General features: G+C 36.3%; 56 protein-coding genes and 1 pseudogene (2 of these 57 running past the window's edge). 29 read left to right on the top strand and 28 right to left on the bottom strand.

The annotated features are described in order from the left end of the window. The 6 genes from RE471_RS06040 to RE471_RS06015 form a co-directional block, all read right to left on the bottom strand. On the bottom strand, positions 1-736 hold the 5' portion of the coding sequence (locus tag RE471_RS06040; RefSeq protein ID WP_309213913.1) for an AAA family ATPase. It extends 929 nt beyond the left edge of the window; only the first 736 of its 1,665 coding nucleotides appear in the window; it begins with the start codon at positions 734-736; the stop codon falls past the left edge of the window. A gap of 662 nt (positions 737-1,398) precedes the next feature. Beyond that, positions 1,399-2,889, bottom strand: coding sequence for a phospholipase D-like domain-containing protein (locus RE471_RS06035; RefSeq protein WP_309213912.1), 1,491 nt, complete (start codon positions 2,887-2,889; stop codon positions 1,399-1,401). Further along, on the bottom strand, positions 2,890-3,966 hold the full coding sequence (locus RE471_RS06030; RefSeq protein WP_309213910.1) for a hypothetical protein: 1,077 nt from the start codon (positions 3,964-3,966) through the stop codon (positions 2,890-2,892). It abuts the gene before it with no gap. A gap of 17 nt (positions 3,967-3,983) precedes the next feature. Continuing rightward, positions 3,984-6,716, bottom strand: a complete 2,733-nt coding sequence (locus RE471_RS06025) for an AAA domain-containing protein (protein ID WP_309213909.1) — start codon at positions 6,714-6,716, stop codon at positions 3,984-3,986. Beyond that, entirely contained in the window at positions 6,717-7,214 is a 498-nt protein-coding gene (locus RE471_RS06020) for a hypothetical protein (protein WP_309213908.1), read from the bottom strand. It abuts the gene before it with no gap. After that, entirely contained in the window at positions 7,211-7,777 is a 567-nt protein-coding gene (locus tag RE471_RS06015; RefSeq protein ID WP_309213907.1) for a hypothetical protein, read from the bottom strand. The genes RE471_RS06020 and RE471_RS06015 overlap by 4 nt, the downstream gene beginning before the upstream one ends. A gap of 95 nt (positions 7,778-7,872) precedes the next feature. Here RE471_RS06015 and RE471_RS06010 point away from each other — a divergent pair, with 95 nt between their 5' ends. The 4 genes from RE471_RS06010 (at position 7,873) to RE471_RS05995 (ending at position 14,323) form a co-directional block, all read left to right on the top strand. Continuing rightward, entirely contained in the window at positions 7,873-8,628 is a 756-nt protein-coding gene (locus tag RE471_RS06010) for a DUF6293 family protein (protein WP_309213906.1), read from the top strand. Positions 8,629-8,876: 248 nt separating this feature from the next. Next, entirely contained in the window at positions 8,877-9,863 is a 987-nt protein-coding gene (locus RE471_RS06005; protein ID WP_309213905.1) for a Gfo/Idh/MocA family oxidoreductase, read from the top strand. Then, complete coding sequence (locus RE471_RS06000) at positions 9,856-12,324, top strand: tetratricopeptide repeat protein (RefSeq protein ID WP_309213904.1); 2,469 nt, start codon at positions 9,856-9,858, stop codon at positions 12,322-12,324. The genes RE471_RS06005 and RE471_RS06000 overlap by 8 nt, the downstream gene beginning before the upstream one ends. A 553-nt stretch (positions 12,325-12,877) precedes the next feature. Continuing rightward, a complete protein-coding gene (locus RE471_RS05995) occupies positions 12,878-14,323 on the top strand; it encodes an ATP-binding protein (RefSeq protein ID WP_309213903.1) in 1,446 nt (481 codons plus the stop codon). Positions 14,324-14,876: 553 nt separating this feature from the next. Here the strand turns inward: RE471_RS05995 and RE471_RS05990 are convergent. Together RE471_RS05990 and RE471_RS05985 are read right to left on the bottom strand one after the other, a co-directional pair. Beyond that, positions 14,877-15,110 (bottom strand): hypothetical protein, encoded by a 234-nt coding sequence (locus tag RE471_RS05990; protein WP_309213902.1) that lies wholly within the window; start codon positions 15,108-15,110, stop codon positions 14,877-14,879. A gap of 15 nt (positions 15,111-15,125) precedes the next feature. Then, positions 15,126-15,236, bottom strand: coding sequence for a hypothetical protein (locus RE471_RS05985; RefSeq protein WP_309213901.1), 111 nt, complete (start codon positions 15,234-15,236; stop codon positions 15,126-15,128). A gap of 287 nt (positions 15,237-15,523) precedes the next feature. On the opposite strand from RE471_RS05985, the gene RE471_RS05980 reads away from it, so the two are divergent. Both RE471_RS05980 and RE471_RS05975 read left to right on the top strand, forming a co-directional pair. Beyond that, positions 15,524-16,924 (top strand): hypothetical protein, encoded by a 1,401-nt coding sequence (locus tag RE471_RS05980; protein WP_309213900.1) that lies wholly within the window; start codon positions 15,524-15,526, stop codon positions 16,922-16,924. Then, positions 16,902-17,297, top strand: a complete 396-nt coding sequence (locus RE471_RS05975) for an ASCH domain-containing protein (RefSeq protein ID WP_309213899.1) — start codon at positions 16,902-16,904, stop codon at positions 17,295-17,297. The genes RE471_RS05980 and RE471_RS05975 overlap by 23 nt, the downstream gene beginning before the upstream one ends. Here RE471_RS05975 and RE471_RS05970 read toward each other — a convergent pair. Beyond that, on the bottom strand, positions 17,294-17,578 hold the full coding sequence (locus RE471_RS05970) for a hypothetical protein (RefSeq protein WP_309213898.1): 285 nt from the start codon (positions 17,576-17,578) through the stop codon (positions 17,294-17,296). The genes RE471_RS05975 and RE471_RS05970 overlap by 4 nt on opposite strands. 420 nt (positions 17,579-17,998) lie before the next feature. On the opposite strand from RE471_RS05970, the gene RE471_RS05965 reads away from it, so the two are divergent. The 3 genes from RE471_RS05965 (at position 17,999) to RE471_RS05955 (ending at position 21,261) form a co-directional block, all read left to right on the top strand. Then, positions 17,999-18,199 (top strand): hypothetical protein, encoded by a 201-nt coding sequence (locus tag RE471_RS05965; RefSeq protein WP_309213897.1) that lies wholly within the window; start codon positions 17,999-18,001, stop codon positions 18,197-18,199. A gap of 111 nt (positions 18,200-18,310) precedes the next feature. Beyond that, positions 18,311-19,702, top strand: a complete 1,392-nt coding sequence (locus RE471_RS05960) for an aspartate aminotransferase family protein (RefSeq protein WP_309213896.1) — start codon at positions 18,311-18,313, stop codon at positions 19,700-19,702. Between the two features lie 5 nt (positions 19,703-19,707). Beyond that, positions 19,708-21,261 carry an FGGY-family carbohydrate kinase gene (locus RE471_RS05955; protein WP_309213895.1) on the top strand — a complete coding sequence of 518 codons (1,554 nt, stop codon included), beginning with the start codon at positions 19,708-19,710 and terminating at the stop codon, positions 21,259-21,261. Positions 21,262-21,292: 31 nt separating this feature from the next. Here RE471_RS05955 and RE471_RS05950 read toward each other — a convergent pair whose 3' ends face one another. The 3 genes from RE471_RS05950 to RE471_RS05940 all read right to left on the bottom strand — a co-directional run bounded on the left by RE471_RS05950 (position 21,293) and on the right by RE471_RS05940 (position 24,794). Further along, positions 21,293-22,543 carry an MFS transporter gene (locus RE471_RS05950; protein ID WP_309213894.1) on the bottom strand — a complete coding sequence of 417 codons (1,251 nt, stop codon included), beginning with the start codon at positions 22,541-22,543 and terminating at the stop codon, positions 21,293-21,295. 150 nt (positions 22,544-22,693) lie between these two features. Next, a complete protein-coding gene (locus RE471_RS05945) occupies positions 22,694-23,308 on the bottom strand; it encodes a hypothetical protein (protein ID WP_309213893.1) in 615 nt (204 codons plus the stop codon). Positions 23,309-23,312: 4 nt separating this feature from the next. Further along, positions 23,313-24,794: an alkaline phosphatase family protein gene (locus RE471_RS05940; RefSeq protein WP_309213892.1), complete on the bottom strand. Its 1,482-nt coding sequence runs from the start codon at positions 24,792-24,794 to the stop codon at positions 23,313-23,315. 213 nt (positions 24,795-25,007) lie between these two features. Here RE471_RS05940 and RE471_RS05935 point away from each other — a divergent pair, with 213 nt between their 5' ends. The 5 genes from RE471_RS05935 to RE471_RS05915 are packed head-to-tail and all read left to right on the top strand — an operon-like array spanning position 25,008 to position 30,572. After that, the gene (locus RE471_RS05935) at positions 25,008-25,946 is read left to right on the top strand and encodes a 2-hydroxyacid dehydrogenase (RefSeq protein WP_309213890.1); all 939 of its coding nucleotides are present in this window, start codon (positions 25,008-25,010) and stop codon (positions 25,944-25,946) included. After that, entirely contained in the window at positions 25,946-27,487 is a 1,542-nt protein-coding gene (locus RE471_RS05930) for a thiamine pyrophosphate-binding protein (protein WP_309213889.1), read from the top strand. The genes RE471_RS05935 and RE471_RS05930 overlap by 1 nt, the downstream gene beginning before the upstream one ends. Positions 27,488-27,541: 54 nt before the next feature. After that, positions 27,542-27,952: an SCP2 sterol-binding domain-containing protein gene (locus tag RE471_RS05925; protein WP_309213888.1), complete on the top strand. Its 411-nt coding sequence runs from the start codon at positions 27,542-27,544 to the stop codon at positions 27,950-27,952. A 1-nt stretch (position 27,953) separates the two neighbouring features. Next, complete coding sequence (locus RE471_RS05920; RefSeq protein WP_309213886.1) at positions 27,954-29,084, top strand: iron-containing alcohol dehydrogenase; 1,131 nt, start codon at positions 27,954-27,956, stop codon at positions 29,082-29,084. Then, positions 29,085-30,572, top strand: coding sequence for an aldehyde dehydrogenase family protein (locus tag RE471_RS05915; protein WP_309213885.1), 1,488 nt, complete (start codon positions 29,085-29,087; stop codon positions 30,570-30,572). Positions 30,573-30,805: 233 nt separating this feature from the next. On the opposite strand, the gene RE471_RS05910 is transcribed toward RE471_RS05915, so the two are convergent. Then, positions 30,806-31,075: a hypothetical protein gene (locus tag RE471_RS05910; protein ID WP_309213884.1), complete on the bottom strand. Its 270-nt coding sequence runs from the start codon at positions 31,073-31,075 to the stop codon at positions 30,806-30,808. A 217-nt stretch (positions 31,076-31,292) separates the two neighbouring features. On the opposite strand from RE471_RS05910, the gene RE471_RS05905 reads away from it, so the two are divergent. From RE471_RS05905 to RE471_RS05885, 5 genes are all read left to right on the top strand, one after another. Beyond that, entirely contained in the window at positions 31,293-32,804 is a 1,512-nt protein-coding gene (locus RE471_RS05905) for an FAD-binding oxidoreductase (RefSeq protein WP_309213883.1), read from the top strand. Further along, positions 32,794-34,149, top strand: a complete 1,356-nt coding sequence (locus tag RE471_RS05900) for a glycerol-3-phosphate dehydrogenase/oxidase (protein ID WP_309213882.1) — start codon at positions 32,794-32,796, stop codon at positions 34,147-34,149. The genes RE471_RS05905 and RE471_RS05900 overlap by 11 nt, the downstream gene beginning before the upstream one ends. Position 34,150: 1 nt before the next feature. Then, a complete protein-coding gene (locus RE471_RS05895; RefSeq protein WP_309213881.1) occupies positions 34,151-35,020 on the top strand; it encodes a diacylglycerol kinase family lipid kinase in 870 nt (289 codons plus the stop codon). A 651-nt stretch (positions 35,021-35,671) separates the two neighbouring features. Then, positions 35,672-36,250: a hypothetical protein gene (locus RE471_RS05890; RefSeq protein ID WP_309213880.1), complete on the top strand. Its 579-nt coding sequence runs from the start codon at positions 35,672-35,674 to the stop codon at positions 36,248-36,250. 6 nt (positions 36,251-36,256) lie between these two features. Next, positions 36,257-37,093, top strand: coding sequence for a hypothetical protein (locus tag RE471_RS05885; RefSeq protein ID WP_309213879.1), 837 nt, complete (start codon positions 36,257-36,259; stop codon positions 37,091-37,093). Positions 37,094-37,140: 47 nt separating this feature from the next. Here RE471_RS05885 and RE471_RS05880 read toward each other — a convergent pair whose 3' ends face one another. Then, positions 37,141-37,488, bottom strand: coding sequence for a DsrE family protein (locus RE471_RS05880; protein ID WP_309213877.1), 348 nt, complete (start codon positions 37,486-37,488; stop codon positions 37,141-37,143). 124 nt (positions 37,489-37,612) lie between these two features. Here RE471_RS05880 and RE471_RS05875 point away from each other — a divergent pair, with 124 nt between their 5' ends. Further along, positions 37,613-38,758 (top strand): IS256 family transposase, encoded by a 1,146-nt coding sequence (locus tag RE471_RS05875; RefSeq protein WP_309213876.1) that lies wholly within the window; start codon positions 37,613-37,615, stop codon positions 38,756-38,758. Positions 38,759-38,856: 98 nt separating this feature from the next. Here RE471_RS05875 and RE471_RS05870 read toward each other — a convergent pair whose 3' ends face one another. Continuing rightward, entirely contained in the window at positions 38,857-39,207 is a 351-nt protein-coding gene (locus RE471_RS05870) for a hypothetical protein (RefSeq protein WP_309213875.1), read from the bottom strand. Between the two features lies 1 nt (position 39,208). Then, on the bottom strand, positions 39,209-40,429 hold the full coding sequence (locus RE471_RS05865; RefSeq protein ID WP_309213874.1) for a YeeE/YedE thiosulfate transporter family protein: 1,221 nt from the start codon (positions 40,427-40,429) through the stop codon (positions 39,209-39,211). 117 nt (positions 40,430-40,546) lie between these two features. Here RE471_RS05865 and RE471_RS05860 point away from each other — a divergent pair, with 117 nt between their 5' ends. Continuing rightward, positions 40,547-41,173, top strand: a complete 627-nt coding sequence (locus RE471_RS05860; protein ID WP_309213873.1) for a winged helix-turn-helix domain-containing protein — start codon at positions 40,547-40,549, stop codon at positions 41,171-41,173. Between the two features lie 80 nt (positions 41,174-41,253). On the opposite strand, the gene RE471_RS05855 is transcribed toward RE471_RS05860, so the two are convergent. Further along, complete coding sequence (locus tag RE471_RS05855) at positions 41,254-41,610, bottom strand: DsrE family protein (protein WP_309213872.1); 357 nt, start codon at positions 41,608-41,610, stop codon at positions 41,254-41,256. Positions 41,611-41,753: 143 nt separating this feature from the next. Further along, a complete protein-coding gene (locus RE471_RS05850) occupies positions 41,754-41,957 on the bottom strand; it encodes a hypothetical protein (protein WP_309213871.1) in 204 nt (67 codons plus the stop codon). Positions 41,958-42,113: 156 nt separating this feature from the next. Between RE471_RS05850 and RE471_RS05845 the strand changes: the two genes are divergently transcribed. Together RE471_RS05845 and RE471_RS05840 are read left to right on the top strand one after the other, a co-directional pair. Next, positions 42,114-42,347 (top strand): hypothetical protein, encoded by a 234-nt coding sequence (locus RE471_RS05845; RefSeq protein WP_309213869.1) that lies wholly within the window; start codon positions 42,114-42,116, stop codon positions 42,345-42,347. Then, complete coding sequence (locus RE471_RS05840) at positions 42,344-42,874, top strand: FGGY-family carbohydrate kinase (RefSeq protein ID WP_309213868.1); 531 nt, start codon at positions 42,344-42,346, stop codon at positions 42,872-42,874. Before RE471_RS05845 ends, RE471_RS05840 begins: the two co-directional genes overlap by 4 nt. Positions 42,875-42,901: 27 nt before the next feature. On the opposite strand, the pseudogene RE471_RS05835 reads toward RE471_RS05840, so the two are convergent. Continuing rightward, positions 42,902-43,541: pseudogene (locus tag RE471_RS05835) on the bottom strand (hypothetical protein). Between the two features lie 135 nt (positions 43,542-43,676). Here RE471_RS05835 and RE471_RS05830 point away from each other — a divergent pair. Both RE471_RS05830 and RE471_RS05825 read left to right on the top strand, forming a co-directional pair. Next, positions 43,677-44,051, top strand: coding sequence for a HEPN domain-containing protein (locus RE471_RS05830; protein ID WP_309213867.1), 375 nt, complete (start codon positions 43,677-43,679; stop codon positions 44,049-44,051). Further along, entirely contained in the window at positions 44,005-44,394 is a 390-nt protein-coding gene (locus RE471_RS05825; RefSeq protein WP_309213866.1) for a nucleotidyltransferase domain-containing protein, read from the top strand. Before RE471_RS05830 ends, RE471_RS05825 begins: the two co-directional genes overlap by 47 nt. 998 nt (positions 44,395-45,392) lie before the next feature. Here RE471_RS05825 and RE471_RS05820 read toward each other — a convergent pair. Both RE471_RS05820 and RE471_RS05815 read right to left on the bottom strand, forming a co-directional pair. Next, positions 45,393-45,803 carry a transposase gene (locus RE471_RS05820; protein WP_309213865.1) on the bottom strand — a complete coding sequence of 137 codons (411 nt, stop codon included), beginning with the start codon at positions 45,801-45,803 and terminating at the stop codon, positions 45,393-45,395. After that, the gene (locus RE471_RS05815) at positions 45,769-45,906 is read right to left on the bottom strand and encodes a hypothetical protein (RefSeq protein ID WP_309213864.1); all 138 of its coding nucleotides are present in this window, start codon (positions 45,904-45,906) and stop codon (positions 45,769-45,771) included. Before RE471_RS05815 ends, RE471_RS05820 begins: the two co-directional genes overlap by 35 nt. A gap of 198 nt (positions 45,907-46,104) precedes the next feature. Between RE471_RS05815 and RE471_RS05810 the strand changes: the two genes are divergently transcribed. Both RE471_RS05810 and RE471_RS05805 read left to right on the top strand, forming a co-directional pair. Then, a complete protein-coding gene (locus RE471_RS05810; RefSeq protein WP_309213863.1) occupies positions 46,105-47,139 on the top strand; it encodes an alcohol dehydrogenase catalytic domain-containing protein in 1,035 nt (344 codons plus the stop codon). Between the two features lie 14 nt (positions 47,140-47,153). Beyond that, on the top strand, positions 47,154-47,930 hold the full coding sequence (locus RE471_RS05805; RefSeq protein ID WP_309213862.1) for a hypothetical protein: 777 nt from the start codon (positions 47,154-47,156) through the stop codon (positions 47,928-47,930). Between the two features lie 70 nt (positions 47,931-48,000). Here the strand turns inward: RE471_RS05805 and RE471_RS05800 are convergent, their stop codons facing one another. Further along, a complete protein-coding gene (locus RE471_RS05800; RefSeq protein ID WP_309213861.1) occupies positions 48,001-49,128 on the bottom strand; it encodes a glycoside hydrolase family 88 protein in 1,128 nt (375 codons plus the stop codon). A gap of 127 nt (positions 49,129-49,255) precedes the next feature. Between RE471_RS05800 and RE471_RS05795 the strand changes: the two genes are divergently transcribed. Continuing rightward, a complete protein-coding gene (locus RE471_RS05795) occupies positions 49,256-50,326 on the top strand; it encodes a mandelate racemase/muconate lactonizing enzyme family protein (protein ID WP_309215743.1) in 1,071 nt (356 codons plus the stop codon). Between the two features lie 178 nt (positions 50,327-50,504). On the opposite strand, the gene RE471_RS05790 is transcribed toward RE471_RS05795, so the two are convergent. Both RE471_RS05790 and RE471_RS05785 read right to left on the bottom strand, forming a co-directional pair. After that, positions 50,505-51,923 carry an MFS transporter gene (locus RE471_RS05790; RefSeq protein ID WP_309213860.1) on the bottom strand — a complete coding sequence of 473 codons (1,419 nt, stop codon included), beginning with the start codon at positions 51,921-51,923 and terminating at the stop codon, positions 50,505-50,507. Positions 51,924-52,106: 183 nt separating this feature from the next. Beyond that, positions 52,107-53,117, bottom strand: coding sequence for an alcohol dehydrogenase catalytic domain-containing protein (locus tag RE471_RS05785; protein ID WP_309213859.1), 1,011 nt, complete (start codon positions 53,115-53,117; stop codon positions 52,107-52,109). 124 nt (positions 53,118-53,241) lie between these two features. Here RE471_RS05785 and RE471_RS05780 point away from each other — a divergent pair, with 124 nt between their 5' ends. Further along, complete coding sequence (locus tag RE471_RS05780; protein ID WP_309213858.1) at positions 53,242-53,667, top strand: MaoC/PaaZ C-terminal domain-containing protein; 426 nt, start codon at positions 53,242-53,244, stop codon at positions 53,665-53,667. Here the strand turns inward: RE471_RS05780 and RE471_RS05775 are convergent, their stop codons facing one another. The 4 genes from RE471_RS05775 to RE471_RS05760 all read right to left on the bottom strand — a co-directional run. Continuing rightward, positions 53,668-54,849, bottom strand: a complete 1,182-nt coding sequence (locus RE471_RS05775) for a CoA transferase (protein ID WP_309213857.1) — start codon at positions 54,847-54,849, stop codon at positions 53,668-53,670. 65 nt (positions 54,850-54,914) lie between these two features. Further along, positions 54,915-56,018: a mandelate racemase/muconate lactonizing enzyme family protein gene (locus tag RE471_RS05770; RefSeq protein WP_309213856.1), complete on the bottom strand. Its 1,104-nt coding sequence runs from the start codon at positions 56,016-56,018 to the stop codon at positions 54,915-54,917. 76 nt (positions 56,019-56,094) lie between these two features. Beyond that, on the bottom strand, positions 56,095-56,784 hold the full coding sequence (locus tag RE471_RS05765; protein WP_309213855.1) for a helix-turn-helix domain-containing protein: 690 nt from the start codon (positions 56,782-56,784) through the stop codon (positions 56,095-56,097). 56 nt (positions 56,785-56,840) lie between these two features. Continuing rightward, a protein-coding gene (locus RE471_RS05760) for a dihydrodipicolinate synthase family protein (RefSeq protein WP_309213853.1) crosses the window boundary here: on the bottom strand, positions 56,841-57,671 show its 3' portion. Its footprint extends 42 nt past the window's final position; 831 of the gene's 873 nt are visible here — the last part of the coding sequence; its start codon lies off the right edge, out of view; the stop codon is at positions 56,841-56,843.

The raw sequence follows: 57,671 nt of genomic DNA, 5'->3' as shown, positions 1-57,671 counted from the left end.
GAAGTATTATGTTTTTTGGAAGTGAAGGGTATTTTAGTTCTTGTTCTTTATCTTCGTTTTGCTTGGTATTAGTTGTTTTTGGTTTTTCTTCTTGGTTGTAGTGTCCGGCTGTATAAGAAATTATACTATCCATTTGAATGAAGTCTAGTTTTATCCCCACTGAATTAGAAATGGAATCTTTTATTGCAGTTATAGCATCTATTACATTTTGATAGTCGTTGCCTTTCTTGCTATTTGTATTTAGGCTTGATTCTCCTATCTGCTGAAAACCTTTGTTATAAAAAGTAATACTTTTAACATTTTCTATTGCCTTAACGTTCCATAATGGATATTTATCTGGAAATGAAAAATTAAGCATTTCTGACAAATTAGATATTCCAAAGTACTTTATCTTCACATAAAAGTTATTAATTCTATTTGCTATATCGCCTTCACCATAAAGTAATTTAGCTATTTCATCCCTAACCATTTCAAAATCATTATTGTTTCCTTTTATAAATCTACCATCAACATCTAGCCACATATTGTTTGCCCATAACGTTTTTAATAATTCAATAAGTTCATTTTTTGCCAATTTTCCTATTTTATCTTTAGAAAGATATTTTTCCAAATCTTTTTTATGCTCTATATGTGCCTCTCTATCGTTTATCCAATCAGGATTTGTTTTTAACTCTTTTTCGTATTCAAGGTAATATTTTAGGAATTCTGATTTTTCTTTTTCTGTAAGACTCTCCATAGGTGCAAAACATATATCTGTATTTAAATTTTAGTTCCATATTATACTAATCTCTAGAGTTAACTATGTTTTATACTTTATATTTAAAAATAATGCGTATAAAAGTACCAAACCATTTTACAGGCAAATTACCATATGTTTATAAATTGTTGTTATTCAATATTGAAATAAAAACATCGAAACTTATGTTTATTACAAGATTTCCGGTCTTTAGTATAACTGTATACCCATGATTAAATAAATATTCTCTGCCATTGAATTAGAAGTTATTATAGCTTAATTATATAGGAAGTATTAAATATTGATATAATATATATAATATGTGAAAGAAAAGTTCTGGAAATCAACACCGAAACAAACCCAGCCTAACCCGAATTATCCAAGTAAAACAGAAAATCCATCGGGGAAGGGAAGAGGGAATAAACCGAAATAGATTGTATATTATCGAGAATTTTTATTTAATTTAATTGGTTTATAAATATATTATTGCTGAATAACTTTATGGTAAATTGTTAGAATATAAGAATGGTTAATATTTAGTCTTGGATATTTGTCCTCAAATTATTGAGGTTGATTAAGGATAACCGTAGAGTGCCATTTGAATTTACAGCAAAACTATTATATTATCTATACAATCGCATTATTGTAGAGTTTACTAAAAATTATTCGTTACATAAAACAATTATCGCATGATTTTGTTTGGATAATTCCTCTGCCTCTGGCAGTTGTTCCTTTGTTTTGATACAGATATAGTTTCCCTTCTTGGTATGATAAATTTTTAAGTTGTTTTCTTCTTTGGGTTTCATCTTTTCTACCTCAGGGGGGAGCGTTGGTGGCAGGAGGGTAATAGTATAATGGATTTCTTTGTTATCTGTATTTTTCTGTTCTTTTATAGGTATATATGGATCTATATTTCCATCATAATAATCCCTTAACGTTTTAGCTGTAACTTCTAAATGTATTTCCGTTTTTTCTGGTTTTGGTAATTCTTCAAAACTCCTATTTAAATTAATCCACCGATCTTTTATATCCTTCAACATTATGTTCTGTTCGCTCTTGTATTCACATCTGTACTGCCATTCTCTATGTATTTCAGCTAAAGTATCTATCTGTGCTTTGGTTAAAATTACCGCAGTTTCAAACCCTTCATCGAGCCCTAATTTAGATATATTAGCAGTCATAATTAGTCCATCTTTGCCGTCCACAATTATAGATTTTGCATGCAATAATTTATGACAGTATACAGTGCCACCGTTGCTGATTAATTTGCTAATAAACTCCTTATTTGCATTATGTGGCCTTGTAAATAAAGTAACTTTTACACCCTCGGAAGCCTTTTTAATTATTTTCTCTGCCAAAGGATGTTCTGAATCTATAGTCCAGGCAGAAAGCGATATATATGTCTCAGCAGAGTCAATCATTTTTTCCAGCACATCTTTAATCAGTAATTGATTATCTAAAGTCCATTTCAGCTTTTCTGGTTTATAATTTATATCTAAGAATTCTGGATGCCTATTAATAGGAGACAACTTTCTATATGGGTCTAATTCTCTTTCGGCTATTGCCCAGAACCCGTATAAAAATTGCCTGAATAATTCCATTACTTCCAATTTTTCCGATAACTCAACGGCAAGTTCAATATTTTCCGTAAGCGCTCTGACGGTTAAATTGGATGTGAATACAATAGCCTTCGGCTGTGTTTTCGGATCGGATACAAGAAATTTAGCATGCAGATTATTTCCTGTGTGAATAAGCACATGTGAACCTAGATTGTTCAACATATCTCGGGAAGCTTTTTTTCTAGCTTCTAAAGTGCTATCATCATCTTCATTAGGATCAGATAACTGCGTTTCTGCAGCCGTTAAAATATATACCCTAGCGCCCCTTTCATAGCATTTTCTGATTTCATCGATAATTTTGGAGTCCTGTATAAGGAAGCTGCTAACACAGAGGAATTGCTTGGTCTGTGAGATCACTTTAACTACTTCGTTTATGAGATTGGCAGATCCGGGCTGGAAGATATCATGCTTTCCAGAAATTATACTTTCTGATTCAACATGATCCTGCTTCAATAAAACTGGTCCTATTATTTTATTTCCATTATCGATAATCTTATTAAAATCGATTCCTTTATAAATATTATTGCTTACCATTTACTCAACCTCCATATTCAGGTCAACTGGGGCCTGCAAGTACCAGTATTCCCTGGGCACTCCACCTCCATTCTTTATCGACTTATTGTACAGTATTGTTATCATATCATTTCGGGTCGGAGTTTTAGGAATATGCACTCTAAATTTTTTCTTTACTTTTTCTGATATATTTATAAATTTATCCTCAGTTAAAAAATCAACCAATTTGTCTTCAATTACATCCTGTGCCCATAGGTCTGCATCATTTTGCGATAATGGTTGAATATTCACTGTAATAGGCTTGATCTTCAATGTTCCGAATTCACTTAAATACAATTTCATTTCATCTATAGTTCTGGTAAATGACTTCCTTTCCTCTAGCCTGGTGCTGTCATAACTTAACAGTAAAATTCCGTTCTGGAGAGGGGCCCCTTTCCACTTAAGGGATTTGCTTTTGATTAATGCATTCCATACATCATCTATTTTAAGTAGGTTATTCTGAAATGTATATAGGGGCTTTCCTTCTTCTCTTAGGGTTACATCACTGTTACCATTGCATCTGGCCTCAACGCTAAAATTACCCTTAGATTTAATGGGCTGAACCTTATTACTTATAGATTCTATGATTACCTCTTCTTTGTGGCCATCCAATAAAACTATAGTGGGTTGACTGACAAATCCTACCAGCATGTTTGGTTTTTCTACGGACTTTTCCTTATTTTCATTCCGTTTAATCCTAGAAATTTCAATAACAGGATTATTGAAAAGTTTATCTTGGGTGGCATATATTGTGTATTCTCCCTGTTCTGGCATATAAACGTCGCCATTAACTGCCATTTTACCTAATTCTGTAAGAGCGCCGGACTCTTCGATAAACCCAATAGCTTTGTAATGTTCAATAATATTTTCTGCCATCCCGAGTGGTTGTTCCGGCAATAGGTTATTCCTCAAATTCTCAGGAGTTAATAATCCAAATTTATCAGCTATGCGTAAAATGGTAATTATATATTCATTTTGTGTTTTTACCCTTATAGTTGCAATGCAGTCAACACTTTCATACTCAATATCTCTCTCCATTATTATCTCATTACTTATCATATGTCCACCTCTATTTTTTAAAAATCATAGTTAGCTTTAATCTCTTTTGCAAGTTTATTCACGAGTGTGCCCTCGTTTCTGAAATTTTCGAATGTTTTATAGTTACCCACTATTACCAGTTGGTATCTTGCCCGTGTTATGGCTACGTTAATCCGGTTCATGTTGTCAAGAAAACCCAATCCTCCAGTTCTTACCATAGATAGATATACTATATCCGCTTCCCTCCCCTGCATAGCATCAACGTTTCCCACAAAGATTTTTACAGATTTTTTATCATTATAATAAACAGACCCTTTTCCAGTAAAATACTCCCTTATCCTTTTCTTCAGCTCTCTAGTCTGATTTCTATAGAAGGACATTATTGCAACACTCCATACATTTTTTTCTGAGGAACCCTTGGAAGCAAATTCAACAAATTCCTTTAGTTCCGTTATTATTCTATCTGCCTCTTGGACATTAATATTCTGTCTCTTAGATTTCATCTTATCCATGCTTTTTCCCGCAACATGCAGCCACACTACTCTTTGCTTATATTTTTTAAAATTCCAGCTTCTATCTATTTTATTTGTGTCTTTCAAAGCCATTATGGTTCCATCTTCCGATGTATAAACCAGTTTTCTGGGATAGTAGGATATTTCCGGATGCATCCTATACTGATAGCTTAACAGAGTCCATACAGATTTTTTATATTCTGCTGGAAGCCCGGACTCGAGGACTGAACCTTTATAATATGAATTGATACTTGAATTTCCTGATATCAGGATATCCAGTATTGATGGAAAAATTGCACTCTTTAGATTATCCAGTGTATACCATACAACATCCACAATTTTCTTATTTTTATTACCAATCAGATCTTCAGAGAATTTTGGAATTAAATCTCTTATTTGCTCCTTGTACAGTAAAGCCTTGTTAGGTGACTTTCTCATCTCATAATATCTTATTAATCTCCATGCAATTTCCTTAGATAGTTTTCCATCTTCGTATACATCCTTGAGCGCCACATTATGTGGATTTTTTAGATGATGCGGATTATGTAAATTTTCTAAGTTGATAAATTTGAAGTGGAATCTATTTATTAGTTTTATTTCGTCTCCTAATGACATGTTTCCACATATGGTAATACCGTAAGGCAAAGCATCAATGTATTTCTGTATAAATCTGGAATTTGCTATTATAATATCAGAACCATTTACCATAATTTTTTCTAATTCCTCATTATTAACGACTTCAGGTATAATGTGGGTTATTATTTTTCTATCAGATTTTTTTATCTGCTCCAATATGAAGTTTACCAATTTCCAGTCGGCATCATTAAGTATCAGCAGGGCTTTTTTCTGAGGCTTGTTTCCCGGAAGTTTAACTGTAGTGTAAGCCCAGAATGCGAGCAAAGAAACCTTTTCTATATCATGATAAGTGACAGTGCTATTTTTATATTCATCCTGCAACAACGAATCAATCTCACTCACAATGAAATCCTGGTCAGTGTAAGGTGAAAGTTGTTTTGGGTCTCCTGAAATAATCCACTTTTTAGCAAAGAGTGCGGGAACCAGGAATTCTGTAAAGTTCGTTTTGCTGGCTTCATCTATAATCATTACATCGAAGAGAGGTTTAAAGGTACCATTTTTTATGCAATTTTTGATCTCTGGAAATTGAAGAACGCCATAAGTAGTGCCACTGACCAGATTTATACTATCATTGATTAGCTGGGTTATAAAAGCGTCATTTTTATCTGTTTGTATTTCATTTATCCATTCTTTTTGTATATTGTTTTTATCCGGTAATTTTAATAGTTCTTTAAGAAGCCTGGCTTTGAAGCTTTTAATATATTTATAATATGTTAAATCCATAATTTCTGGTGGTAATTCCAGGTCTGCGTGTGCCATTCTAATCGGCACTGCTATGTTCGTGTACTTAATTATCTTTTCAAGCACATTATCAACTGCGACGTGAGTCGATCCTACGAGTAGCACTCTTTTCTTTGCCAGAAGCAGTTGCAATATTAGTTCTGAAAGAACTGTAGTCTTTCCTGAGCCGGGCGGACCTTCAAGAATCGCGAAGTCATTCGTGGATAGGGCCTGCCTGACCATTTTACGCTGGTCATCTATGCCAGGAAATGTTGTATCAGTTAGAACTTTCCATTCATTTACATCTACCAATTCAGGTTCAGACCAGAATTCATCGCTTTTTTGCCCTGCAAGCCTGAGTAATGGAAGTAAATAATTCTCAGGTGCATCCATTAATTTTTTAATTGCAGCTAATTCCCTTTTCAAGGACAAATCGCTTAAATCAGGAATAACTATAGAATTGCTAGGCAATTTATTTACTATTAGGGTTATATATTCTTCATTTTCATCATTGTATACATCGATAATTTCTATATACTCTCTCTTTTTTTGCTCGTGATCATCAGATATCAGTTTCGTAATGGCCTGTTCGGAGATTTGCTGTAATATTTCCTCCTTATCCAGATAATTACTATCACTTTCATTGTGTTTTGGCTTGTTTAGTTGTATTGCAAACAACTCCTTTGCTTCCCCATCGGGAATATTTGTTCGACTCCACTGAAATTTTAGGGCGTCTGCCTTACTTTTAAGGATCTTAGAATAAATTGTCAGTATGCTCAGGTATTTTTTCAGCTGGCTATAAGGAGTTTCATTAAATGCTTGATCATCTGTGTTCCACTTTTCCTGCTCTAAATTTGAATAATATAATATATCTTTATAATCATTAAATTGACCACGTTCCATTTATCTCCCTCCACCAATTGTACTATTTTTAATCATTCTGTTTAATTCTTCACTATCGAATAGGATTACATCATCTGTAGTATCCTTACTCCCCTGAGCTTTTACCATATAATGCATGGGTTCTTTTACCATTACTGCACTTAAGGCCATTTCAACAGCCATAGTATTTGTCCCGCCAGTAATACCAAAGTAGATTCTAATTCCTGGGAAACTTAATTTTAAGCTTTTATAACGTGAGTAAATAATAGAAATACCTGAAAATAAACTATATTCTGTAAAAGATGGAATTACAGATATATGATATGAACCTTTATATGAATTCGTCGAACTGATGAACTCTGTAACTTGATCTAACATTTCTGCTGATGTGAACAGATCCAAATGTATCGGTTCAAATATTTCTATTACCCTACTAATATGGCCTTTAGACTGCCCCACCAATAATAGATGTACAGAGCCTTTTAAATATCTTACCTCGTCGTCAGTGTTGAAATTCATTGTTTTTTACTCACCACCATTAAATCCCTATACTCTTTTTTATCATCCATTCCTATATATCCTGTTGTTTTCTTGTCCCTATTATTTAGATATGGAATATTCCTTTCCAATAAATATATACTATTATCATTAAGTATAGAGACCGTAAGATTTCTAATGTTTTCATATTGTATTGAGAACCGGTTGACAGGAAAATTATCATTTGTTACTATAGTAACTGAAACTCCGAGATTATACAGGGAAAATGCCCGATGCAATATAAGGTCATCGGCTATTATGCCTGACGGGCATATAAAGATTTTTTGTTTTTTTTCATATTGAGTTAGGGATTGAATGTCATCAACCTTATATTTTATACTGGCATCGGCGATAATTTCAACATGGTCATATGATTCCTGGAGCTTTTTATAAACTTTCATCAGATTATTCAATATGGCCTTATCTTTGCTTTTTCTGGATAGTGCAATATTCATGCCATCTATTATTGCGTAATTCCCATTTATCATATCTTCATTCGGTATAGCTATGTGTATCATTTCAGATTTACCACTTTCTTTATCCATAATATATACATCCATGACAATTATAATAATGTAATTGGAAATTATTTCGATAAATGGAAACAATTTTATATTTAACAAGGATGTACAATTTGAAAATGAACAATACCAATAAAAATAAACAATTCCATATATTTTCCGCTGGAAGAAATATAGTCGAAACATATAAGGTTGCAGTAAAGAATTATAGCATTGACCAGATTATAGTATTTGTTGAGAAGCAAAACTATAAAGAAATAAATAATCAAAATAAAAGTTTTGAGGAGATAAATAAGGCTTTAAAAAATTTGGAGGATACGGCAAAAGAGATTGGGATAGAGTTTAAAATAATCAAGGTAACTGAAAATGATTTAAACGATGTTATGAAACAGGTCTTCAGATTGCGTGAAGAAAATCCAGAGGCTAATTTTTATTTCAATTTAACCAGTGGCAGAAAAGTCCTCGCATTAAACCTCTTTACAACGGCTATATGGATAGATGGTTTCTCTTATTATATTGACATAAATAAGAATACGATTGAATTTACTATTCCCCGTATTGCGCCTACAGAACTTCAAAATAATAGATATTTGTTAAAAATACTTGAAATAGTTAATAATTCTATATCTGAGCAGGAAAAATGCGTAAAACTTACAGAGGTATACAAGGAATTAGCTGATTATTATAAATCCCATAATAATTTTAATGATAATGGCAGGCATAAGCTTCAACACGGTACATTTTCAAAATGGATACGAAAACTCATAGACAATGGTCTTCTTACTGAGGAATATATAAAAGATAATCATAAGTCCAAGTGTTTGACCATAACCAAGGATGGTGAATTTGCATTAATCTTCTTCAAAAATAAATAAGAATTTTTTGATCTATTTAATGATAAAATAATAATGCGATACAAATACCCTGAGCTTAGATAATAACTTTATTACTAATAACCAGATAATATTCACATAAAATATTACATGAGTAAATTAAAATGGTGGCTAAATCAAGAAATCTTCATTGATTCCCCCAGATATCCTGCCGACATGCAAACATTTATTAAGACTTAACATTTATATTTTTAAAGGAATACACCAGTTTCTTGACATTGATGATAATTATGGTAGCCAGAGTAAATAAAAAAATAAATATGGCCATCGTGGGGTATGGTTACATTGGAAAGTACTGGGAAAAGGCAATATTAAAAGACAATAGAATGAATATCGCCGGAATATATGATACCAGCATAAATGCCTCTGACTCTGCCGGCCATAAATTCTATAAAACTTTTGAACACCTCCTTAATGATCCCGAAATAAATACATGCATCATTTGTACACCGACAGATAACCATTACACAACCGCAATGGAAATTTTATCATATGGAAAGAACATAGTAGTTGAAAAGCCAACCGTCCTGAATATGGAAGAATACAATAAACTACTGGAAAAAGCACGTGAAAATCACGCATTGGTTTTTAATGCATTCCACTTTGTATATTCACCTGAAATAGCCTGGTTCAGAACATCGATCCCAGATCTTCATAAAGAATATGGAAAGATAGGTAGCTTTTATTCCTATTTCTCTGATCCATATTTCATCGATGGAGAATTAAAGAATAAGGCATTGAGCCTTCTGGGCAGCTGGGTCGATAGCGGATCGAATATTCTGAGCATGCTATATTCTATATTTGACAGTATAAGGTTGGATTCATTAACCTTCGGTGACAGTTATGCGGGAACCTTTTCTGATTTATTTTCAACCGCATCAATGAAGTTCAATGATTCAAATAAAGATGCAGGCTTCGGGCATACTGTTACAAACTGGGTCTCAAATTCATCCTTTAAATATACCGATTTCACATTTCCTGAAACGGATTCAAGAATCAGGCTGAACCACTCCGGACTTACAGTGACAATCAGTAACGATACAGGTAGCAAGCTTTTATTTTCTGCAGAAGAGGAAAATCACCTCTTAGCACATTATATCGGCCTTGAGGCTGCCGTGTATGAAGCCCTGTACTCGGGCAAAGGCAATGAGGAATATGGAAAAATGGTCTATAATACAATGTACAGTCCATTGAATGGTGATGATGCTAATGCCTGAAAGCAAGTTTTCAAGAAAAACCCAGCAGGCGATTAAAAAATTTACAGACAGGATAGAGCCATTCAGGGTATTCAATATGTGGCTTGATGAAATTACCAGTGGTAAAATAAAACGAAAGGCACTGGTGTATTACGGTGTAGGTGGAATCGGAAAATCAAGGCTTTTATCGGAGCTGATGGCCACTGTGGATGAAAGAAACAGAGAATCAGACGGTCATACAGTAACTATTCTTTTTGCCGGGATGGACGTACATGAATACAATTCACCATCGGCTGTTCTCCTGGGCCTCAGAAAGCAGATAAGGTTTCCATGCATCCTTTTCGACTATGGGCTGGTTAAATACTTATCCTCAATAGGGAAATCTGCCGACCAGATCAAGGAATTCATACCCAAAAATAGCGTTCTCTGGGATGTAACCGGTGATATCCTTGAGGCCATACATATTCCTGTAGGGCTTATAGACAAAATTGCCATCAGGGTCAGGGAGAAATATTCAGTACAGTTTAAAGAGTACCACGATGAAATTGACGCTATAGATGCATGCCAGAGAAATCCTGAGGCCATATCTGAGAGGCTCCCACATCTTCTGGGAATAGATATTTCCATAGCATCCCGTAGCAAAGATTCTGTATTTGCCATATTTCTTGATTCGTATGAATCCATATACAGACGCCAGGATTTTGAATTATTGAACAGTGAACCGGATGAATTTATACAGGAGCTCTTACTCTCCTCTGAGAGAACACTTTTTATTATAGGGAGCAGGGAATACCTGAAATGGGAGCAGAAAGATCCTTCGTGGCATGAAATACTGGACCAGCATATACTGGATTATCTCAGTGATCAGGATTCTGACTATTTCCTCAAATCAGTTCCTATTCCAGATGAATCTATCAGAAAATCTATAATATCCAGCAGCAAAGGGCTTCCTCTGTATCTTGACCTCTGTGTAGAAATTTATTTGCGAAATAAGGATAACAATATTTCAGGTTATGATTTTATAATTCCTACAAATGAAATTATACCAAGATTTCTGTCACACCTTTCAGATGATGAAAGAACACTATTCACTGCTTTATCATACATCCATTTCTTTAATTTCAACATCTTCGAAATTCTGGTAAAGGAGCTCAATATACCGGTTGCACTTTCAAACTTTGAGGAAATAACAGACCATTCGTTTGTTCTTAAGGTTGAGGACATAGAAGGCATATACAAAGTACATGATAATTTTTATGAATATGTTATAAACAACCCCACAATAAGTGAGAAAACCAGGATCATCGATAAAATTTTTTCAGGTGTGATAAACTACCTCAACGAAAATAAACATAACATTCCATACGATTCACTTGTAGTTTTTTACCCCAATGTTATGAATCTCCTCTCATATATACCTGAAGCATCCATAAGCACTGGTGAAAAATTTATCGAACTCTCGATTTTCCTCATAGACGCCGGATACTGGAATATAGTAGGAAATATCTCGGGCCAGATCATTAAAAAGCGCCCGGAAGATGATCGGATTCAATTCCTGTATGCTGCATATCTCAGAGGAATCGGAATGCTAGAAAATAGCATTAAAATACTGGAGAATATAAATTCAGAAAATGCATTATTTGGCAATTATAAAGATTACATATCATATTACAGGGCTGATACACTGCGTGTAATGGGCAGATTTTCAGATGCACTGACTACATTCAAGGGAATTTCTGAAAAATATAAGGATAATATGAGTAGGGAACTTTACCTTAAATCCCAGAATCAGATAGGGGACCTTACGTTCCTGTCCGGCAAATTTTCAGACGCCATGAATATAATGGAATCTGCATATGGAAAACAGAACACAAATTGCGTACTATTTGCAGAAATGATCAGAATAGAGGGACATATTTACCGGTTTAATTTTATGTTTGAGAATGCCCTTGAAAAATATTTCAATGCTATGGAGCTGGCAAGGAAATTCAATATTTTACGTTTACAGGGTGAGTTATATAACAATCTTGCCGAATCGTATTGCTGGTTCGATCCGGAGAAGGCGCTTGAGTACGGTAAAAAATCAGTAGAAATCAACAAGAATCTGAATGCTCCAGTGGAATACGGTAAAACATATGCCGCACTGTCTATAGCGAGCTCCATGAGGGGTGATTTTTCTTCCAGCTTAAAATATTCTGATCTGGCCATGGACACACAGGAACAGGTCAAGTATCCTGGTGGCATGGTTTATGCGCAGGGGAGTTACTGTTTCATGTATATCAAAACTGGTAATATGAATAAATTTATGAAACATTACAGAGAAATGAAAAGAATAGTCGGAAATCTGGGAGCTATAAAATATACAATGCTTCCATATTATGTATATCTGAATGCTCCAGAACTCAGGGATATGGAAAAGAATATGCAGTGGCTTGATTATGAAAACACTTTGAAAACTGTAGACGCAATACTCAAGCGGTAAATGGAATTTGGACTTAAAGTAATGATATCATACCACATATAACATTTATCATGATTATGCATTTCAAGGAATCCCTTAACATTTCATTTTCTATGTTTTGTTATATTATGCCAGATCATATAAAGCAATGAATACATTTTGAAGGAGGCTGTTCCATGGTTGTGTACAATATTAAGTGTTAATATAACCACTATGTAATCCAGTACTCTGATGATTAGATAGAGTTCAATGAAATTCCTCAAAATGTAGAATCACTGTTAAGGAAGATAAACCTAGACATATTACCTAAGAATTACCGATTAAAGATTATAACAATTATTTTAGTATGTTTCATAATTTTAATACCCTTCTCATCACTAATGAGCAATAATGTTCAATACAAGTGAGAAGATTAAGATCCTGTACCATATTTTGAATCCATGGATTAATATTTTGGATAATTATTCATGATTTATGCTTTTATTATTTATATACAGATTATTTATATTGGTATAAAGTTGTAATTTATATAAACTTAAATTTAAATATTAGTTGAGTATAAAGTATTATACTTATGTCTCAACAAAAATTTATTGATAGAATTGAGGAAATGGATATATTAAAAAATCATCATTCTAATGATAATCCTGAATTAATTATTATATATGGAAGAAGAAGGGTTGGGAAAACGGAGCTTATAAATCATTTTATGTCAGGCCATGGTTTGTACTTTCTTGCAACCAATGAGGGAGATACTGAGAATATAAGAAATTTCCAGAGGTTATTATCAGAATTTTTCAACGATAAAAGCATTGAATATGCACATTACAATGACTGGTATTCACTTTTTGCATCGATTGTAAATAACAAAAATTTCATAGAAAAAACAAAAAAATCAAAAATTATTATTGCAATAGATGAATTCCCATATTTAATAGAGGCCAACAGATCAATACCATCAATTTTTCAGAAAATTTATGACTCATTTCTTAAAAATAATAATGTTTTTTTAATTCTTTCCGGGTCATCTGTGAGCGTAATGGAAAATGATGTTTTATCTTACAAATCCCCATTATATGGAAGAAGGACAGGCCAGATTAGAATCAAGCCATTAAAATTTAAATATATCAATAATTTTCTTAACTATAACATTGAGGATCTATGCAATAGTTATTTTGTTCTTGGTGGAATACCAGAATATATATTGAAATTCAATTCTAAATTGCCATTCTGGGATAATTTAACAAATAATTTCCTAAACCGTGGCAGCTATCTTTATGAGGAGGCAGAATTCTTATTAAGAAGTGAATTAAGGGAGGCCAGAAATTACTTTACAATTTTAAAGGCAATAGCCATTGGAAACCACAGGCTCAATGAAATATGCTCATATACAGGAATGGATAAAAGCATGGTATCAAAATATATTGATGTTTTAATGTCCCTTGATTTTATAGGGCCTGAAATGCCATTTGGCTCAAATGAGAATTTTAAACGCAGGCTTTACTGGATTAAGGATAATTATTTATCATTCTGGTTTCGTTATATATTGCCAAATAAAAGTGAGATAGAAAATTCAAGGACAGAAAAAGTGCTTAATTATATAAAAAATGATTTTAATACCTATTCGGGTGAAAGGTTTGAATTTTTAATAAGATCATTAATATATGACGGTTTAACGGGAAAATATTATGATAATGTGTCAAGGTGGTGGGGCAAAAACAAATCAAAGGAAGAAGGTAAAAATATTGAGGAGATAGACATAGTTGCCTATTCCCATGAAAGAAATGAAATATTATTTGGTGAATGTAAATGGACTGATAAAAAAATATCTGTATCATTGATAGATAAATTAAGAGAAAAATCCAGAATTTTGCTCGAAAAATATAATAATTGCAATGTTATTTATGCATTATTCTCTAAATCCGGCTTTATTGGGGATATAAATACTTTAAAGGACAAAGATATCATTTTGATGGATTTAAATGATTTAAAAAGTTTTATTGAGGCAAATGGAAATTAATAAAATCCACAATCACTTTTATATTTTTATAATTTAATCCTTCATGAAATTTTATTTGAAATATTTCCTAAATTTACTTCATTATTCCATTTATCAAGAAACCGCATTGGTGAATAATAATCCAATGTAGAATATGGCCTTATATTGTTGTAATCTTATGATGCATTACCTATTATTATTTTGCCGTCATTTAAATTATTCATTTCATTGAGCCATTAGGCTATCCAAACTTTCATAATTTGTTCAACAATTGCCATATTTATTAATTTTAAAAACATTGATGGGATATGGCAACGAACCACATCCCATTAACTATGCAGAGGTTGGATAAAAATAGTTACGGAGGATAGAATAAGAAAATATCCCGCATCCCTTATTGTAAAAATTATTGTAATATTGAAGATATATGGAGTATCATACAGGCCGTCTAAATATTTCTTCAATAACCATCCTGAATTCATGGAACTGCTGAATATTACAGATATACCCAACTTCAGGACATTATCCTGCAGATCATTAAGGATAGACTGGCATTTCATAAATTCAGCAAAATCTACCTGTGACTGCTTTCTGTTTCATAGCGGTACACTGCCTGAATTCTGCGGTCCTTCCTGAGTGTAAGGCAGTAATCTCCCAGTATTGTCTTTCCACCATCATATCCATCCTGCCTGATTTCCTCCAATATCCTGACATTGGAAAGATTGTACTTTTCAATAAGACCCTTTATCCAATCCCTGTAAGGGTCCAGCTTTGATGCCCTTTTACTGTGTTTTTTAACAGATGGCATATTATTGCTACTGGCTTATTTCCTTACGGTCTTACTGTCTATTCCCAACTGCCTTGCTATTTCAGCCTTGCTAATTCCTCTTTCAACCATATTTTTAATCATTCTCCACACCTCGCTGCCAATCAAATTCCACCACTGATGCTATAATCAGGTGGGGAATTTTAAACCGGATAAAATGGTGAATTCCAAATCGGTGATTACACCTGAAACTATACCCTTGGTAAAATACATATTACAAGAGTTTGAAAATAACAGATGAAGATGCATTAATTTTAAATTTACATCAGAATAATTACATTATCATCATTCTAAATAACATAGTATTTTAAGAATATAAATAATACTTCTTTAATAAACTTTTTATGATGAATACATTTAATATTTTTGAAGAATTTACCATCTAAAGTGATTTAATGAAAATATTAATAGATCAAAAAATTTTAGATTTAAATAATGACAAACTTTTCGAGGTATTAAACAGTAATGACATAATGGTGATTTTTTATAATTTAACAGATGAACATAAAATAAATGGCAAACTAAAAAATTATAAAATAATAAATGTTGATGAAAATGTTAGGAATGATTTTATAGATAAATTAAACCTTAAAAATAAAATTGATAAATACATGCTTTATTCTATTTATAAAAAAGAAAATGATTTTTTAATAACAGAAAATATTAAAATCCTTTCAATATCACAGAATTTAGGTATAGAAAATCAAATACTAACTATATCAGATTCTTATAATATACTTTCAGAAACACCATCACTGTATTCACCTAAAATAAAATTTGATACAGTAGATAATATTAATCTAAATGATAAAATTTTTGATAAATTAAAATCTGAGTATAGTGAATTTAATGAATGGTTTGAAAAGATATCTAAAGAAAAAAGAAAATGTGCTGTTTATTATAATGATGATGATAGTATTGGAGGCATTATAATATATAAAGAAGAGAAGGAAACTATAAAACTTAAAGATTGGGGCTTAAGTGTAAAAAACAGATTAAAAATTTCAACATTTATTGTTACCTCAACAGGTTATAAGTTGGGTGAATTATTTATAAGAATTATTATAGATATATGTTTAAAACTAAAAATATTTGAAACATACCTTACACATTTTCCGGAGGATAATGATTATTTAATAAGTTTAATTGAAAAATACGGTTTTATAGATTATGGTTTAAATGAACGCAATGAACGTGTTTATGTTAAACAGTTAATTCCAGAAAATTATGAAAGTCCAAATGATATTATTAAATTTGATAAAATATATTACCCTAGCTTCTATGATGGGGTGAAAGTTAATAAATTCATTATACCAATTAAACCAGAGTTTTATAATAGATTATTTGTGCAAAAAAATAATATACAAACGCTGATTACTGAATTTTCTGGTGAACCAATAACAGAAAAAAATACAATAGAAAAAGCATATATTTCAAATTCAAGAATAAAAAACATAAATCCTGGAGATGTAATAATGTTTTATCGTTCTGAGGATAAAAAGAGTTTGTTAAATATTGGTATTGTTGAAAAAGCATATAGACTTAATAATAGTGATGATATTATAAAAGTGATAGGAAAGAGAAGCGTTTATAATAAAAAAGATATTAAGAATGGAAATCAGCTAGTTATTATGTTTTTATATAATTTTACATTTAAAAAGGGTTTAGATTTAGATTATTTGATCAAAAATGAAATATTAAAAGGGGCTCCGCAATCTATAATGAAAATAAACAATGAAAAATATAATAAAATAAAAAAGCATGTAGGTATAGATGGATGTTATACTTTCAATTAAGCCAAAATATACTAAAAAAATTATAAAAGGTAAAAAGAAATATGAATTCAGGAGAAAAATTTTTAAAAATAAAAATGTAAGATATGCAATTATATACTCTTCAAGCCCGGACAAAAAAATTATAGGATATTTTATAATAGGAAGTATTATTAGTAAAGAACCGAAAGACCTTTGGGCAGAACTAAAAAAAGAATCTGGAATATCCAAAAAAGAATTTTTTAGTTACTTTAAAGATTCAGAAATTGGCTACGCAATTAAAATTACAGATTTACAATTATTAAGCCAGCCAAGAGCATTTAATGAGATATGCCTCGGTTCTAGACCTCCACAGTCATATATGTATGTAGATAATTTATTAACCTTAACTGGCTAATTCTTAGGTAATATGTCCATGTTTATCTTCTTTAATAGTGATTCCACCTTTTTAGGGATTTCATTGAACTCTATCTTATTATCTGAGTATTTCACTGCATAGACCTTTGACAGTTCAAACAGTAGTTCATTCACAGAGTACTTCCCTATCAAATCATTGATTCTTAATATCTCAAGTATCCTGTAATGTATGTACAGTGCGATGAATGATATGAAGAAATAGCCTCTTATGGCATCATTGTCCCTCAGGTATGTTTTATCATTCTTCATGTCATTCTTCATTGCACAGAAGCACTGCTCTATATTCTCCCTCGGTTGTGTAACATATTTTGTGTAAATATAAACCCCCTGTTAATAACGAAATGATCATTAAATAACAGGGAGAAATAACTCTTTTGAGCAACAAGGAGGTAATAAAATACGGAATCTGACAATATAAACGTATGGGATGTAGAGGATAAAATAGAAAACACAGTCAAAGAGAAACCGGAAGCACTTATGAAAATAGAGCATAACCAGTATCTGGATGAGAATCCTGGAATAAAGAATGGATACTATAGATGCCATGATAAGATTAAAGAGATGTTCAACAGGAGGTACCCTTTATAAATAAACATAATATGGTACACGATGGTGAATTTTTTTAAATAGTATGTCACATGTGACACAATATTTACATAAAAACATGTCTTATGTGACATAATGATTTCAGATGAGGAATTTATCAGCATTTTATCAGATTACAATTTCTGGGGTAAAAAATCTTATACAGGCATATCAAGGAAGTTTTACATTAATAAAATGCTTAAAATATTAAGTGGAATTAATATAGTAACGGAAAGTGGCCTGCGCAGATCAGGAAAATCATTCATATTTGAGGAATGTTCTCATGTTCCCAGATAATAACTGATTTTTAATACTGTCCTTATTTATTGAAATTATATGCAAACAATAATCCTGTACGACTTTTCACTTGAGACAAATTTTTATATACACCACAGTTTATAATCACTAATGGACAATCTTGACATTGATAAGATTATGGAAGAACTACAAAAAAGCCTCAAGCCATACAAAAATAATTCTAAGGAATACCGTGAAATACCGGACACAGGCATAGATGGTGATAGTATCCTCGGTACCCTTAAAAAATACTCAAGCGAGGAGAACAGGCAGTGGAAGGCAGGCAAGGTATCAGGTGCTGTATATCATGGTGGAAGTGACCTGCTTAATTTTCTGGACAGGGTTTATTCTGTGTATTCACAGTCCAATCCACTACATCCGGATGTCTGGCCAAGCCTAACTAAATTCGAAACTGAGATAGTATCTATGTGTGCCGGCATAATGAATGGCAATGAGTCCACCAGGGGCGTGGTATCATCAGGCGGCACTGAAAGCATACTCCTGGCCATGAAGGCGTATCGTGATTATTACAGAAAATCAAGGGGCATCACAGAACCGGAAATCATACTTCCGGTATCTGCACACGCAGCATTCCTGAAAGCCTGTGACTATTTCTGTATGAAACCTGTATTTGTAGACCTTGATGAAAATTACATAGCCGATATTGAGAAGGTGAAATCTGCCATAACTAAAAACACTGTTGCAATAGTAGGTTCCATGCCTAACTTCCCCTACGGAACCTTTGACCCTGTAAAGGAAATGTCTGAAATTGCACATGACCATGGTATAGGAATGCATGTGGATGCCTGCCTTGGCGGTTTCATAATTCCATGGGCGAATAATGCAGGATGCCCGCTGCCGCCATTTGATTTCAGGCTTGAGGGTGTAACATCCATTTCCATGGATACACATAAATATGGTTTTGCGCCCAAGGGCACATCAGTGGTGCTCTACAGAAATAGCGAACTATTTCAGAATCAGCTCTATGCCACAGGAACATGGAAAGGTGGTATATACTTCACCCCCACCATGGCAGGCAGCAGGCCCGGGTATCCCATTGTTGCTGCCTGGGCTGTCATGCTCCTTATGGGTTCATCAGGATACCAGAAGAGCAGCAGGTCCATTCTGGATACAGGAAAATACATAATCAATGAGGTTAAGAAAATTCCTGAATTAAAACTCATGGGGAATCCATTATGGGTTGTTGCACTGACCTCTGATGCAATAAATCCATACTCCTTAATGGCTGAAATGGGTAAAAAGGGATGGATGCTTAGCGGGCTTGCCAACCCACCGGCGTTTCATATAGCACTCACCATGAGGCAGACTGAGCCAGGAGTAAAGGAGGGATACGTACATGACCTTCAGGAATCTGTTAAGTTAATGAAAAGTGGAGAGAGCAAAGCAGCCGGACTTGCACCTGTCTATGGCATGGCATCAGCAATGCCCAGGGAAGCAGTGGATCTGTTTCTAACGAACATTGTGGAGTGGCTTTACAGCTGATGCCTATGGATAAAATTAAGGCTATGCTGGGATTGGATATGGGGACATCCTCCTGTAAGGCCATACTCCTTGATGACCAGATGAAAACAGTGGCAACTTCTTTCTGCAGCTATGGCCTTGATATCGGAAACCAGGGGGCTGCAGAGCAGAATCCTGACGAATGGTGGAATGCTATAAAATCCTGTATCAGCAATATAAAAAACAGGGCTGGCGAATATCATATAGCCTCAATTGGGGTCACAGGCCAGTGGTCAGGCACTGTTCCTGTTGACAGCAAAGGAAAGGCGCTTCACAATGCCATAATCTGGATGGACACGAGGGGAAGCAAAGAGGTGGAAGCACTTACAGGTGGTTTCCCATCAATTTCCGGATACAGGGTTGATAAGCTGTACAGATGGCTTCATCTTACAGGAGGAGCTCCTGCCCATTCCGGTAAGGATACTATTGCCCATATTCTGTATATCAGGGAAAACATGCAGGACATATACAGGGATACATATAAATTTCTGGAACCAAAGGATTATATCAACATGCGACTTACGGGGAACTTTAAAACAACATGGGATACTGCAACATTGCTGTGGTCAAGTGATAACCGAAATCCGGATAAAATCAAATATAGTGAGTCGCTTATACGATTGAATAAGCTGGATCCGGATAAACTTCCAGAGATGATAAGGGCTGTGGATATTGCAGGAAAGATCACACCGGAAGCTGCCTCAGAGCTTGGGCTTCCGGATGACGTTGATGTAATAGGCGGATGTGGAGATACCCAGTGCTCACTTCTGGGTGGTGGTTGCATTGATCATTATTCCACTCTGCTCTACCTGGGAACATCCTCATGGATTACAGCCCATGTGGCGCATAAAAAAACCGACATAATACACAATATTGCATCCCTTCCCTCAGCAATTGAAGGAAAATATTTCATAGCAGCAGAACAGGAAAACGCATCAAGCTGCATGGAGTACATATCCGGTATACTTGGAATAGGAGGTAATGATAAGTACTATACAATTGATAGGATGGCTTCCGCCTCTCCTCCCGGTTCAAATGGCCTAATTTTCCTGCCATGGGTCTACGGAGAAAGGGCACCTGTCGAAGATTCCCTTTTAAGGGGTGGATTTTTCAATCTGTCCCTTGGCCATGGAAGGGAGGATTTAATAAGGTCAGTCATGGAAGGGGTTGCTTTCAACTCAAAATGGCTCCTTGCCATAGTGGATAAATTCCTGGGAAAGGGAAACGTACCCAACAGAATTATCATGTCTGGTGGAGGCGCACTCTCCAGCGTCTGGCCCCAGATACTATCTGACGTGCTGGAAAGAGAAATAAGCGTAATTCCAGACCCGAGATTTTCAACTGTCCGGGGCATAGCCCTGCTGGCTGGGGTGGGGTCTGGCATCATCTCCATGGAAGACCTGAAGACAGTATCAGGGGAGCCTGCTGTTTACAAGCCCAACGTGGAAAATTTCGTCGTTTACAGGAAAAATTTTGAAGAATTTAAGAATTATTACAGGAATAACAGGAAATCTATGCACAGGATAAATACAGCAAAATAAATATTCCTGAAAAATAAAAATTTAAAAAGGTTCACCTGCTTTCATTGATCATTTTTCCCTGACGGTTCCTGGTGTTTTTTATAAAGAAACTCAGGCCGAATGCAACTAGGGTAAGAACAGCCACAACAAGCATGGTCAAAAACCAGGGTGGAAACAGCACTTTGGACACCGTAAATGTCACGGGTCCGAGATCCCCCATTATCAGTATGAGAAATAGGGCACCGACCTGTGATGCCAGCCAGATAAGGCTTGCTGATGTGCCTGACCTTTTCTCACCGGCGGTTTCAAGTGATATCTGAAGGCCTATTGGTGCCAGTGAAAGCAGGAAGAACCCTATAACAATGGCAATAGCAAAGTATATGGCAATATTCGCCCTGAAAGCAAATAACAGTAGAAATACAGCGGCTATAAGGCTGTTAACCTGAACAAACTGTTTTAGCTTGGATTTTTTATCTGCAATGTACGGTATCACTATCATCCCTGCAATTCCACTGATAAGCATGGATGCTGCTATAATCCCCCCTGTGAGGGATGAAACCCCACGGGATGCCAGCATGCTCTCTATCCACTGCGCCAGCCCACTGAATATCCCCACACCTATAAAGAACAGCGCCATGAGAAGTATAATATTCCTTATATTGAGAAGCCCCCTGATCTCGCTTACAAGATTTTTGTCATGGGATGGTGTAAATGAAGGGTTCTCCCGGGAAATTATAAAGAATAAGATAAATGCAACAGTGGCTATCAAGGAAAAAACTATCATATTTGCACGGAGTTCAGAGAACGATGAGAGGGGAACCATTAGTGGGGCAACTATAAGTGCAACGATCATTCCAAGTATTTGCCCCAGGGTACCAACTCCCGTCGCAACAGCCTGTTCCCCTGCAGGAAACCATGTACCCGCTATTTTTGATATTCCATTGAATATGAATGGTTGTCCTATCCCCGCCAGGCTCTGAAAAACAACCAGCATTATGAAATCCCTGCCGGCAAAGATCCTCATCCATGAAAAGAAGGCAATAATCAGGGCCCCCATTGAAACAACCTTCTTGAAGCCTATTCTGTCAACAAGTATGCCTGTGGGTATTGATAAGGGTATGAAAATAAGCGGCCAGAATGCAGCCAGATAGCCGATTTCGGATACATTGACCCTGTATATGGTTTCAACCTGGGGAACAGCTATGCCTGAAAAATTCAACCATATGGCCTGGGAGGACAGTGCAACAAGTGTATAAGCTGCAAGTATAAACCATCTACGGCTGGAGTTATTTATTTCTTCCATTAAAAACAAACTACTTTGAATACTTAAAAATTTCTAAAGAGAAAAAAATATTATTTCTTTACTATACAGCTAAAGACGATGCATCCAAGGGTTTTATTCACAAATTTATGCGGTTCAACAGTGGATATACTGAAGTATTATAATATGGAATCAATTTCTGAGTAACCCCGAAATTGATGTTTTTCTGTGTAGCAGCGATGCCAGTATTAGTATCAGCAATATCAGGGCTATAGAATTCATTATAATGACAATTTCCGCCAGATTTGACTGCCCGCTATTCTCATAAAGTATTGCAAGTTCAGCTATAATAACTATTGAAAGAATAGATATCCCTGATGGAACAACCAGCCCGCCAAGGAATCTGCCACGGTAAATTGCCCTTGCGAACTGTGAAACAGGCAAAAAGGTTCCCGTGATTATAAATGTACATACTGCAAGAAGTCCGTTGGGAACCACAAAGTTGAGACTGTGTATTATATAATAGGCAATAAAGAATGTTGCAATGCCGAAAATCAGTCCGGATATGAGCCTGTATGTTTTTGCCGATCCAATAATGTATCCTGCAAAGGAAAAAACCAGAATGCCAGCTATGATACCCTCAAACAGGGAAAGAAGCTGGTATGGAGCCCCTATTATATAGATAAGTCCTGAGGAATATCCCATGGTAAAAATCAGGGAGACGCCAAGAATTGCAGGAGCTATTATGGCTGCCAGAGTGGATATAAGTACCATACCCTTTCCAGACTTTTTGTTGCCATGCCACATGTTTTCACCTCCTCCTGTACATGGTTACAATGGCCGCTGCAATTGCTATCTCCACTACCACCAGTAGGGAATAAAATCCAATGCTTTCAAAGAAGGGTATGTATCCATGTTCATTTTTATTCAGTATGCCCACACCCATGGAGGAGAGATTTACAGATGAAGAGCCAGACCTGTTATACCCCAATGTGTTTAGAGGTATCTGTGGCTCCATGGGGAAGAGTCCTGAATAGTTGTCCGTGGAAGTGTCTGTCACCAGGGCAAAATGTATATTAGACGGGACAGGAAAACCAGCGGAAGCATTAAATTGTATGGGCCCTCGCATGTCAGAGAAATTGAAGAAATCCAAGGGCAGGTACGAATCGTCGACCATTTTATTCAGTGCTGGCATTTTCCAGTTATAATCGATAAACCCAAGTATTGATGTAACAAGCATCTGGGTATTAGAAATATAATCTTCCTTGGCATATGGAGATATAACTATAAGTGGTATCCTTAAGCCAAGCTGTACATTATCCATAACAGGCGGAACAACCTGGTCATAATACCCTCCGAAGCCATCGTAGGTAATGAATATGGCTGTAGAGTTCCACAGCGGGCTTTTTTCAACTGCGTCTATGACATAAAGCAGCAGCATTTCGCCGTTCAGTATATTATCCGGAGGCCCCATGCTTTTGCCTGTGCCCTGTGAAAAGAAATAGCTAACCGCCGGGAGTGTACCATTTGCAGTTTGATTCAAAAAGGCGTTCCAGCTCTGGAGGTGTGAGGAATAGTGGCTATGCCCGTACAGAAAATTCCATGATGCACATCTATATGCTGTATTATTCAGGTAGACTCCATATGATATATTATATTTTGAAAGCTCCCCGAATATAGACTGTGAATATGGAATATAGGGAGGAGGGCCATAATCATTGATTATTGGAGAGTAACCTGCAACATAGTAAAGATGATGTGGTGCACTTTCAGAGAGGCACGGGGCATAAAAATTATCGGCCAGGCCGTATTGCTCTGCAATATCCCATTGAGGTGCCTCCTGTGCGGCAGAATAGTAGGTAAGGCCCTGGGGACCACTACCTTTTAGAAAACCATTTAGTTTTCCATGATTAAAATCCAGATGGTATGAAACATATCCCTCATTGGGGTCCTTGGTATAGAAAGTTCCTGTGGGTATTTCAGTTAACATATTCCTTGCTGCCCTGTCCGAGAGCAGATTTAATGGTATAGAAAGGTTTGCAGAAATACTTGAATTGGCTGTGTAGTTATCAATGGGGTATATCCCGAATAGATTATCAAAACTGTGATTTTCCAGATATATATTTATAACGTGCTTTATTGGGGTTCTGGTTCCTGTATCAGAGTCTAACCTTATTCCCTGTTTGTTTTGCATGCTAACTGTGGATGTTGATGCTTCAGGGGAAAAGGCTATTATTATAAACATTAAAGCAATGGCAATTACAGCAACTTTGAGAAACAGTTTCGCCCTCATGAAAATTTAACATTTAAATATATATAGTTATTTTGAAGCAAACGTATTAACTAACGGGTTAATTCCCCACAAGTTATAGAAATATGACAGGATGGGAGCAATGTTCAAAATCTTGGCTCCTAAGTTATCTATTAATATCATCCTTCAGTATTCGTTCATATTGAATAATCGTGCATTTAAAAACTTTTTAATAGGCAAACATGTTATATTCCCATGAAAATATTGGTTATTTTGCCTGCATTTTTGCCCATAGAGGATATAAGGAAAACAGTAGACCAGATAATGCCCGGGATAGAGATAAGGACGGATATGGATTTCGAGAAACATGATGCAGAGGTTGTTGTTATAACAACATTTACACGGTTTGGAAAGGATGAAATAGACAAATTCCCAAATTTAAAGTTTCTGCAGGTCTCCAGCACAGGTTATAACAATGTTGATGTAAAATATTTAAAAAGCAGGAATATTATTTTGTCAAATATTCCCAGGGCGAACAAGGACGCTGTTGCAGAGCACGTTATCGCAATGGTTTTGGCATTTTTAAAGAATTTAATATTTTTTGATAAGGAAATACGCAGCGGTGAATGGCCTGTACTGACAAATTCCACCGAATTGAACGGGAAGATATTCGGCATTGTTGGTATGGGAGCTATAGGCATCAAGCTTGTGCAGAAGTTAATACCCTTCGGACCGGGAATCGTATATTATGATGTAAAAAGATTATCAGCCCAGGATGAAGAATTATATGGATTAACCTATATGGGGCTGGAGGAGGTTCTGAAGAATTCAGATATAATATCGGTACACCTGCCACTAACAGAGAGTACATTAAAATTATTCGATGATAGGCATTTTTCAATGATGAAGGATAACTCAATTTTTATAAATACATCCAGGGGAGAAATCATGGATGAAGATGCATTGATTAATGCCATAAAAACTAAAAATATATACGCGGGCATTGATGTATACAGCAGGGAGCCACCGGATTTTTCTTCAGAGCTATTCAAACTGGATAATGTAATCTTTTCACCGCATATTGCAGGTGTAACAGTTGAAAGCCAGCAGAGATTTCTGCAGGAGACAATAGGAAATCTAATAAAATATACACAGGGACTGGAGCCATTATATAAGATAAAGGGTGATCTATAATGAAGGGCTATGAAATCCTATATAATTCATTAAAGGATGCCAAAATTAACTTTATATCAGGAAATCCGGGAACAACAGAGATCCCGATGCTGAGATCAGTTGATAATTACTATTTATCGCTGCACGATTCAATTGCACTGGGAATGGCTGATGGCTATTCATTATATAATTCTGGAGCGTCCATGGTAAATCTGCATACAATGCCGGGCCTGGGGAATTCCATGGCTTTTTTATTTACAGCAAAAATGAACAGGTCTCCAGTAATAGTTACTGCAGGGCAGCAGGATACAAGGCATTTAGTTTATGATCCACTGCTGTCAGGCGATACCATGTCCATGGTTTCAGATTTTGTTAAGTATAAGTACGAAATAAAAAATCCCGAGGATATACCTGTTGCCCTTAAACGGGCCAGGGAAATTGCATTGACGCCGCAGATGGGCCCTGTATTCCTTTCCTTTCCGATGGATATAATGGATTATAACGGGGAATATTATAAACAGCAGTACCAGGATCCTAATTACAATATCTCTGATGAAGAGGCAATTAAGGAAATATGTGATAAAATCAACAGGGCAAAAAATCCAGCAATTGTGTTCGGCTATGAAATTGATCTTTACAACGCTTTTAAGGAAGCCGGTGAGTTTGCTAAAAAACTCGGTGTTAAGGTCTATTCAGAACCTCTGGCATCCAGGTCCACATATAATACGGAACAGGACAACTATGCCGGTGATTTATTGCCAGCCTCTACATTGATGAATTTGAATTTTATAGAAAATGATTTAATTGTATTTATAGGAGGGGACATCATCTTCTATCCATACCTTCCATCAAAGCCATTTGCCGGAAAGGATGTAATTTTTGTAGGCACGGATTTATCCCGTAAAACAGGCGAATCATACTTCATGAACCCGAAACTTTTCCTAGAAAAGGCTAAAAGCCTGGTAAATAAAAAGGGAAATTATCATAAAAGCAGGGATCTAACATTTCCAAACAAAATAGCAAGGGAAAGACTTACAATGGGAGTCAACTATGTTTTGTATATGGCAAGGAAGATTTTTAAGGATTATACAGTGGTTGATGAGTCTATTTCTGCAACAGAGAATGTAAGGTCAATATTTGGCTATGGTAGTAAAAAATATTTTACTGCAAAAACCGGGCAGCTGGGCTGGGCATTGCCAGCATCCACAGGCATTTCGGTGAACAACAGGAAAACCCTGGTAATAATAGGGGATGGATCATTCATGTATACTGTACAGAGCCTGTGGACAATGAAAAAATATAATCTGCCCGTTAAAATACTGGTGCTGAACAACGGTGGCTATAATATTTTAAAGAGTTTCGCGGATTCATATTATCCTGAAATGCAGAATAGGGATTACCTGACCTTAAATCTCAATATTGAAAGCATTTCTAAGGGTTTTAACATAGATACCATGGTAGCATCAAATGATCTGGGTGAACTGGAATGGCTAAGGGAGGGCGATGGCCCGAAGGTTCTTGTTGTAAATACGGATAAAAATATAGAAAAAATGTTTTTATAAGAGTTATAATATCCACTTAATAATATTTATATATATTTAACATTTATAAGCATTATGGCAGTTTTTCCAAGCCCTGAGTGGGCAGATGAATATGTAAAGGCTCTAAATAGCAACAAAGAATATAAAGATGCAGGCAAAACCTGGGAGGGTGATATCACCTTTGTTATACAGCCTGATGAGAAGTACAGCAAAACATGGTACCTCTATCTGGACCTATTCCATGGAGAGTGCAGATCATATAAGGCATCGGATAAGGAAGATGACATAAAAAAATCTGAATTCAGTTATATAGGGAAGTATTCAAACTGGGTTAAGTTGATCAATAAAGAAATAGACCCAATCCAGGGGCTTATGACAGGAAAGTTCAAGCTTGATGGCCCCATGATGAAAATAATGCGATATACCAAGGCCGCCAAGGAAATGGTCAATACTGCTTCCCTGGTAAAAACAGAGTTCGAGGCATGATATGTGGTTTTTTAGATCGCCCAGTATTGTATTCGGCGAGGAATCCCTATCATTTTTAGGTACGCTTGACGCAGAAAAGATTGCAATAATAACAGATAAAAATATAGTTAATTCGGGCTTAATAACCAGAGTTGAAAAAAATTTGCCTGCTAATTCAGAAAAATTCATTGTATCTGACATTCTGCCAGAACCTGATTATGACAACATGCTACAGCATATAAACGGGATAAAGAAGTTCGGGCCTGATTTATTTATTGGGGTTGGTGGTGGTTCATCTATGGACACTGCAAAAATTTTGTTTGCCCTATACGAACGACCGGACATCAGTATCTATGACATTACACCCCTGGTAAAATTAAATTTGAGGAAGAAAAGCCATTTAATTGCTATACCCACAACAAGCGGCACAGGTTCGGAATGCTCCTGGGCTGCTGTTGTTTCTGAAAAAAATGAACACAGAAAAAATGAGCTGGCATCACCGGAGATACTTCCAGATTATGCTATTTTGGATCCGGAAATGGTTCTGTCACTTCCCAGGGAACAGACAGTAAACACATCTGTGGATGCAATAACCCATGCAGTAGAAGCCTATGTAGCAAAATGGGCAAATCCCTATTCAGATGCACTGGCAGAAAAGGCACTGGAATTAATATCAAATAATATCTTAAATGTACTGAAAAAACCGGGCGATATTGAATCCAGAAACAACGTACATATAGGGGCGTCCATGGCAGGCATGTCCTTTTCAAATTCACAGATAGGGCTGGCACATGCATTAGGGCATTCCTTCGGTGCAGTCTTTAAAATAGCACATGGGAAAACAGTTGGATTATTTCTGCCCGAGGTTATACGTTATAATTACAGCTCCTCGAAAATCAAATACGATAAATTGAACAGCATACTTCCGGATAGCATCAGGGAAGATTCGCTGGATTTGAGCATTGAAAATTTATTCGGGAAAATGGGACAGCCAGTAACAATGGACGCCCTGAATATAAATGAGGATGAGTATAAGAAAAACTTTGATTTGATGGTGGAACTGGCAGAAAATTCGACAGGCATAATAACAAACCCTGAGGATATTGATAGAAACGGCATAGAAGCCATTTTTAATAAGGTTCATGGTGATTAAATGGAAAAGATTTTTGGCAATTTTATAGATGGAAAGATAGATCAGGAGGGAGAAAAAATAAAGATGATAAGCCCATCAGATGGTTCACTTATTGGGTACTGCATAGAATCTGATAGAAACACTGTTGATAAAGCAGTTAATTCTTCAATAGAGGCATTAAAGGGCATATCTAAAATTGGGTTGAAGGAGAGGCAGAAATTATTATTAAAGCTGGCAGACATAATAGAATCAAAATCTGAAATATATTCAAATTATGAATCACTGAATACAGGGAAAACCATAAGGCAGAGCAGTTTCATGGATATACCCCTGGGCATAGAGCATATAAGATATTTCGGAAAAGTCAATGATTATTTGGAATCAAGGGAGATAGAACATCCGGAATACCCGGGAACAAGGGGGGTAATACAGTATGTTCCCATGGGTACTGTGGCAGCAATAGCACCATGGAATGTCCCGTTTTTAATGGCAGTATGGAAGGTAATTCCGGCACTTCTGGCTGGAAATTCTGTGGTTTTAAAGCCGTCACATTACACTCCGCTGACTGCACTGGAACTGGCAGGTGATATCATGGATGCGGGCTTTCCGGAGGGTTCTGTAAACGTAATTGCAGGCAGGGGAAGCACCACAGGGAATTACTTAATCGAAAATAAAAAAATAAACATGATCAGCTTTACTGGATCAACAAATACTGGAAGAAGTGTAATGGAAAAGGCATCAAAGAATTTAAAGAAGGTTACCCTTGAACTGGGTGGAAAATCCCCGAATATTGTATTTGATGATGCAGATATTGAGAGGGCAGTTAAGGGTGTTCTATTCGGCATATACCTGAACTCTGGCCAGCTATGTGAATCCGGCAGCAGGCTAATACTCAGCAGTAAAATTAAGGACAGATTCCTTGAAAGAATGAGGCATTATCTTGATAATATGGTTCCCGGGAATCCCATGGATTTTAATACAGACATCAGCGCGATTACAAATAAAGAGCAGCTTGATAAAATAAATAATTTAATGGAAGCGGGCATAAACGGCGGTGCAAAAATATATTATTCCAGGGAGCTAAAAAATAATGTTCCGGGAAATGGATTTTATTATCCTCCAACACTACTGACCGATGTAGGCACGGACATGAAAATATTTAAGGAAGAAATATTCGGCCCGGTGCTATCTGTTACTACCTTTGATACGGACAGTGAGGCGATTGAAATAGCAAACAATACAGAATACGGATTGGCCGCAGGGGTATGGACCAATGACCTGAACAGGGCATATAATATTGCCAGCAACATCCAGGCAGGAACCGTGTGGATAAATGATTATCACCTATTATCGGCCGCAGCCCCTAGAGGTGGCTTTAAAATGAGCGGCATTGGAAGGGAATTGGGTTTAGAGGGCATATATGAATTCACACAGACAAGGCACCTGTTCTATGGAAATCCTGAAAGCGGGCTATCCGACGCTGCCTATCAGTTACTAATAAAAGAATAGAATTAGCTGCTATACCATAAATCCTAGAGGCGGGATATGTGCTTATGACGATAACCATGGAGCTGTTTCTAGGGACTATAGATAAATTCAATTTGGATGCCAGAAATGATAAACCTCCGTTTAAGCCGGTTTCAGGATATCCTATTTTGTACCGAATATTTAAGTATAACTAAAATGGGTTATCCCTAAAACATTATATGATTGGTTTAATTTAAGCATTTTGGTTAGATAACTCATTTTTTTCTTTGAGAGACCTCCTGCATATATTTCCTAACTTCTAATAGGATACGATCGATTTGAGCTGCAAAATCAGTGAAAATAATTTCTGTTCTTGAATCCCCTATATCGATAAATATCCTTGAATTATCTATATGAAAATGTACTATATTTATACCTCTGAAATAAAAATGCCCGGTCTGTTTCTCCTTAAGATTATTTATCCTGCGTATCTGGATTAATAGTGGCTCAACCTCTTTAAGATCCTCAGGCCTGGCATGTTTCATGTTTTATTTATACATTATGGGAATAAATAGATATTGATACCTCAATAGAGCAATAAATTATAAAAAATATATTAATGCAATAAATGCCGATTCTTCTGCAATCAGTATATTTAATGAATGGAATCAACTATTAAAGAAAAATAGTATAACAACAGAAATTATGAAACTAATTATATTTCAGTGTATAATTTAAATATGTCATAATTATTATACTTTTATGGGTAAAACCAGTAAACAGGCATTTAATATATTTTTTGGCAATAGCAATTACAATGTAAACGAAAATACAGCAAAATTTATTGAAAAATTATTTGGTATAAACTGGGGTAACAGAATATGGGACGGCAATATCAATGCCCCACAAATCGCAGTTGATGATGAATTAAAACAAATACTATTGAAGTGCATTAATATTGAAAGCATATCCTTTGATCCAGTAGACAGGATGAAACATTCAATAGGCAAATCATCAATTGAAATTTTAAATTCCAGGCTGTCAATTTTGCCCGGTATAGTTGATGCTGTTGTATATCCAGACCAAGATGAGGTATACAATTTAGTAAAAACATTAAAAAAAGAAAATATTCACATTACTGTGTACGGTGGTGGCACATCGGTTACCGGCGGGTTGATTTCAAAATATACTGGTAAGGGCAGAACCGTATCAATCGATACCTCAAAACTTAAAAAAATAGAATTACGGGATGGAATAGTATTCTGTGGTGCAGGGTTTACCGGTAAAGAACTGGAAGAAATATTGAACACAAAGGGCAAAACCATGGGAAATTTTCCGGAATCATTTAATTATTCAACTGTAGGCGGGTGGATTGCCACCAAGGAATCAGGCCAGGAATCAAACCAGTATGGAGATATAGAAGACATGGTCAGTTACATTGAACTTGTGAGAACCGATGGTTTATTTTCAGACCGGTATTCACCGAGATCCTCCTCAGGCATTTCTGTGAAGGATGTTGCCATGGGTTCCGAGGGGAAATGCGGAATAATTATGAATGCCGGCATAAAAGTATATAATTTGCCTGAGAGAAGGCATTATTATTCATATTTTTTTAAAAGTTTTAAGGATGGGATAAAATCTCTTATGCAGATGGAAAAATTCCCCACAGTGTTGAGGCTGTCAGATGAAACTGAAACAGAATTCCTTTTTTTAAGCCAGAATAATTCCATGGCAACAGATATATTTAGTAAATATCTGTCCTTAAGGCAAGTCAACAGGGGTTCCCTGCTTATTTTAATAAACAACAATGCCAGATTTAAAAAACCTTCAAATAGCGTATATTCAGGGAGAACAATTGCCAGAATATGGGAAAACACAAGATATGAGAGGCCGTATTTCGGGAATGTCCTATGGGAACATGGGCTTGTTCCGGATACACTGGAGACATCGGTTTCCTGGGAGAATATAATAAAATTATATGACGAGGCAATTCTGTCATTCAATAACAGCATAAGGGAGCTGAACATAGCCGGGATAATAATGTCACATATTTCACATTTTTATATTGACGGATGCGCAATTTATTTTACTTTTATAATTAAAACCGATAAAACAGATGATTTAATAAAAATAAGGAAAAATATGGTAAATGTATTTCTGCATAATGGGGGGTCAATAACACACCATCATGGGCTGGGAAAATTTTTCGAGGAATTTGCCGGCGATAATTCCGTGTTTATGAAAATGCTAAGAGATGATATATTTGACAAATAGTAAATACAGGGAATTTTCATTGCATACACGCAATGAGGACATTAAAAATATAGGGGATAAAACATTCGATGTTGCCATAGTAGGGGGCGGGATAACTGGAAGTGGCATTGCCAATATACTATCAGAGAATTCCATAAGTGCAGTATTAATTGAAAAGAATGATTTTGCATCTGGCACAAGCTCAGGATCATCAAAATTAATACACGGTGGTTTGAGGTATCTGTCTGGAGGGCATATAGTGCTTGTCCGTGAATTGATTAAGGAGAGGAATTACCTGCTGAAAAACCTGGACATTGTCAAAAAAATAAAATTTGATGTACTTACAGGGAAAAGCCAGTGGAACAGGCATGAAATAAAATTCGGCCTTGTTCTTTATTCCCTGCTTGAAAGGAAATTTAAAATGCCTGAATTTTATAGTAATAATTATAGAGAAAATTCAGGTGTAGATGGATATTTTACATATGAGGATGCCATGACCGACGATTCAACAATGGTCATATACAATATTGCATCTGCCTATAATAATGGTACTTTATGCTTCAATTACCTGGAATTGTCGCATTTTAAAGAGTATAATGGTTACAGTGTTTTAACTTGTTTTGATAAAATAAATAAAAAAGATGTCATAATAAAGGCGAAACTAATAATAAACGCTACTGGTCCCTGGGCAAACCGGGTAAATAAGGCTTTAGGATTGCCTGAGAACGCAATGATGAGGTTGAGTAAGGGGGTACACATAATTTTCAACAGAGATTATTTTAATATAAAAAATGCTCTGGTATTTAGATCTGGCATTGATAAACGGCAGCTGTTTTTAATTCCACGTGACCATGTCATAATACTGGGCACCACAGATACATTTGTGGACAGCCCTGATGACTTTTCAGTTAATAATGATGATGTAGAATATCTGATTAACAGTGCAAAAAATCTATTTCCTTTCGTAGATAAAAATGATGTTATAGCATCATATTCTGGAATAAGGCCACTTATGGGAAAAGGGGACAATCCAGGTAAAATTTCCCGTGACTTCAAAATAGTTGATTATGGAAATGTTATTACTGTTTTCGGTGGAAAGTTAACCGATTACCGTTCAGCTGCAAGGAAGGTTTTAAAAATTATAAAAAACAAATTGAAAATAGAGGTTAAAAGCAGAAATATGCCATACATCAATTATTCAAGGCCTGATAAAGATCAGGTTGAGTTTATAATAAGCCATGAATGCCCCGTATATGTCAATGACCTGCTGAGGCGAAGGCTTCCTGTATTGATCTACGATCCGGAAAATGCTGAAAATTTTAAAAATGAGAATATTGATAAGTTATCAGGTTTAATAGGTGATTAAAATGAAAATTTATGTTATTTTAAATCCACATGCAGGCAATGGCCGTGGCGTGTATTTACTGGACAGGCTGAAAAGATTCTTAAAAGATTATGATTATATAATAAGGGAAACAAAAAGGAACAATGATGCGTTTTTATACGCACAGGAAGCCTTGAAAGGCAACTATGATTATATCGTATGTGTAGGCGGCGATGGCACAATAAACGAAATATGCCAGGCAATTGTTTGTAAAAGCACTGTTTTAATAATTATCGACGCCGGAACAGGATCCGATTTCGTTAAATCTGCCGGAAGCATCAGTCCTGAGGATATAGGGAATGCAATAACAAGCAATAAGATATTCAAGGTAGACTCAGTGCTTGTCAAATATTCCGGAAAAACAAGGTATTTTGTAAATATAATGGAACTGGGCTATGGGGCAAATGTTATTGCCAGGGTTAATAAAAAATTGAAGCGTAATAAAAACACGATAAGACATGCAGTTATTAATGAATTGTTTAAATTGAGGGCATATAATCTTAAAATAACCATCAAAAATGAAGTTATAGAAGGTAAATTTATAGATGTAATAATTGCAAATGGAAAATACTTTGGTGGTGGTATGCTTGCATCAAAAAATTCGGTCCTGAATGACCATGTCATGGAAGTACACATGATAAAAGAAATTTCGAGAATGACGCTTTTAATGAAGTTTAAAAAACTGATAAATGGCACATATATTGAGGACAGGGACACAATAAATAAAATAGCTCAGCAAATTGAAATATCTGGTGACAAGGCACCTGTGGAAATGGATGGAGAGGTACTTTTTACCACCCCGATTTCAATAGAGCTAATTCCAGAATCAATAAACATTCTCCTTGCAAGTTAAATCCGGGGAAATTTAAATTTGCTGATATGGGATTTCCAAGCTGTAGATCAAGATATACATAATTTCCTCCCTGAGATTCCACATATTTTACTGACCACTACAATACGATTTTATGCAAATATTATTTCTCCAATGGACATATAATAATTTCTGTCTATAACTTTAATCCATGGATAATTTGATGCTTCATTCTGTACCAGGACAAGCATTTTCTGACGTTCTAATATTATTTGAGTTGTATGTAACAGTATCTCCACATTTGTGGATATATAGTAACACGATCGCGTACCATATTATGTGTAAATATAAATCCCTCTTGTTAATGCAGGCTCTTCGCATGTGTCAGTCAGAGTTAAAATTTTGAGAATTAATTCTAAGTTATGAGAAACAAACAATACCGGGATGAAAAATATTAGGGTAGTTAAAAGGTTTTCTCTTCCTATATCAAGTGCATATTTCCTTCTAGGGTATAGAAATCTAATCAATTTTATTAATGAAACCCAGATCCATTTTTTATTAGATTTATATCAAATTATATCGTATTTAATCCTATCAATGGCATATATATAATATTTTATATAAATAGTTTATTTGATAAATAATTCATTTATTATGTTACCGAAATATATATATAAATGTATTAATATCAATATGAAGAAAAGAGTAATAGTGAGTATTGTTATGTCAGCAATATTTATAGGGTTAATACTAATGAATCCCTTAACTGTAGCAACATCACAAATAAATCCGGAAAATATAGAACCACAAACGTGCACTGTTTATAATGATTTGGTAATTCATTCTAAAAACGTTTCTTCAAATTGGTTTTCTACCCTAAATTCCTACGATGCAGCCAACTTTAGTATTAATACCATCTACTGCTACGAATGTCATGATGTTTCTCATTCTAATCAATATAATGTAAAGGGGAAAGTAACAGAAAACACGGGCGGATGCACCATCATAACCGAACAATTTCAGTTTACCAATAGTGCCAGTAATTCTACAGGTTCCTTTAAGGAGTATAATGGTTATGTTGTTATAAAAAACATAGGTTATTCCTTGACCGGCTCATACACAAACAATTATGTGGAAGTAAGCGTTAATGCAGAGGTGTTCACCAATGGTGATATATTTATGCAGTATTCTATTGCTTATAACAAAACCCCCTCTGAGGAATATACGGCATTAATAGATATTACCGGCGTTATGAAAAATATTTGTGAGTAGGCTTAAATGAATTATAAGAAATTAATTACGATAGTGATCTCGATTCTAGTCATTATAACAGTCGTTATACCTGGAGTAATTATACTAGATGTTCATAGTGATACCCAAAATGACATATATTCCCCTGCTAAAACTGGTGCATCATCGGAATACAGATTCACATCGAGTTTATATTATAAGAGCTTTCAGAACAACAATTCTAGATATTATAATGAAACACTGAAAAATGGAGATACCTATATTAGGGGCGATTTATTTGTAAATGTTTCGGCACAGGGCGCCAATATAACCAGTATTGTTTTCAATGAGTCTGGAAAAGTTATAAAATCCCTATCCAGACTATATCCCATAAATTCAACTATATTCACATCACTTTTTCCAGAGGGAAATTCACTGCACCGTGGAGAACAATTGCCATTCGGTAATAATATTGTAAATATAGAGAATATGACTACAATCTGTCCTCCTTCCAGTTATAAACTAAACGATGGGCAACATTCTATATACTACATACCTTATAATGGAGTTGTTTCCAATGTACGGGATGTTTATCAGCACTACAATTATAGCCTGTTTTACTTTTCAACCTATCTTCAGTCAGATAGGTATGCAATGATTAAAAGTATATCAATTCCAGGGAATTCCAGTGTGGCTGCAATGATAATGGGTAATATCGGAATTAAAACATCTTATTTTGTAATGTCGCTTATAGCAACCAATGTTAAAATTACGGATATTAACTATTCAAGATATGTTGAAAATTATATACCGGTGTTAGCTGTTATATGGGTAATTGGAATTGGATATCTGGTTTCAAAACGAAAAAGGAGGGCTAGAACGTAATGTCCGGAATACTGTTTAATGATGTTCCCAAAAAATTATTAAAAATTTTAAAAAGTAACCACGGAAAATCCGGCATCTACTTCCTTGGCAGTCTGTACACCGCCCATAACCGGTTCAATTCCGTCCAGCAACTGGCTTTCCATAAGGCCTATACCTTTAGCGGATACCTTGCAGTAAGTTACTTCTATGCCAGCTGCTTTCATCTGACTGACTAAATCTGCAACGGGCTTTATTCCGTTTGAATCTTTTAACAGATTTTCAACGCCCCTTCCCAGAAACATGAAATTAACGGTTGCCCCTGCATTCTTAACAGTGCTGGTTGCAAAATTAGCTGCCACATTAACCATATTCAAATCATCTTTTCCTTTAGTCAGAATTACAAATATTTTTGCCATTTTACATCACTATCTTTTATTGTAAATTGATATATATCAATTTTCATTATCAAATCTCGATAATGTAATTATCTTGCTGTAAATTTAAAATGACTCTTTGCAATATCATAATGAGGTAAACAAAATGACAAATGCAAAGAGTCAATTAATAAGTATACAGGAATTAATAAAGCTTTTCATAAATGATAGAAAAGAGGGAAAGAAGGAATTGATTACATGGTTTTTAAACAATGTAATGGATCAGGAGGCCATTGAACAGCTGAATGCTGATAAATATGAAAGGAACAATAAAAGGACAGGATACAGGAATGGAACCAAGAAGAGGAAATTAAAGACTGTGGATGGTGAGCTGATCCTGGATAAGCCTGATATAAGGTCAGGTTCATTCACAACCACTGTATTTGACAAGTATTCAACTGTAGAAAAGGCTTTAGACTCTGTAATAGTTGAGTCATATATTAACGGGGTATCAACCAGGTCAGTAAACAATATAATAAATAATCTAGGAGTAAATGTATCTCCTGAGTATGTATCATCCTTGAATAAGGACCTTGATGCCAAGGTTAAAGAGTTCTTAGAAACAAGGATAGAGGAACAGATAAGATACCTGTACATAGATGCAACATACTTTAAAGTCAGGGAAAATAGTAAATACAGGTCAATGGCATTATACACATCAATAGGTGTAAACAGCAATGGAATAAGGCAGCTCCTATCAATGGACATATACAATTCAGAGGATGAGATGGACTGGAATAACTTCTTCTTCAAGCTTCAGGAAAGGGGATTAACAGGAGTACAATTGGTAATATCAGATGGCCATGCAGGAATAAGGAAGGCAGTAACAGAATCATTCCCCGGTTCACTGTGGCAGTACTGCCATTTCCATTTCCTTAAGAATTTAAGAAAGACCATGGGAAAGGAACAGTGGAAGGATATATCAAAGATAGTGTCAGAGGCTCTAATGGATGAATCACTGTTCAAGATAGCAATAGACAGGATGGAGGAAATGAAGCTTGACAAGTCCATTGACATGTTCTATAAATGGTATGATTCATTATATTCATACATATCATTCCCTGGAGAACATAGCAGGAAGCTGCATACTAACAATGTGACAGAGAGATTCAATAAGGAGTTGAAGAGAAGGACAAGGAAGATAGGTGCATTTCCCAATAGTGATTCATTGATGAGATTGGTTGTTTCAATAGCAATGGACATCAATGAAGAATGGCTGTTAAGGAAATACATAAATATGGAGGTAGATTAAGGATAATGGTAAAGGGTCATTTGAATTTACAGTAACCATATTACATTATCCAAATCTCTAACAATTGTTTAATTATAATATATATAAAAAATAATTTATTATTTCTTTGCCCTGTCTTTTTTCATTTTCTTATAATGCCTTCTGAACTCTTCCGGCTTATATGAAAAATTATTATACTTAGATCTGTACCATACTGCTGTCATCAGGATGGTCACTATGGCAAAAAATCCGGTGATCGCCACATCGTTGGGATCAGGATCATATCCATTATATGTGCCTTCAGTCAGGGCCGCAGCAAGTATCATTATGCCGGTCATGATTATTATAAAAATTCTTATGCCGGTTTCATTCTTTTGCTTCGGTTCTTCAGATCTTTCAAGCTCTACTGCTTTTTCTACTTCATCGTATGCTTTGTCATATGTTTTATCGTATACTTTTTTATCTTCCATTTTACTCACTCCTTTTAGTTTTATAGATGAGGTGTACGGCGATTAACAGGAATATGATCACTATTACGAAAAATTCCAGACTGCTTACTGCCATCTGCAAATCTCCACTCAATATATGCCCGGAAGCGCATCCATCGGCCATTCTTGCACCCAGTAACATCATAAATGAACCACCGAATGCCCCTCCTGCTCTTTTAATTTCACTATTGCCGAATCTGGATACCCATGAGGGGGGCAATACCTTGTTGAATGCCTGAAATCTCCTTGTTACAAACACGGAGAATAGGAAGGCACCGAATAGTGTTCCGATATCACTGAATGGTTCCCAGCCTATTGTTGTAACCACTATTTCACTGTATTTCCAGTATGAAGCCGGTAGCCAGAGTTCGGCTGCTATCCATGAAAATGTTGTTGATTCTCCCAGTATCTGATGTAAGAACATTTCAAGCACAACAGTAAATCCTATAATTATACCCACGGTTAACATTACTTTTCCAAATAAATCAGATGATACAGTGTAATGATAATTAAACTGTTCAGCAGTAGTTCCATTACCCATTGGCATGGATGAGCCTTCCTGCAATACCTCTGCTGACTCTATATTCTGTTCCTCTTCTGCCGTTGTAGGTTTATAGTTTTTATGGGATGACTGATAGAAACAGCTTTTACCACCCTTATACCTGGGAAGCATATATGCTATTCCGAACATCAGAATCGCCCATATAAAAGCTATTCCGAATCCCACATAGAGATCTGTATCTACCTTTCCACCGAAATATATTTCGCCGAAATTATCGTAGGTTACTAACCAGTGACCGAAAGGTGTTTGATAAATTAAAGTCCATGATGCTGCACCGAGCAACCCACCGAAAACAGCATAGACAGCATCTCTCCTACCTTCACCCAGAGCCATCCATATTGTTCCAGGGACATACCCTGAAATTGCTATTCCTGTTCCGAAGATAGCCGCACCCAAGGCAACTCCCCATACATAATCTGGCTTAACTCCCCAGTGGAATGATACACCCAGTGCTGCCAGTCCATATAAAGCCAGCGCACCTGCTCCTATAGCAATTGCTATACAACCTATAAATAACCTGTCCTGAAATTTTCCGAGCCTTATCAATATTTCTGGATTTGAAATACCCCAGGCTTCTGCAAGGCCACCTACTATCATTCCAATAAACAGGCCTATCCATTCCCATGCTGTTACTGCTATCATTTTACTCTGAAGTTAATAGTGATGATTTATATTTAAATATAATTATTATAATATCAATATATCATTATTTATGGAATCGTTGCGCAAAATTTATAAATTTACGTAACATGAATATAAATGATAGAAGAGTATGGTATTGCAATTCTGGACCAGGAAGGCGATTACATAGTAAAGCCATTCTTTTCCGATATTCCAAAAGTCTCAAAACTGATTATAATATGTGATGCCAAGACAGAATATGGAAATGCAAAACAGAGAATAATTGATTTTCTTAAACTGAAGAATATAAAGCCTGAATTCATTGAAATAAAGGATGTGGGAAATTTTTTCCAGATTTTCCTTGTTTTGCAGAAAATATGCAAGTCTAAAAACGATCCGACGTGGGTTAATATATCCTGTGGTTCTGGAATTGGAGTATCTGCATTAACCATACATGCATATAACCAGGATATACTCATGGTAGTTTATGACAAGTATCTGAACTCAACCGTCGTAATAAACGTAAAAAAATTGAAAAAAATAGATATATACAATAAGAGATACATTCGGCTTATGAGAGAAATATCGGCTAAACCGCAAAGTATAGAACAATTATCAGTTTCATTGAATATTACAAAATCAGCAGTTTCAAGGCGTTTAAAAAATCTTCTGGCACTGGGCATAATAACTAGAAGTGGAGCAGGTAGCAGGAATTATCCCTATGAACACTCATTGAACGAATTCGGGAGACTTTTACTCGGTTGAGTTTGAAACAGTAACATCCTACCCTAGCTATCGCAATAGACTGCCCGCTTAAAAATTAAATATTATTTTATAAAGTCGTTTTAAAATGTAAGTATAGTGTGCCCTGCCTTATTTGCATCTGCAATGACCTTCCCCCCTGGTATTTTATCGCAGTCATAGTATAGCAAATCGCTTTCAGTTATATGATAATATTCCATTGCAACGGGGCATGCCATTATTTTTATTTTTGCCTTTTTAAGTTCTTCAATTTTAGTGCTGATAATCAATGAACGCGGGTCGTATTTGTTTAATGTCTCTATTGAACTGCCTATAAATAATAGAGTAACGCTTGTTGCACCCATTTTTTCAGCCAGCCCTGTAGCGACAATTGTTGCTTCGTCCACTCTCGTGCTATCATTCCCGCTTATTAGTGTAATTAAATAGTCTTCGCTTCCCATATTTATACTATTCTAATGACCTATAAGTATTTATCTTAGATACTGATTTTAAAGTAATTACTGTATTAATAGATTCTGATCTATCATTATAATTATGGTTAAAAATAAACTGATAGCTGGTGTAGATGTCGGTTCATTCTCAATTAAGTGGGAAGCATATAATCTGGAGAGTATGGAACTGTCAAAATCCTGGATATGCTTGATACGATGGGTGTATTATATGTAAATATGTCTACAATGGCGCCGATACTCATTTGCATGAATTCAGAAAAAATTGCCTTGACCGGAATTCCGTAAAACTCCTTACTGGGAGTAGAATTCCTTTCAGATTTGGATAAAGATGTCATCTGTAATATAATTCTGAATATACCTAATTTGCAGTTTTTTATTAGAAAATTAAATGGATTAAAAAAAATGCTGCAAATATTTTCTCGGCAACAAGATGGATAGTAGAACTCAACGGTTTTTTATTTACAAAGCTAAAAAATTCACCACATCAACCGGTGCAGGATATCAATACTGCACTTGAATGGGGATTGTTGAACTCAAAGACCATGGAATGGGAACTTCAGACCGTACAGGAACTGGAAATAGAAACCAGACTTCCTGAGCTGGTCCAACCCGAATATTCCTGTGAATACCGGAATATGGCTGTAAGTATAGGTACAGTAGATACAATAGTTTCAGCCATGGGGTCTATCAGCCTCGATCCCAATAAATTCTTTATAACCAATTGATCACACTCTGCGCTGGATATGTCTCCAGAACACCTATAAGAAGTAGCACACCATATAATGATCTTTATTTCGAAGGAAGATATCTGATAAATGGATGCAATTCTCAGTATTCAACGATTCTTGAATGGGCTGAAAGAAATTACAAGAGAAGAATAGATGTGAACCGTATTGATATGAATCCAAGAGCAATTACATTTCTTCCATATCTGGAAGGGGAGAGATGTCCAATTTTTAACACAGAGATCAGGGCAGGCTTTTATGGCATTGACAAATGGTCAACAAATGATTATATGATCGCTGCAATTTTACATAGCATGGCATATTTAAGTGTTGATATGATAGAAAATATAATGAAATCAAATCAGGAAGCACACCACTTCAATGGTATAATTGCAGGTGGAGGAATGTCTAAAGTAAATATAGGTTCAATTGTTGTTGCACTAACAAACCTGAGATATGAAATAACCGGGATAGAGCCTACTACACTGGGAGCATGTTTAATTGCTATGAAGGGCAATAGTCTATGATATCCTGTAATTAGTTCCCATATATATCTATTGTTCCTTAACATTTAACTTACCTCCCTTTTCTTCATATGCCATGGCAGGTGTTACAACCCGCCTTCCATCTATGGATAATGACATATGCCTTCTCCTATAATTATAGTAATATATTACCTCCTCCTATGTGGAGAAGTATGGCTTCAATGGCACTCCAAATCCCACTATGAACCTTGAAGCATCATCCTCTATGATGATTAACTTCTCTTTATCACTGTAATTAGACCAGTCAATATGCCACAGTGTATTGCTGTGCTTCCTCTCATGCTTTACATACTTCCTCTGCTTTTTCTCCTTCATGCTCTGGTCTACCATATTATATTTCAACAATACCCTGTATATAATATTGGGATACTTTAACTCCTGATTCCATAAGGTAGTTATCTATTGCCATAGGCCCTGACAGTGGATGGGTATTTCTTATACCTATTATGAGTTCCTCAGTATATTCATCTATTAACTTTATCTTCCTTCCATGACTGTATAACTCTGTTTTACCGTAGTTGATGTAATTGTAATAGATCTTATTGATATATCCTGTACTTACCCTGTATATTGCTGCTAATTCAGCAGATGATACTCCTTTCTTTTTCTGATTTATTATGTATTTTAATTTCTTATTGTTTAACTTCACCCTGGGTTGAGCATTTCTATCTATATTTAAGTGGTCTTCAAATAGGAACTCAATTCGTGATAACATAAACTCGTTCCTACATAGAAATCATTATTAACACATTAATCATAGTTCTATAAAATGCCGTCGAGACCATTGGACTGGTTAAATCAATCTAAGAGAGATCTGGAAGAAGCAGAAGATTCTATGGGACACGGAAAATATGAATGGGCTTGCTTCGCCGCCCAGCAAAGTGCGGAAAAGGCTGTCAAGGGTCTTTATAATGCCTTAAATAAGGAAATATGGAGCCATTCCATCTCTAGAATGCTATCTCAACTTCCTGAATTTAAAGTAGATAAACAGATAATAGAAAGGTCAAAAGAACTTGATAGAGTGTATACGGGTTCGAGATACCCTGATTATTATACTGAAGGTTCCCCTTATGAATATTATTCAATTGAAGATGCCCGCAGGTGTATAAATTATGCAAAGGAAATATTTGAATTCTGCTCCAAAAATATACGAACTTGATTATAAATTAATAATCAAGAAACTCGAGGAATATGGAAATCGTTGCACGAACAAAGGTGCAGTGTTGGCCATACTAATTGGATCCCTGGCCAAGGGAAATTATTCACCATTTTCGGATGCCGATGTCATAATAATAACTGAGGGGAAAAAAAATGTTATTGACTTTATGGAGCCCAGTTTCCCCGTTGATGTGGAACCTAGAGTGTATACTTTAGATGAAGTATATGCTTTAAGTATCGAAAAGAAAAAAATAATCCTGGAAATAATTCAAAATGGCATAATCCTATCCGGAAAACAGTCCATAATGGAAAATATTAGGAAATTGTATTATAGTAATTCCTGAGTAAACGAACAGTAGGCTCCGAAGAAAGTACATATTGTTTAATTTTCTAATACATTTCTGTGCTTAAACTTCCCAAAAAATAATATCCCTAGTATCTTAATGTCTTAAGGTTGGGAGAAGATCTGCATGTAAGGCATAACAAGACTTTCGATAAAATTATCCTGAGTATAGTCGTCTGTAATTACTGGTTAACGCCAGTTTTAGCTGATTGACCAAAAACAAGTGCCTAATCTGATTCGTCCTGATTTTCAGCATTTCCCTCGCATTCTCACCAGGGAACAGTCCTTCCGTTCTATAACGATAATTTACGTTTCGTCATAGAATTAATGAATTCAGATGAAGATAGAGCTGTACTATTAACACGTACACTCCTGTAATATATATGAAACATTTGAAAATGCTCTTCGGTATTCTACCGGTTGGTATATATGTATAAATTGTCTCTGGAAAGTAGATTGGATTTCCTGAATTATATTCAGATATTGCATAACCCTTCCTGCTGCAATATAAGGCATGCAGGAACTTTATACTGATTTGAGGGCTTATTTCCAGAGCCCCATTATATCTTACAGCATGGCCAATCCCCAAAAATGAATGTCAATGATTATAGTCCTTAGATAATTTCTGTATAGACAGTAACATAGAATAGGAAATTCAGGGAATCACTTTGCTAATTTATACATGTGAAAATGCACCCCATTGTATATTTTAATTTTTAGATAAATAAAAGTCAGTTGCGTAATTAGTTCCCACCTTAGTTTACTGTACTCATTGTAGAAATTTCCATCTTAAGCCATAATTATTGTTAACCTTCCATGTTCTTTCACTAAATTTTTTAATGAATCCTGTAATCTTTGCCCTTTAGGAGGAGACTCTAGAAAGTGTTGATGCATTCCTCCCTGGGGGTATTGCAGCCCTGCCCTCTAATTCATTGTAAATTAATTTAGAATCATATCTCTTGTCACCGTATAATCTTCTTATTTTATTCTTAACTCTCCTTATGATTTTATTCCCTCCTTAGCATCATTTGCATGTTCATCTGTAATGGAGTAATCTATTATCTCAAAATTATTAATGTCTATAGCAGCATGCAGCTTAATCCATCCCCTTCTTATCTTATGCCATTTATTGCCTGGGTAGTCTCCCCTTAATGTTACCTTGAATCCTGAGGAGTCTATTGCTGCCAATGCACCATTATTATCACTCCCTATTTCCGGAATTATTTTTCTTATCCTCCTGTATATTGATGTAAATGATATTTCAGGGAATCTGAATATTCTTGATAAGTTATGGAGTTCTGACTCCAGCTGCCTGAATGGCATTCCCCTTAACTCCCTTAAACTATCTAGGTACATTATTACTATTCCCGGCACCTTAAATGGCCCCCCTCCTGTTGTAATTGTTTTCATCTAATAGTTCCCTCCGTCTATTTAATGGGCTATTATCCATAAAATCATTCATGGCAGTTACATACCTTTCTGAATAACCCTTCCTGTAGCTTGTATTATCCATATCTTCTTATATCCCTGTTTGATCCAAAAGTGACTGGTTTTGGTGTCATAAAAAACAAATCAATTCCGTATTTAACCGTACAGGGGATTTACATTAAATCAAAATTTATGGTAAAATGAATTGTGCAACTGACCTGATCATCTAATATGCAACATATCCATATAAAAATTAAAATATAGCCGTATACATGTTATATTCATGGAATTCTATGCAATGGTGCTATCAGACTTCAATAAACCATTAATCAGGGATAAAATTCATCTTGATAACCCACAGGGCAATGAGGTTATAATAAAAATACTCGCTGCAGGAATGTGTGGCACTGATCTGGGCATTTCAAGGGGTATAGAGTTAAAACCAGGATTTCAGCTCCCCATGATACTTGGACACGAGAATGTGGGGGAGATAGTTAGTATCGGGGATTCGGTTCAGGATTATAATATCGGTGATAGGGTTGCTGTATATCCAGCATGGGGATGTGGCAAATGTAGATGGTGCCGCGGAGGGTTCCCAAATTTGTGCCCTTACCAAACAACTCCCGGACAGACTGGATACAACGGTGGCTATGCTGAGTATATGCTTGTTCCTGATTACAGATGGCTATATGGAATAGGGTCTCTTGATCCTATCCATGTTGCTCCACTGGTGGATGCAGGAACCACATCACTTGGTGCAGTAAAAAAGATAGTTTCCTCTGTATCTCCAGTATCAACTATTATAATCAATGGTATTGGGGGCCTGGCCACTTATACGGTTCAAATAATGAAAACAGTTATGCCAACAGTAAATGTCATAGCTGTATCTAGGAAAGATGAGCATCTTGAATTTGCCAAAAAATTGGGTGCTGACATAGTTGTAAAGCCATCCCAGCTGAAGGAAACCGTAGGCATGGTTACAGATGGAGAGGGAGCACAGGGGGCGATCGATCTTGTTTCCAGCAGTGATACTGTCCAGATGCTGAACAGTGTACTAAGTGTAAATGGAAAACTTGTCCTCGTTGGTGCATACGGAAAAACCAGCAATATAGATGTTTTCACAACAATGGTATACCAGCATTCCATAAGCGGTAGCAATTACGGGACCTATCAGGATATGATAGATGTGATTAAGATGTATTCAATGAAACGGATAAAAAGTTATGTTGTGGAAAGAAAACTTGAAGATGCAAACGTCGGTCTTGAAGCCATAAGCTCTGGTACCGTCCTGGGAAGGCAGGTAATAGTGCCAGATTGATAATGGTGATATAAATGGTTGAAAAATGGAGTATAAGGCTGGTAAGGTCAGGTGAGCATACAGTGCCTTCACCCCTTGCCTATTTTATGAAGGATTTTGACAGATACGAAAGGCTGGTATTTCATATGGCTTTAATCAGGTCAGGCAATAAAAAAATTATACTCAACACCGGTATGCCGGTTGATATGAAACCCCTGATGCAGCACTGGTATAATACGGACCCCGGAATTAAGGCTGAAAAAGCATCTGAGTTCAATGACCCAACTTATCTTTCACAGTTGGGATTTGCACCTCAGTCAGTGAGCAGTGTGATCCTGTCACCCTTAGTATCCTATGCAACTGGAAATCTCGATTTATATACTAATGCCAAAATTTTCTTTTCCAAAACAGGATGGGTGCAGTTAATGAACAAGAATCCAGTGGAACAGATGCCTGAACGGGAAATTAACTTTCCTGATAAAATAATGAGCCATCTTGTAACTGACTGGTGGGACCGGGTATATCTACTGGAGGACCATGATGTTATAGAGAATGGCATAGAAGTTATCCGTACTGGCGGACACCATTTCAGCTCATTGCTAATAATAGTTAACACAGAAATTGGCAGGGTTGGACTCACGGATTCATTCTTTACATACAGGAATCTGCAGGAACATATACCCATAGGCGTTGGTGTTAGCCTTGAAGAGTCCATAAGTTCTATGAAAATAGCAGAAAGAAACTGTGACATTATTGTCCCCATGCTGGAATCAACACTGATGGAAAAATACCGGAATGGCATTATTGTATAATGCTGTTCCTGAAATACAGCACTCAGCAATGCTTTTATAATTGTAGGCATATCCTTATTTCCTTTATATGTTAAATAATTTTATTTCTTCTCTGGATATATTCATTCAGATTTATCAGGAAATCGAGGATATAGTAATCTGCAAAAACCATGTCAGAGTCTATTGCAAACCTGTGGGGATAATCAAAACATACATGGTGGGTTATAAAGCTGCTGGGAGTGACATCAATAATTGAAAGTATGGTATCTAGTATGGAATTCAGTGTACCATCATCATCCAGTCCAAGTTCCAGCATAGTTATATATGATTTGGCAAGAATAGCCAGTGAAGAAGCATCAACAGGGGTTCCAGGTTCTTCTGGTGCCTGAAGGTCATATAAGGGTAGAAGACTAGTTAGCCTGCAACGACCGATATAAAATTTCAGCGCCTTCCTGTAAATTTCGATGTATTTTTTGTTTTCAGTATATTTATATCCATAGGCAAGAGCCAGAAGAAACCATGCCTGTCCACGGGACCAGGTTGTGTTATTACTGTAACCAAGATTATTCCATTTTGTCAGAATATTTCCAGAATCAGGATCGAATTTAACCATATGTATTACAGAAAAATTACCTCTCATGAATATTTTTATAGTGCTGTCCAGATTGCTTATGGCCGTCTCCAGATAATCCTGCCTTCCTGTATGATCGTATGCCCAGTACAGAAGTATATTTGCTATGATGGAACCGTCAACCGCAGCAATGTTATCACCCTGTATATCAGTTCCCAGAACCTGGCATTCACTTCCCAGTGGAATCAGCTTAGCCACTGGGTTGAACATGGAAATGAGGGTATCGGCTGCCGACAGTGCGGTATTAAGATCGTATTCTGAGCCGAACATGTCATACATTCGTGCAAATGAGTAATAGAAAATAAAACCCAGGAATATATCCCTGTCCTTCGACCTGCAACTTATTCTGTCCTTCAAGGACTTAATGTTGTTTATTATGCCGGTTTCTGGGGAAATTATATATGAATTTAACTGCAGTGAAATCCAATGGCCACCACTCCAGTTGCATGTATCAGTGCAGACAAGTCTACCAGAGAACTCATCCCTGTAATAGGGAAACCTATTTATGCATTCTTCAGAAATTTTATTAACCTTTTCCGCTATTGTTTCCATGGTACTGTAAATATGCCTCGGGTCCTTGTAGTCCATAATTTATCAGCTCATAACCATATAAAGATATTGTTATCAACATGTGACATATACAACCTATCAACCTCAAGAATTTTATACCTGAACCTGAATTATTTATGGATATAAAATGTCAAAAATTGTGGATATGGATTCTCAGCTTTTGAAGGTACCCACCGATAAGCATATTAGCGATTCCATTCATTCAACAGAATCTGTTGAAATAATAATATGCAGGATAATCACTGTGGATGGAATTGAGGGGACAGGCTTTACCTATACCATAGGTAACGGTGGAGCATCCATCAAGGCATTTCTTGATTGTTATGTTAAGAAAGTTATAATAGGTGAGGATAGTGGCGATATCAATGGTATCTGGAATAAAATATGGTGGATGTCACAGCCTGTTGGAAGAGGTGGAATAACAGAGCATGCTATTGCTGCCGTTGATATTGCTCTATGGGACATCAAATGCCTTGAGGCAGGGAAGCCATTATTCTGGATGCTTGGTGGTAATGGCAGGCCGGTAAAGCTTTACGAGACCAACTCCGGGTGGCTGCATTATACTCAGGAGGAACTGGTTGAATCAGCCAAACATGTAATGAAATCTGGATTTTATGGATTCAAAATTAAGGTAGGAAAGTCCATTGAAGAGGATATGCAGAGACTTAAAGCGGTAGTGGATGCCGTTGATGGAAAAATTTCTGTAATGGCAGATGCAAACCAGGCATGGCAGTATCCAGAGGGGCTCAGGAGATCACGGATGATGGAGAATATCGGGATTGCCTGGATCGAAGAGCCTTTTCCGGCGGATGACATTGGAGCATATCAAAAACTGTCCATAAACTCAGGAATTCCGGTGGCTGCAGGTGAAACAATTTTCACAAAATATGAATTTATGAGGTATATTGGCGCTGGCATATCCATAGCACAGCCAGACGTCTGCAGAACCGGAGGAATAACTGAATGGATCCAAATCTCCTCCCTGTGTATGGCGAATAATGTTAATATAGCACCCCATTTTATTATGCAGCTTCATGCACCACTGGTATCATCTATCCCTGAAGGCATCTATGTGGAGTATATTCCATGGATGGAAAAACTGTTTTCCGAAAAACCGAAAATAGAAAGTGGGATGATATATCCCTCTATGAAACCGGGAACAGGCGTAAAGTTCAGCAGAAAGGCATTAGAAGAGTACAATGCTGAATATATTTAAATGAAGAGGTTGTTTTGATTATTTTCCCATAAGCCATATGTTAATTCCATAATTTCTCCCACAGACCCTGTTTCATATATACTCTATTTTTAGCCTGATTTTATAATATTTGCAAATTAATTTTATAATATTTTAAAAAGTAAGTATGAGAAAAATATAAAAAATTTAACCGAAAAAATCAGGCATAGAGTTTATCCATTTCCTCAACTGGTACATCCTTGGTTTCTTTCAGCATGAATATTGTCCATATTAATGCACCCACTGATAGAAGTGAGTAGACAATCCATGCGCCTGTGAATCCAATTCTGCTGGACATGATAGGATATATGGTAACGTTTGCAAAATCCATAACCCAGATTGCTATGGCTATGATTCCTGCTATAAATCCCCTGGATTCACTTGTAGAACTTTCTCCCTGGAGTACCCAGGCAGTCATGCCTATGGATACAGAATATACAAAAGTATATATGTAAAGGAATATAAGGACTATGAGATATAGCTTGAATGCCCACAGTATGGCGGCTATAAACCCTGATATGATCATCCCGGTCCATGCTATTTCTGAAATTTTCTTTCTGCCCCATGTATCAATATGCGACCATCCGTAGAAACCGCCAACAGTAAGGGCAATCCCTATGGGAACCAGAGCTGCCATATCGTATATTTCTGAGGTAACCGGATTTACAACTGTTGGGAAAAGATGTATTGTACTGAGTATCTCCGGACCGAATATAAATGGTATGTCTATTCCGCAGAACATATCAAAGAACGCAAAACCAACTATAACTCCAACACCTTTCCATATAGACCTCGGTATTTTATATGACTTGATTTTTTCATTCCATTCATTTGAAGCCTCTGTTAACTCTTCCACGGTGGCCGATATTCCGAAGGTTTCAAGAACCTTTTTGGCTTTATCTATATTTTTATGAATGATTAGCCACCTGGGAGATTCAGGTATTTTGTACCTAAACACCAGACCAATAACTGCAGGAACTGCAGCCACATAAAATAGTATCCTCCATCCAACTGTGGCAACACCGGCCGGGTCTACTCCGTAAACAAGGATACCAATAAGGTAGGCCCCCAGAATGGCCATATTGATCATCATCTGCTGAAAACCTGTAAGCCTTCCACGGTCCTTTGCAGGAGCAAATTCCGAGATGAATGCTGTAGCAATGGCTGAGTCGGCACCTATTCCAACACCGATAATTAGCCTGCCAATCAAAAGAACCAGATAAGAGGTAGCAGATCCTGAAACCAGGGCCCCTACAATATAAATTCCCATATCAGCAAGAAGGAAAGCTTTTCTTCCACTTTTATCCGCAACAAAAGTCACAATAAGGGCCCCTACAGCACCTCCAAGGAACTCTGATGAGGCCTCAAGTCCAAGAAGTACCGGTATGTGTGATGTATATGGGAAAAACGGGATAACAAGGCCAATATTTGACTGGTCATATCCAAAAAGAAAACCTCCTATGGTAGCAAGCGCCACAAATGCCCAGTACATATTTCTAAGTTTAGCATCATCAAGTCTGCGCAAAATTTCATCGAGCTTGTACTTATATGTACCATTATTATTTATATGTTCGGTCATACACCATCAAATTTATAACTACAATCAGTATTTAAATATTATAATCAACATGTTGCTTATATAATAATTCCCAAATAGTTTTATAAAACATGTCTTTCAGGTCATTATATACTAAAAACATTATAGGTTAAACAAAAAATAAATGATATACAATTATACAATATATGATCTGATTGCAGGATTTCAGTTCAATTTTAACACTGCCCGTCCATTTATCTTTCCCTGCTTCAGATCCTGCAATGCGAGATTTGCATCCTCAAGGCGGTATTCTTTTGACTCTATCTTTATCCTGTTCTGAGATGCTATCTTGAGTACCTGGTCCATGTCATGCCTGCCTCCGATCTTTGTGCCTTTTAACCTGATTTCAGTGGTAAAATCATAGTCAATTTTTCCAAATACGCCCTGAACCATTACACCACTATCCTTTATCATCTTCATAGAATTCATTATTGCTTTATCATATGGAGCGAAGAGTATAAGGGAGTCCGCAGTTTTTCTGTATTTATCTGCGTTTGAAAAATCTCTGTCCATTAACAGGACATCATCGGCTCCCATTTTATATGCAAGTTCCTCATGGGCCTTCGATGTGGATACTGCAACAACTCTGCTCCCGTAAAGCTTTGCAAACTGTAGTACCAGATGCCCAACCCCACCAATGCCCACAACGTAGACTGTTTTATCCGGTGCGAGCTCTGCCTTTTCAGTAGCACAATATGCTGTTATTCCAGGACAGAACAATGGAGAATCTTTAATATAGTCTATATTTGAGGGGACCTTATTAACGTATCTGGAATCTGCAATCATCTGCTGTGAGTATCCACCATCTACAGTTTCACCGGTCCACTTTCCATATGGACACAGATACTCCCTTCCTGTTGTGCAGTAATCACATTTACCACATGCCTGGAAAAGCGGCTGGACACCTACAACATCACCCTTCTTTATGCCTTCCACAAGTTCACCCAGAGAGTGGACCCTTCCAATAATTTCATGCCCCGGGATTATTGGTTTTTTCCCTGGTAGTCCGTGGGATATCCAGTCCCCCTCTATCATATGAAGGTTGGAGTGGCAAACGCCGCATGATATATTATCTAGCAGTATCTCATAGCCCCCGGGTTCCCTAATTTCAACATCTTTATATTTCAGGATATTATCCTCCACCTTTCCGGTGTCATTCAAAACCATTGCTTTCATAATATAACAGGTACAAAACTTATAAAAAATTTTGTATGTACATGTTGTGCCCATGTCACTATTTTTCTATTTTACCTAATATTCCTGGAAGAAAATATTTAATAATAAATATATATATTATTTTATGGAATCCAAGACCATCATAACTCCTGGTAGAACTGTTACAGAATCTGAGATAGTGGAATTTGCTGGATTAAGCGGGGATTACCATCCGGCACATACAAATGAGTTATATGCAGCCAGAAAATCTATATCCGGAAGAAGGGTTGCCCATGGCCTCCTTATACTAAGCATATCTGAAGGCCTGTTTTTCAGGACAAACTATTTTGACTGGGAAAATGTACCACTAATGACCCTTGGTTTTGAGGATGTTAGGTTTCCAAACCCTACCTATATAGGGGATACAATACATTCTGAGCTGACACTGGAATCAGAAAGAGAAAGCAAAACACACCGGGGAATGAAAATTATGGTATTCAATGTAAAGGTATTGAAACAGGATGGCACTATAGTGTGCCAGTACAATCACCCCATAATTGCCAGGTTATGATTATATAACTCCACTCTTTCTCAGGTCAGATATTTGGTTCTCAGAAAGGTTCAGTATTTTTCTATATATCTCTATGTTATTATATCCCAGGGGAAGACCGGGTGTTACCACCCTTCCAGGAGTCTCAGACATTTTCAATGCTGACCCGATAGTTCTGAAATTCCCCACAATCGGATGCACTGTATCAACAATCATATTTCTTGCTCTCACCTGGGGGTCATCAGGGAGTTCCTCCAGTTTTCTAACCTTACATGCTGCCCCACCACATTCTACTACCAGATTAACAGCATATTCTGATGTATTTTTAATGCTCCACGATGAGATAATTTTATCCACAATCCCGGAATTTTTTGTCCTCTCCGGAAGATGCATTAATCTTTTATCCTCCAGATAATCCGATTCTCCAATCTTTTCAAGAAAATGCTTCCACTTGTCATCATCGCCAATAACTATAACCACCCAGCCGTCCTTAGTCCTGTACACGTTGTAGGGTGCCAGTACAGGTATTGCATTCCCCTGTTTTACAACGTTCCCAACCTGCATCTGGCTGTAAAGCCCTATCATGTAATTAACCGCAACATCAAACATTGCAATATCTATTCTCTGTCCATTTCCGGTCATATCCCTGTAATGAAGCGCCGCAAGTATGGAAAGTGCGGTGTAGGTGCCCGCCGAAATATCCATTATTGCCGGGGCTGCCCTTATTGGAGGATCACCGGGAAAACCGGTTAGATCCATCATGCCTGACATCGCCTGTATCGTTGTGTCATATGCCGCATCGTTAGTATAGGGCCCTGTATATCCAAAGCCGGTACTGGAAGCATATATTAAAGAGGGATTGTATTTCTTCTGGACTTCATAGCCAAGCCCCAGCCTGTCCATAACACCCGGCCTGAAGTTATCCAGAAAAACATCGCTATTTTTTATTAAATCAAGAAAAATTTCCTTTCCTCTTGTTGATTTGAGGTTCAATGTTATAAATTTTTTATTGGCATTATAGTTCATGAAAAATGTTGATTCTCCTTTTATGGTGGTTGAATTGTGCCTGTTCGGCTCCCCCTCAGGTGGCTCTACCTTTATGACCTCTGCACCGAGCTCTGCAAGAAGCCTTCCTGCAAATGGGCCATTGAGGTGAAAAGAACATTCTATTACGCGTATTCCGTCCAGAGCAGATGTTTCCATCTAAAATAAAAGTTATATTTATATATAATTATTTATGTCAACACGTTTGAACCCAGAATATTTCCCTATTTAACCAGGAATTTTTCTATGGCCTTCTCTGTGACCTCTGAACCGGCGCCTTTTATCTTATTTAGGTGGAAATACCCGTTTTCAGGTGTGACAGGATACCTCCACACGTCAGATAGCCAGTCAACGTGCTCCACTATTTTACCATTTGGAACAGAGGCCACAAGCTGCCCATGCAGGGGTTGCTGTATGTTGGTATGTGGATAAAGATTCAGGCCAAAGGCTTCAGAAAGGCTGGCGACCTTTAACCATTCTGTAATACCCCCGACCTTGGTAACATCAACCTGGATTATGTCTACTGCCCTAGCTACCATGTAATCCCGGAATGAATAAAGGTTCGTAATGGATTCCCCAAGGGCGATAGGGATAGTGGTTCTGCTTCTGAGTTCAGCATGTCCCCTTATATCGTCAGGATTCAATGGCTCCTCCAGCCAGTAAATATCGAATTTTTCCAGCTTTCTGGACATGTATACTGCAGTTTCAAGATCCCATTTAGTATTTGCGTCTATCATTAATTTTATATCATAACCGATAGCCTCCCTAACACTTTTTACCCGTTCATAATCGTCCATAGGGTCCCTGCTGCCTACCTTTAATTTGATTGATTTGTATCCACTGTTTTTTAGCCTGACTGCATTCTTCACGAGATCTTCTTTTGACCATGAAAGCCATCCCCCATCTGTATTGTATGCCTCTACCCTATCGCTTCCGGCACCCAGCACTTTATACAGTGGCATATCCTTTATCTTGCACATAATATCCCAGAGTGCAATGTCAACAAGTGAGGTTATATAAACACCGATGCCATTATACCCCAATCTTGGGTCCCAGCCAAAATTATGGGTTTCCATTAGTGAGTTTTCAACCTTCATGCGCATCAGTGGGTCCATACCTTTTAATCGAGGCCCGACATATTCATCAAACATCTTCTGTACAATGTCAAGGCCATCAGAGGTATGCCAGTTATAGCCATAGCCATCTATTCCTGCATCTGTGGAAATCCTTAGCACCAGTAGATTTATAGAGTCCACTGTGTACTGTGAGTCGTTTATTCTACTAACCGGTATATTCAGCAAAAATGTTTCAGCTTCAGTTATTTTCATAATATATTATAAATTGGTTATATATAACAGTATCATGCAACATGTTTACGGATCATTGTCCATTTTTAAACAGTATTCACAATTTTTCCTTTGCAGCGAACCTGTCTATATCCATATACTGGAGGTGGTTTGCAAGGTAATAGTTAAGTGTGTAAGTTTCAAATCTCTTAAATTTTCTTGAAAGGTTGGATTTTGAGGTTCCAAATATTCTGGCCAGTTCTCCAAGATTGATGTCCTTATTATTTGAATAATATCCATTCTCAATTGCATAGGTGAGTAGATGCACATTTGATATGAGATCTCCATCAATGAATGGATCGGGGAAATTTATATTTTCCAGCTCCTTAAAATATACAACATCTGCTATCTGCTCCAGATTCCTGGTTAAATCACCATCATTTTCATGCCATGAAAATATATCCCAGATTTCAAGCCCCCGGTAAAATACTTCTCTGTAGAAGGGCACATCATATTTTTCAATAAGAGCGGTAACAGAGTTTGTTAGATTATTTACAAATTTAACAATAAATACCCTGGATTTGCCATAGGATTCTATGTGCTCTATTTTTTTAACGGCAGTTTCTTCCTTCATTCGATTAAAAAACTCCTCCCAGTTGGTATGTTTTCCAAGTGGATAGAATGCAACAGTCCCTGTGATTTCATCACCGTGAGTTTTTTGGCCAAGAAGAAAACCGTAAATATTAGTACTTTTTGCAAGAACCTGAGACCAGCATTTTTTATGGTTCAATACTATGCGGATAAACATAAATTATAACATATAATTAAAAATATTTAAATATTCCTATCAAGATAAATGTATTTTTATAATTTGAAATTGTATTTTTCCATTAGGGTATTTATTTCATTTTTCAGCTGTAGCCTGTCGCCTTCAGACATTTTAAAGAAAGGCTCCCTGGGGCATCCTGCATCCACGCCGGTTATAATTTCAACCATATCATATATAGAAGATATTGTTCCGTATTTTCTCGATAGCCCCGATAATTCATTGAGGAGGAACTGGTACCTGTCACCCCTTTCGTTATCATAGTTTTCCTCTATGCCCTTTATAATTTTATAACCGTAGTTTCCTGCACCTGAAACATATCCATCCAGGTTAAGCCTGAAACCTGATAGAATGTACTGATCTGGACCTGTGTATACCTTGAAATTATCCACGTACATTTTTGTATTCAGGATATCATTCATGTCAAAGGTTGTTTCCTTGATTCCGATGACATTTCCGCCGGCTTTCTTTATATCATTAATAATATCATATGTAATATTATAACCTGTTGTATCGGGATAATTGTATATGATGGTTGGGTACTCGGAGGATATCTTCACATAGTATTTTACAAGCCACTCCCTTTTAAATCCTGTAAAATAGTACGGAGGAAGTGCAGCGACAGCGTGTATCTTCTTCTTTTTTGCTGCCCTTGCCATTTCCACAGAATCTTCCAGGTTTAGTGAACCTACCTGTAACATAATACTGTCCGGAATATTCGAAAACGCATCAAGGAGGTCAAGCTTTTCCTGGGTGGAAAGTGATGGACCTACACCTGTAGTTCCGGCAAGGAATAGATATTTCATCCCTCCCTTCAGAACATCGTTTCCATGGTCAACTGCAAGCTGTTTATCAACCCTGTTATTTGT

The sequence above is a fragment of the Ferroplasma sp. genome, assembly GCF_031200575.1.
In the GTDB taxonomy this organism is placed as follows: Archaea; Thermoplasmatota; Thermoplasmata; order Thermoplasmatales; family Thermoplasmataceae; genus Ferroplasma.
The sequence above is the reverse complement of the archived record's forward strand: the minus strand, read 5'-3'. Positions and strand labels throughout refer to the sequence as shown.

Bases quoted from the DNA above. Each gene is read 5' to 3' on its own strand.
- RE471_RS06035 (WP_309213912.1), bottom strand. From the start codon at position 2,889: ATGGTAAGCAATAATATTTATAAAGGAATCGATTTTAATAAGATTATC.
- RE471_RS06030 (WP_309213910.1), bottom strand. From the start codon at position 3,966: ATGATAAGTAATGAGATAATAATGGAGAGAGATATTGAGTATGAAAGT.
- RE471_RS06025 (WP_309213909.1), bottom strand. From the start codon at position 6,716: ATGGAACGTGGTCAATTTAATGATTATAAAGATATATTATATTATTCA.
- RE471_RS06020 (WP_309213908.1), bottom strand. From the start codon at position 7,214: ATGAATTTCAACACTGACGACGAGGTAAGATATTTAAAAGGCTCTGTA.
- RE471_RS06015 (WP_309213907.1), bottom strand. From the start codon at position 7,777: ATGGATAAAGAAAGTGGTAAATCTGAAATGATACACATAGCTATACCG.
- RE471_RS06010 (WP_309213906.1), top strand. From the start codon at position 7,873: ATGAACAATACCAATAAAAATAAACAATTCCATATATTTTCCGCTGGA.
- RE471_RS06005 (WP_309213905.1), top strand. From the start codon at position 8,877: ATGGTAGCCAGAGTAAATAAAAAAATAAATATGGCCATCGTGGGGTAT.
- RE471_RS06000 (WP_309213904.1), top strand. From the start codon at position 9,856: ATGCCTGAAAGCAAGTTTTCAAGAAAAACCCAGCAGGCGATTAAAAAA.
- RE471_RS05995 (WP_309213903.1), top strand. From the start codon at position 12,878: ATGTCTCAACAAAAATTTATTGATAGAATTGAGGAAATGGATATATTA.
- RE471_RS05990 (WP_309213902.1), bottom strand. From the start codon at position 15,110: ATGCCATCTGTTAAAAAACACAGTAAAAGGGCATCAAAGCTGGACCCT.
- RE471_RS05980 (WP_309213900.1), top strand. From the start codon at position 15,524: ATGAAAATATTAATAGATCAAAAAATTTTAGATTTAAATAATGACAAA.
- RE471_RS05975 (WP_309213899.1), top strand. From the start codon at position 16,902: ATGGATGTTATACTTTCAATTAAGCCAAAATATACTAAAAAAATTATA.
- RE471_RS05970 (WP_309213898.1), bottom strand. From the start codon at position 17,578: ATGAAGAATGACATGAAGAATGATAAAACATACCTGAGGGACAATGAT.
- RE471_RS05965 (WP_309213897.1), top strand. From the start codon at position 17,999: ATGATTTCAGATGAGGAATTTATCAGCATTTTATCAGATTACAATTTC.
- RE471_RS05960 (WP_309213896.1), top strand. From the start codon at position 18,311: ATGGACAATCTTGACATTGATAAGATTATGGAAGAACTACAAAAAAGC.
- RE471_RS05955 (WP_309213895.1), top strand. From the start codon at position 19,708: ATGGATAAAATTAAGGCTATGCTGGGATTGGATATGGGGACATCCTCC.
- RE471_RS05950 (WP_309213894.1), bottom strand. From the start codon at position 22,543: ATGGAAGAAATAAATAACTCCAGCCGTAGATGGTTTATACTTGCAGCT.
- RE471_RS05945 (WP_309213893.1), bottom strand. From the start codon at position 23,308: ATGTGGCATGGCAACAAAAAGTCTGGAAAGGGTATGGTACTTATATCC.
- RE471_RS05940 (WP_309213892.1), bottom strand. From the start codon at position 24,794: ATGAGGGCGAAACTGTTTCTCAAAGTTGCTGTAATTGCCATTGCTTTA.
- RE471_RS05935 (WP_309213890.1), top strand. From the start codon at position 25,008: ATGAAAATATTGGTTATTTTGCCTGCATTTTTGCCCATAGAGGATATA.
- RE471_RS05930 (WP_309213889.1), top strand. From the start codon at position 25,946: ATGAAGGGCTATGAAATCCTATATAATTCATTAAAGGATGCCAAAATT.
- RE471_RS05925 (WP_309213888.1), top strand. From the start codon at position 27,542: ATGGCAGTTTTTCCAAGCCCTGAGTGGGCAGATGAATATGTAAAGGCT.
- RE471_RS05920 (WP_309213886.1), top strand. From the start codon at position 27,954: ATGTGGTTTTTTAGATCGCCCAGTATTGTATTCGGCGAGGAATCCCTA.
- RE471_RS05915 (WP_309213885.1), top strand. From the start codon at position 29,085: ATGGAAAAGATTTTTGGCAATTTTATAGATGGAAAGATAGATCAGGAG.
- RE471_RS05910 (WP_309213884.1), bottom strand. From the start codon at position 31,075: ATGAAACATGCCAGGCCTGAGGATCTTAAAGAGGTTGAGCCACTATTA.
- RE471_RS05905 (WP_309213883.1), top strand. From the start codon at position 31,293: ATGGGTAAAACCAGTAAACAGGCATTTAATATATTTTTTGGCAATAGC.
- RE471_RS05895 (WP_309213881.1), top strand. From the start codon at position 34,151: ATGAAAATTTATGTTATTTTAAATCCACATGCAGGCAATGGCCGTGGC.
- RE471_RS05890 (WP_309213880.1), top strand. From the start codon at position 35,672: ATGAAGAAAAGAGTAATAGTGAGTATTGTTATGTCAGCAATATTTATA.
- RE471_RS05885 (WP_309213879.1), top strand. From the start codon at position 36,257: ATGAATTATAAGAAATTAATTACGATAGTGATCTCGATTCTAGTCATT.
- RE471_RS05880 (WP_309213877.1), bottom strand. From the start codon at position 37,488: ATGGCAAAAATATTTGTAATTCTGACTAAAGGAAAAGATGATTTGAAT.
- RE471_RS05875 (WP_309213876.1), top strand. From the start codon at position 37,613: ATGACAAATGCAAAGAGTCAATTAATAAGTATACAGGAATTAATAAAG.
- RE471_RS05870 (WP_309213875.1), bottom strand. From the start codon at position 39,207: ATGGAAGATAAAAAAGTATACGATAAAACATATGACAAAGCATACGAT.
- RE471_RS05865 (WP_309213874.1), bottom strand. From the start codon at position 40,429: ATGATAGCAGTAACAGCATGGGAATGGATAGGCCTGTTTATTGGAATG.
- RE471_RS05860 (WP_309213873.1), top strand. From the start codon at position 40,547: ATGATAGAAGAGTATGGTATTGCAATTCTGGACCAGGAAGGCGATTAC.
- RE471_RS05855 (WP_309213872.1), bottom strand. From the start codon at position 41,610: ATGGGAAGCGAAGACTATTTAATTACACTAATAAGCGGGAATGATAGC.
- RE471_RS05850 (WP_309213871.1), bottom strand. From the start codon at position 41,957: ATGACATCTTTATCCAAATCTGAAAGGAATTCTACTCCCAGTAAGGAG.
- RE471_RS05825 (WP_309213866.1), top strand. From the start codon at position 44,005: ATGCAAAGGAAATATTTGAATTCTGCTCCAAAAATATACGAACTTGAT.
- RE471_RS05820 (WP_309213865.1), bottom strand. From the start codon at position 45,803: ATGAAAACAATTACAACAGGAGGGGGGCCATTTAAGGTGCCGGGAATA.
- RE471_RS05815 (WP_309213864.1), bottom strand. From the start codon at position 45,906: ATGGATAATACAAGCTACAGGAAGGGTTATTCAGAAAGGTATGTAACT.
- RE471_RS05810 (WP_309213863.1), top strand. From the start codon at position 46,105: ATGGAATTCTATGCAATGGTGCTATCAGACTTCAATAAACCATTAATC.
- RE471_RS05805 (WP_309213862.1), top strand. From the start codon at position 47,154: ATGGTTGAAAAATGGAGTATAAGGCTGGTAAGGTCAGGTGAGCATACA.
- RE471_RS05800 (WP_309213861.1), bottom strand. From the start codon at position 49,128: ATGGACTACAAGGACCCGAGGCATATTTACAGTACCATGGAAACAATA.
- RE471_RS05795 (WP_309215743.1), top strand. From the start codon at position 49,256: ATGGATTCTCAGCTTTTGAAGGTACCCACCGATAAGCATATTAGCGAT.
- RE471_RS05790 (WP_309213860.1), bottom strand. From the start codon at position 51,923: ATGACCGAACATATAAATAATAATGGTACATATAAGTACAAGCTCGAT.
- RE471_RS05785 (WP_309213859.1), bottom strand. From the start codon at position 53,117: ATGAAAGCAATGGTTTTGAATGACACCGGAAAGGTGGAGGATAATATC.
- RE471_RS05780 (WP_309213858.1), top strand. From the start codon at position 53,242: ATGGAATCCAAGACCATCATAACTCCTGGTAGAACTGTTACAGAATCT.
- RE471_RS05775 (WP_309213857.1), bottom strand. From the start codon at position 54,849: ATGGAAACATCTGCTCTGGACGGAATACGCGTAATAGAATGTTCTTTT.
- RE471_RS05770 (WP_309213856.1), bottom strand. From the start codon at position 56,018: ATGAAAATAACTGAAGCTGAAACATTTTTGCTGAATATACCGGTTAGT.
- RE471_RS05765 (WP_309213855.1), bottom strand. From the start codon at position 56,784: ATGTTTATCCGCATAGTATTGAACCATAAAAAATGCTGGTCTCAGGTT.